At 46.9% G+C, this 57,432-nt stretch carries 58 protein-coding genes and 2 pseudogenes (1 of these 60 only partly in view); 34 read left to right on the forward strand and 26 right to left on the reverse strand.

The features are described from left to right. Window positions 1–123: 123 nt before the first annotated feature. Window positions 124–519 carry a hypothetical protein gene (locus ACUYLD_RS23755; protein WP_446676123.1) on the reverse strand — a complete coding sequence of 132 codons (396 nt, stop codon included), beginning with the start codon at window positions 517–519 and terminating at the stop codon, window positions 124–126. Between the two features lie 25 nt (window positions 520–544). Further along, complete coding sequence (locus ACUYLD_RS23760; RefSeq protein ID WP_446676124.1) at window positions 545–892, reverse strand: hypothetical protein; 348 nt, start codon at window positions 890–892, stop codon at window positions 545–547. A 236-nt stretch (window positions 893–1,128) separates the two neighbouring features. Here ACUYLD_RS23760 and ACUYLD_RS23765 point away from each other — a divergent pair, with 236 nt between their 5' ends. The 3 genes from ACUYLD_RS23765 (at window position 1,129) to ACUYLD_RS23775 (ending at window position 3,459) form a co-directional block, all read left to right on the forward strand. Further along, a complete protein-coding gene (locus tag ACUYLD_RS23765; RefSeq protein ID WP_446676125.1) occupies window positions 1,129–1,776 on the forward strand; it encodes a DUF1796 family putative cysteine peptidase in 648 nt (215 codons plus the stop codon). Continuing rightward, on the forward strand, window positions 1,769–2,395 hold the full coding sequence (locus tag ACUYLD_RS23770; protein ID WP_446676126.1) for a DUF1796 family putative cysteine peptidase: 627 nt from the start codon (window positions 1,769–1,771) through the stop codon (window positions 2,393–2,395). Before ACUYLD_RS23765 ends, ACUYLD_RS23770 begins: the two co-directional genes overlap by 8 nt. Before the next feature lie 131 nt (window positions 2,396–2,526). Further along, a complete protein-coding gene (locus tag ACUYLD_RS23775) occupies window positions 2,527–3,459 on the forward strand; it encodes an NAD-dependent epimerase/dehydratase family protein (protein WP_061830060.1) in 933 nt (310 codons plus the stop codon). Between the two features lie 68 nt (window positions 3,460–3,527). On the opposite strand, the gene ACUYLD_RS23780 is transcribed toward ACUYLD_RS23775, so the two are convergent. The 5 genes from ACUYLD_RS23780 to ACUYLD_RS23800 form a co-directional block, all read right to left on the reverse strand. Next, on the reverse strand, window positions 3,528–3,854 hold the full coding sequence (locus tag ACUYLD_RS23780) for a PTS sugar transporter subunit IIB (RefSeq protein ID WP_061830059.1): 327 nt from the start codon (window positions 3,852–3,854) through the stop codon (window positions 3,528–3,530). 30 nt (window positions 3,855–3,884) lie between these two features. Beyond that, window positions 3,885–5,321 (reverse strand): glycoside hydrolase family 1 protein, encoded by a 1,437-nt coding sequence (locus tag ACUYLD_RS23785; protein ID WP_446676127.1) that lies wholly within the window; start codon window positions 5,319–5,321, stop codon window positions 3,885–3,887. A 69-nt stretch (window positions 5,322–5,390) separates the two neighbouring features. Next, window positions 5,391–6,686 (reverse strand): PTS sugar transporter subunit IIC, encoded by a 1,296-nt coding sequence (locus ACUYLD_RS23790; RefSeq protein WP_322160305.1) that lies wholly within the window; start codon window positions 6,684–6,686, stop codon window positions 5,391–5,393. A gap of 18 nt (window positions 6,687–6,704) precedes the next feature. Next, a complete protein-coding gene (locus ACUYLD_RS23795; RefSeq protein WP_223822139.1) occupies window positions 6,705–7,028 on the reverse strand; it encodes a PTS lactose/cellobiose transporter subunit IIA in 324 nt (107 codons plus the stop codon). Between the two features lie 167 nt (window positions 7,029–7,195). Next, window positions 7,196–9,121, reverse strand: a complete 1,926-nt coding sequence (locus ACUYLD_RS23800; protein WP_446676128.1) for a BglG family transcription antiterminator — start codon at window positions 9,119–9,121, stop codon at window positions 7,196–7,198. Window positions 9,122–9,279: 158 nt separating this feature from the next. On the opposite strand from ACUYLD_RS23800, the gene ACUYLD_RS23805 reads away from it, so the two are divergent. Then, window positions 9,280–9,684, forward strand: coding sequence for an Rrf2 family transcriptional regulator (locus ACUYLD_RS23805; protein WP_061830056.1), 405 nt, complete (start codon window positions 9,280–9,282; stop codon window positions 9,682–9,684). Between the two features lie 104 nt (window positions 9,685–9,788). Then, complete coding sequence (locus ACUYLD_RS23810; protein ID WP_446676129.1) at window positions 9,789–10,694, forward strand: NAD(P)/FAD-dependent oxidoreductase; 906 nt, start codon at window positions 9,789–9,791, stop codon at window positions 10,692–10,694. A 113-nt stretch (window positions 10,695–10,807) separates the two neighbouring features. On the opposite strand, the gene ACUYLD_RS23815 is transcribed toward ACUYLD_RS23810, so the two are convergent. Continuing rightward, complete coding sequence (locus ACUYLD_RS23815) at window positions 10,808–11,836, reverse strand: LacI family DNA-binding transcriptional regulator (protein WP_446676130.1); 1,029 nt, start codon at window positions 11,834–11,836, stop codon at window positions 10,808–10,810. Between the two features lie 244 nt (window positions 11,837–12,080). Here ACUYLD_RS23815 and ACUYLD_RS23820 point away from each other — a divergent pair, with 244 nt between their 5' ends. From ACUYLD_RS23820 to ACUYLD_RS23835, 4 genes are read left to right on the forward strand one after another with little or no spacing between them, the layout of a single operon-like run. After that, the gene (locus ACUYLD_RS23820; RefSeq protein WP_446676131.1) at window positions 12,081–13,361 is read left to right on the forward strand and encodes an apiosidase-like domain-containing protein; all 1,281 of its coding nucleotides are present in this window, start codon (window positions 12,081–12,083) and stop codon (window positions 13,359–13,361) included. Between the two features lie 33 nt (window positions 13,362–13,394). Further along, entirely contained in the window at window positions 13,395–14,429 is a 1,035-nt protein-coding gene (locus ACUYLD_RS23825; protein ID WP_446676132.1) for a Gfo/Idh/MocA family protein, read from the forward strand. Window positions 14,430–14,440: 11 nt separating this feature from the next. Beyond that, entirely contained in the window at window positions 14,441–15,550 is a 1,110-nt protein-coding gene (gene eutH / locus ACUYLD_RS23830) for an ethanolamine utilization protein EutH (protein ID WP_446676133.1), read from the forward strand. 5 nt (window positions 15,551–15,555) lie between these two features. Beyond that, complete coding sequence (locus ACUYLD_RS23835; RefSeq protein WP_446676159.1) at window positions 15,556–17,409, forward strand: beta-glucoside-specific PTS transporter subunit IIABC; 1,854 nt, start codon at window positions 15,556–15,558, stop codon at window positions 17,407–17,409. An 83-nt stretch (window positions 17,410–17,492) separates the two neighbouring features. On the opposite strand, the gene ACUYLD_RS23840 is transcribed toward ACUYLD_RS23835, so the two are convergent. The 4 genes and pseudogenes from ACUYLD_RS23840 to ACUYLD_RS23855 form a co-directional block, all read right to left on the reverse strand. Further along, window positions 17,493–18,587: a glycosyltransferase family 4 protein gene (locus tag ACUYLD_RS23840; protein ID WP_446676134.1), complete on the reverse strand. Its 1,095-nt coding sequence runs from the start codon at window positions 18,585–18,587 to the stop codon at window positions 17,493–17,495. 51 nt (window positions 18,588–18,638) lie between these two features. After that, the gene (locus ACUYLD_RS23845) at window positions 18,639–19,733 is read right to left on the reverse strand and encodes a tetratricopeptide repeat-containing glycosyltransferase (RefSeq protein ID WP_342418794.1); all 1,095 of its coding nucleotides are present in this window, start codon (window positions 19,731–19,733) and stop codon (window positions 18,639–18,641) included. Window positions 19,734–19,790: 57 nt separating this feature from the next. Next, window positions 19,791–20,882 carry a glycosyltransferase gene (locus ACUYLD_RS23850; RefSeq protein WP_446676135.1) on the reverse strand — a complete coding sequence of 364 codons (1,092 nt, stop codon included), beginning with the start codon at window positions 20,880–20,882 and terminating at the stop codon, window positions 19,791–19,793. Window positions 20,883–21,079: 197 nt separating this feature from the next. Beyond that, a pseudogene (locus ACUYLD_RS23855) lies at window positions 21,080–22,465 on the reverse strand (NTTRR-F1 domain); the annotation flags it as partial. A 694-nt stretch (window positions 22,466–23,159) separates the two neighbouring features. On the opposite strand from ACUYLD_RS23855, the gene ACUYLD_RS23860 reads away from it, so the two are divergent. Genes ACUYLD_RS23860 through ACUYLD_RS23875 form a run of 4 tightly spaced genes read left to right on the forward strand, consistent with a single transcriptional unit; the run spans window position 23,160 to window position 27,326 of the window. Then, window positions 23,160–24,275 carry an ABC transporter ATP-binding protein gene (locus ACUYLD_RS23860; protein ID WP_322173066.1) on the forward strand — a complete coding sequence of 372 codons (1,116 nt, stop codon included), beginning with the start codon at window positions 23,160–23,162 and terminating at the stop codon, window positions 24,273–24,275. Beyond that, on the forward strand, window positions 24,272–24,994 hold the full coding sequence (locus ACUYLD_RS23865; protein WP_165179145.1) for an ABC transporter permease: 723 nt from the start codon (window positions 24,272–24,274) through the stop codon (window positions 24,992–24,994). Before ACUYLD_RS23860 ends, ACUYLD_RS23865 begins: the two co-directional genes overlap by 4 nt. Window positions 24,995–24,999: 5 nt before the next feature. Beyond that, entirely contained in the window at window positions 25,000–26,391 is a 1,392-nt protein-coding gene (locus tag ACUYLD_RS23870; RefSeq protein ID WP_254350195.1) for a GldG family protein, read from the forward strand. Continuing rightward, window positions 26,388–27,326, forward strand: a complete 939-nt coding sequence (locus tag ACUYLD_RS23875; RefSeq protein WP_322173063.1) for a DUF4340 domain-containing protein — start codon at window positions 26,388–26,390, stop codon at window positions 27,324–27,326. The genes ACUYLD_RS23870 and ACUYLD_RS23875 overlap by 4 nt, the downstream gene beginning before the upstream one ends. 73 nt (window positions 27,327–27,399) lie before the next feature. Here the strand turns inward: ACUYLD_RS23875 and ACUYLD_RS23880 are convergent, their stop codons facing one another. Then, window positions 27,400–27,603 (reverse strand): hypothetical protein, encoded by a 204-nt coding sequence (locus ACUYLD_RS23880; protein ID WP_322173061.1) that lies wholly within the window; start codon window positions 27,601–27,603, stop codon window positions 27,400–27,402. 186 nt (window positions 27,604–27,789) lie between these two features. Between ACUYLD_RS23880 and ACUYLD_RS23885 the strand changes: the two genes are divergently transcribed. The 3 genes from ACUYLD_RS23885 to ACUYLD_RS23895 are packed head-to-tail and all read left to right on the forward strand — an operon-like array spanning window position 27,790 to window position 29,051. After that, complete coding sequence (locus tag ACUYLD_RS23885) at window positions 27,790–28,146, forward strand: sigma-70 family RNA polymerase sigma factor (protein WP_322173059.1); 357 nt, start codon at window positions 27,790–27,792, stop codon at window positions 28,144–28,146. After that, the gene (locus tag ACUYLD_RS23890) at window positions 28,089–28,331 is read left to right on the forward strand and encodes a helix-turn-helix domain-containing protein (RefSeq protein WP_081330688.1); all 243 of its coding nucleotides are present in this window, start codon (window positions 28,089–28,091) and stop codon (window positions 28,329–28,331) included. Before ACUYLD_RS23885 ends, ACUYLD_RS23890 begins: the two co-directional genes overlap by 58 nt. A gap of 54 nt (window positions 28,332–28,385) precedes the next feature. Then, entirely contained in the window at window positions 28,386–29,051 is a 666-nt protein-coding gene (locus ACUYLD_RS23895) for a hypothetical protein (protein WP_250260517.1), read from the forward strand. Between the two features lie 115 nt (window positions 29,052–29,166). On the opposite strand, the gene ACUYLD_RS23900 is transcribed toward ACUYLD_RS23895, so the two are convergent. Further along, a complete protein-coding gene (locus ACUYLD_RS23900; RefSeq protein WP_446676136.1) occupies window positions 29,167–30,744 on the reverse strand; it encodes an esterase/lipase family protein in 1,578 nt (525 codons plus the stop codon). Window positions 30,745–30,939: 195 nt separating this feature from the next. Between ACUYLD_RS23900 and ACUYLD_RS23905 the strand changes: the two genes are divergently transcribed. Then, window positions 30,940–31,917, forward strand: a complete 978-nt coding sequence (locus ACUYLD_RS23905; protein WP_250266567.1) for a YhcN/YlaJ family sporulation lipoprotein — start codon at window positions 30,940–30,942, stop codon at window positions 31,915–31,917. Between the two features lie 105 nt (window positions 31,918–32,022). Here ACUYLD_RS23905 and nagA read toward each other — a convergent pair whose 3' ends face one another. From nagA to ACUYLD_RS23920, 3 genes are read right to left on the reverse strand one after another with little or no spacing between them, the layout of a single operon-like run. Further along, window positions 32,023–33,243: an N-acetylglucosamine-6-phosphate deacetylase gene (gene nagA, locus ACUYLD_RS23910; RefSeq protein WP_254329181.1), complete on the reverse strand. Its 1,221-nt coding sequence runs from the start codon at window positions 33,241–33,243 to the stop codon at window positions 32,023–32,025. Continuing rightward, complete coding sequence (nagB, locus tag ACUYLD_RS23915; protein ID WP_446676137.1) at window positions 33,240–33,968, reverse strand: glucosamine-6-phosphate deaminase; 729 nt, start codon at window positions 33,966–33,968, stop codon at window positions 33,240–33,242. The genes nagA and nagB overlap by 4 nt, the downstream gene beginning before the upstream one ends. Window position 33,969: 1 nt before the next feature. Next, window positions 33,970–34,836, reverse strand: a complete 867-nt coding sequence (locus ACUYLD_RS23920; protein WP_446676138.1) for a MurR/RpiR family transcriptional regulator — start codon at window positions 34,834–34,836, stop codon at window positions 33,970–33,972. Window positions 34,837–35,193: 357 nt separating this feature from the next. Between ACUYLD_RS23920 and ACUYLD_RS23925 the strand changes: the two genes are divergently transcribed. The 12 genes from ACUYLD_RS23925 (at window position 35,194) to ACUYLD_RS23980 (ending at window position 47,548) form a co-directional block, all read left to right on the forward strand. Then, entirely contained in the window at window positions 35,194–35,472 is a 279-nt protein-coding gene (locus ACUYLD_RS23925; protein WP_446676139.1) for an acyl carrier protein, read from the forward strand. A 49-nt stretch (window positions 35,473–35,521) separates the two neighbouring features. Next, window positions 35,522–36,715 (forward strand): radical SAM/SPASM domain-containing protein, encoded by a 1,194-nt coding sequence (locus tag ACUYLD_RS23930; protein WP_061828875.1) that lies wholly within the window; start codon window positions 35,522–35,524, stop codon window positions 36,713–36,715. A 55-nt stretch (window positions 36,716–36,770) separates the two neighbouring features. Then, window positions 36,771–38,147, forward strand: a complete 1,377-nt coding sequence (locus ACUYLD_RS23935; protein ID WP_250266565.1) for a peptide ligase PGM1-related protein — start codon at window positions 36,771–36,773, stop codon at window positions 38,145–38,147. 17 nt (window positions 38,148–38,164) lie between these two features. After that, complete coding sequence (locus ACUYLD_RS23940) at window positions 38,165–38,410, forward strand: acyl carrier protein (RefSeq protein WP_013311710.1); 246 nt, start codon at window positions 38,165–38,167, stop codon at window positions 38,408–38,410. A gap of 37 nt (window positions 38,411–38,447) precedes the next feature. After that, window positions 38,448–39,533 (forward strand): hypothetical protein, encoded by a 1,086-nt coding sequence (locus tag ACUYLD_RS23945; protein ID WP_322160257.1) that lies wholly within the window; start codon window positions 38,448–38,450, stop codon window positions 39,531–39,533. A 71-nt stretch (window positions 39,534–39,604) separates the two neighbouring features. Next, on the forward strand, window positions 39,605–40,597 hold the full coding sequence (locus ACUYLD_RS23950) for an ABC transporter ATP-binding protein (RefSeq protein ID WP_446676140.1): 993 nt from the start codon (window positions 39,605–39,607) through the stop codon (window positions 40,595–40,597). Next, the gene (locus tag ACUYLD_RS23955; protein ID WP_061828871.1) at window positions 40,587–41,393 is read left to right on the forward strand and encodes an ABC transporter permease; all 807 of its coding nucleotides are present in this window, start codon (window positions 40,587–40,589) and stop codon (window positions 41,391–41,393) included. Before ACUYLD_RS23950 ends, ACUYLD_RS23955 begins: the two co-directional genes overlap by 11 nt. A 1-nt stretch (window position 41,394) precedes the next feature. Further along, on the forward strand, window positions 41,395–42,207 hold the full coding sequence (locus ACUYLD_RS23960; RefSeq protein ID WP_061828870.1) for an ABC transporter permease: 813 nt from the start codon (window positions 41,395–41,397) through the stop codon (window positions 42,205–42,207). A gap of 49 nt (window positions 42,208–42,256) precedes the next feature. Then, entirely contained in the window at window positions 42,257–43,789 is a 1,533-nt protein-coding gene (locus ACUYLD_RS23965) for a hypothetical protein (protein WP_446676141.1), read from the forward strand. A gap of 17 nt (window positions 43,790–43,806) precedes the next feature. Next, window positions 43,807–44,967: a UDP-glucuronosyltransferase gene (locus ACUYLD_RS23970; protein WP_446676142.1), complete on the forward strand. Its 1,161-nt coding sequence runs from the start codon at window positions 43,807–43,809 to the stop codon at window positions 44,965–44,967. Then, window positions 44,964–46,052 carry a Gfo/Idh/MocA family protein gene (locus tag ACUYLD_RS23975; protein ID WP_446676143.1) on the forward strand — a complete coding sequence of 363 codons (1,089 nt, stop codon included), beginning with the start codon at window positions 44,964–44,966 and terminating at the stop codon, window positions 46,050–46,052. Before ACUYLD_RS23970 ends, ACUYLD_RS23975 begins: the two co-directional genes overlap by 4 nt. Before the next feature lie 83 nt (window positions 46,053–46,135). Then, window positions 46,136–47,548, forward strand: a complete 1,413-nt coding sequence (locus tag ACUYLD_RS23980) for a type III PLP-dependent enzyme (protein WP_446676160.1) — start codon at window positions 46,136–46,138, stop codon at window positions 47,546–47,548. 90 nt (window positions 47,549–47,638) lie between these two features. Here the strand turns inward: ACUYLD_RS23980 and ACUYLD_RS23985 are convergent, their stop codons facing one another. The 3 genes from ACUYLD_RS23985 to efeO are packed head-to-tail and all read right to left on the reverse strand — an operon-like array spanning window position 47,639 to window position 51,740. Next, window positions 47,639–49,468 carry an FTR1 family iron permease gene (locus ACUYLD_RS23985; protein WP_446676144.1) on the reverse strand — a complete coding sequence of 610 codons (1,830 nt, stop codon included), beginning with the start codon at window positions 49,466–49,468 and terminating at the stop codon, window positions 47,639–47,641. A 24-nt stretch (window positions 49,469–49,492) separates the two neighbouring features. Continuing rightward, on the reverse strand, window positions 49,493–50,857 hold the full coding sequence (efeB, locus tag ACUYLD_RS23990) for an iron uptake transporter deferrochelatase/peroxidase subunit (protein ID WP_446676145.1): 1,365 nt from the start codon (window positions 50,855–50,857) through the stop codon (window positions 49,493–49,495). A 4-nt stretch (window positions 50,858–50,861) separates the two neighbouring features. After that, window positions 50,862–51,740: an iron uptake system protein EfeO gene (gene efeO / locus ACUYLD_RS23995; protein WP_025721876.1), complete on the reverse strand. Its 879-nt coding sequence runs from the start codon at window positions 51,738–51,740 to the stop codon at window positions 50,862–50,864. A gap of 306 nt (window positions 51,741–52,046) precedes the next feature. Between efeO and ACUYLD_RS24000 the strand changes: the two genes are divergently transcribed. Then, window positions 52,047–52,274, forward strand: a complete 228-nt coding sequence (locus tag ACUYLD_RS24000) for a helix-turn-helix domain-containing protein (RefSeq protein WP_007431813.1) — start codon at window positions 52,047–52,049, stop codon at window positions 52,272–52,274. Between the two features lie 216 nt (window positions 52,275–52,490). On the opposite strand, the gene ACUYLD_RS24005 is transcribed toward ACUYLD_RS24000, so the two are convergent. The 3 genes from ACUYLD_RS24005 to ACUYLD_RS24015 all read right to left on the reverse strand — a co-directional run bounded on the left by ACUYLD_RS24005 (window position 52,491) and on the right by ACUYLD_RS24015 (window position 53,525). After that, window positions 52,491–52,739, reverse strand: a complete 249-nt coding sequence (locus ACUYLD_RS24005) for a hypothetical protein (RefSeq protein ID WP_155271712.1) — start codon at window positions 52,737–52,739, stop codon at window positions 52,491–52,493. 128 nt (window positions 52,740–52,867) lie between these two features. Then, window positions 52,868–53,089, reverse strand: a complete 222-nt coding sequence (locus tag ACUYLD_RS24010) for a hypothetical protein (RefSeq protein WP_230585105.1) — start codon at window positions 53,087–53,089, stop codon at window positions 52,868–52,870. 175 nt (window positions 53,090–53,264) lie between these two features. After that, on the reverse strand, window positions 53,265–53,525 hold the full coding sequence (locus ACUYLD_RS24015; protein WP_023990050.1) for a hypothetical protein: 261 nt from the start codon (window positions 53,523–53,525) through the stop codon (window positions 53,265–53,267). A gap of 490 nt (window positions 53,526–54,015) precedes the next feature. On the opposite strand from ACUYLD_RS24015, the gene ACUYLD_RS24020 reads away from it, so the two are divergent. The 4 genes from ACUYLD_RS24020 to ACUYLD_RS24035 all read left to right on the forward strand — a co-directional run bounded on the left by ACUYLD_RS24020 (window position 54,016) and on the right by ACUYLD_RS24035 (window position 55,931). After that, a complete protein-coding gene (locus ACUYLD_RS24020) occupies window positions 54,016–54,498 on the forward strand; it encodes a hypothetical protein (RefSeq protein WP_446676146.1) in 483 nt (160 codons plus the stop codon). A gap of 142 nt (window positions 54,499–54,640) precedes the next feature. Continuing rightward, on the forward strand, window positions 54,641–55,132 hold the full coding sequence (locus ACUYLD_RS24025) for a hypothetical protein (protein WP_446676147.1): 492 nt from the start codon (window positions 54,641–54,643) through the stop codon (window positions 55,130–55,132). An 85-nt stretch (window positions 55,133–55,217) separates the two neighbouring features. Further along, a complete protein-coding gene (locus ACUYLD_RS24030; RefSeq protein ID WP_069290267.1) occupies window positions 55,218–55,481 on the forward strand; it encodes a hypothetical protein in 264 nt (87 codons plus the stop codon). Window positions 55,482–55,544: 63 nt separating this feature from the next. Next, window positions 55,545–55,931 (forward strand): hypothetical protein, encoded by a 387-nt coding sequence (locus tag ACUYLD_RS24035; RefSeq protein ID WP_172828333.1) that lies wholly within the window; start codon window positions 55,545–55,547, stop codon window positions 55,929–55,931. Window positions 55,932–56,001: 70 nt separating this feature from the next. On the opposite strand, the gene ACUYLD_RS24040 is transcribed toward ACUYLD_RS24035, so the two are convergent. The 3 genes and pseudogenes from ACUYLD_RS24040 to ACUYLD_RS24050 all read right to left on the reverse strand — a co-directional run. After that, window positions 56,002–56,616, reverse strand: coding sequence for a methyltransferase domain-containing protein (locus tag ACUYLD_RS24040; protein WP_446676161.1), 615 nt, complete (start codon window positions 56,614–56,616; stop codon window positions 56,002–56,004). A 123-nt stretch (window positions 56,617–56,739) separates the two neighbouring features. After that, a pseudogene (locus ACUYLD_RS24045) lies at window positions 56,740–56,871 on the reverse strand (putative RNA methyltransferase); the annotation flags it as partial. Window positions 56,872–57,114: 243 nt separating this feature from the next. Continuing rightward, on the reverse strand, window positions 57,115–57,432 hold the end of the coding sequence (locus tag ACUYLD_RS24050; RefSeq protein ID WP_446676148.1) for a dipeptidase. It continues 1,038 nt past the right edge of the window; 318 of the gene's 1,356 nt are visible here — the last part of the coding sequence; its start codon lies off the right edge, out of view; it ends in the stop codon at window positions 57,115–57,117.

Below are 57,432 nucleotides of genomic sequence, written 5' to 3' on the forward strand. Positions count from 1 at the left end.
GCCCGGTACAATACCGAGCTCATGCCCAACTGGTTGCATAAAAATAGTTGTCTAACTTTAAGGGGTCACTTCACTCCCACCTGCCTTTAGTTTATTTCAGCTCATTGTCCATCCAGGTTTTCGTTAATCTTCATAAACGGAGCCTCGAATTATGAGCGGTCCCGTAACAACAGCACGGCGGTCAGCTGATTGTACGGTCAAGCAGTATACATAAGGCTCTGCCTGTTTTCCCGTTTCCTCATAGCTTAACTCAGCAAATCCCTCCTGATAACAGGAATCTTGCAACCAATCCAGCATAGGTCCCCGCTCATCATTGCGACGCAATCGAATGTCTAGCTCCCCGATATCCCAGTTGAGCAGCGGATTTTCCCATGCCAAAGAGACTTCAATGACAATATGTCCTTCAGATTCACTTGCAGGAATGATTAATGTAGAGAGCACGCTCTCCTGTTCGGTGACCTGAAAAGGCAGTGCATATGTGCCTGGATCAGCTTTATTTTGAACTGAATATTTCAACATACCATCTTCCTCCTCTGCCCGTTCATTAGGGCGTCACGGTAAAATGACTGGCTGTACGCTTAGCGACAACGTTCCCGTTTTCCAAAAATTCAGCCAGGATAAACAGCGTTTCCGGATTGTAAATACTCGTCACCACTCGCAGGTAAAAAGGATGTTGGACGGTCTCCATATCCTTGAGTTCTAGCACGGAGCCAGCTTCGGGAGAAGGGTTCAATCGAAGGAGCTGCCGTCGGAAAACACCACTGTCATTTCCCATTTCCAGCAACACATCGACGGCTCTCTTTTCACGATTGAAAAAGGTCACATGGCAGCTTTCTATATGGGCGCTGTGGTAAGCGAGATGATGATCGACGGTTAAAAGAAACACGGACATATGATGATGCCTCCTTGAATTCCGTTAGGTTACCAGCCTTAATATGATATGAAAAATAACTGGGATTGGACTGGATAGTTGTACGCCTCTTTGACAAAAAGCGCATTGGTGTCCAACCCTTTTCACCGTACTGTGCATGTAATGTAGAGTGGAACATGCTACGGCCTGAAGTCCCTTTTCGACTACAGAAGAAGGGTCGCTGAGGGAAGGGGCGTATTAAAAAAGGAGGCACGGCTATGAGACTCGCACAGCTGGCAGGGGAATATGAAGCGGTCTTCAGTCTGGGACAAAACTGTACACCTGCCATTCAATTGGAAAAGAACCGTTTGCGGCCGTTTGCCGGGGTACTGGATTGGATGATGTCTGACACGCTGTCCGATGTGAACCGCTTGCTAGAAAATCGGTTTGCCGGATTTATGGATTTGCCCAATTTAAGTGTCGTTGGTACGAGCCAACTGAATTATATGGTCAGAGATATCGCTTATAATGTGATCTCGGTGCATGATTTTCCACAGGAACGCAATACGTCCTCAGATCTGGTGACCTATCCCGAGTTCAGGGAAAAGATAGATCGTCGTATCGAACGTTTTTTTGCAAAAACACAGATGGCGAAGCGCAGCTTATTCGTCCGTATGCTGGGAACCTATGAAGAAGTAGAGGAACTGGAACGTATCTTGTCAGACATGGTAGCAAATGAATTTCGTTTGTTGGTGGTGAATTGTTCCGGTGTAACGGAGTTGACGGAGGTGGATTGGCAGCTTCCACATGTATGCGCGGTGGAAATGCCTTTTGCCGATGTATGGAATTACAAAAGTGATCCGCACTGGCGTACTCTTTTTAAAGGGATGACCTTGTCTTCGGAAAGGGGAGGGCGTCGTGCTTGAGCGGTTGCAGGGGGATTATGATGCTGCATTCAGTCTGGGTGGACATTGCTTGCCTTCCATTCAGCTGGATAAAAACGGACTGCGTCCCTATGCGGGTCCGCTGGACTGGATGATTTCCGGTAACTTGTCACAGGTCAGTCGCTTGCTGGACGCCCGTTTTGCCGGTTTTATGGATGTTGATAGTCTGCGTGTCACGGGGCACGATTACGGCGAGCATAACTTCATGGTCGAGGATGCAAACTATGGGATTACAGCGGCACACCATTTTCCGGTTAGCGAGAATACATCGGAGCAGCTGACTTCCTATCCTGCATTCAAAACGACGCTTGATCGCCGCATCGCACGTCTACTGGATCAATTCACGCTTGCGTCCCGTCTGCTACTGGTTCGTGTCGGGGGTAGTCGGGAGCAAGCGGTGGAACTACATGATGTGTTATTGCAGAGGATTACACATGATTTTCGCTTGTTATACGTGGATTACACAGGGACTGATGGTGTGACGGAGCTGGATTGGGGATTGGAGCGGCTGGTTTCAGTGGAGCTGCCGCCTGAGGATATATGGAACGGTCAGGATGAGATGTGGCGTTATATGCTGGAAAATGTCAGGCTGCATGTCTGAGGTGCTGAGATTCCAGAGACACATTATAGATTGTCTTCGGACTGTGCTTGTGCCTGCGCCAAGCTATAGGGAGTCGCATAACATGATGCGAAGGGAAGTCATATGCTTCGGTTCAAAAGGAGGGTGAGCTAGTGAAGGCTTTGGTCACCGGGGGAGCCGGATTTATTGGTTCTCAGCTGGTACGTGCGCTTGCTGATTCGGGCATCAGAGTGCATGTGCTGGATAATCTGACGACCGGGAATATCGCAAATGTGGACCCGCGCGCAGTCATGCATATTGCGGATATTCGCAGCTCTGAAGCTAGGACGCTGCTGATTCGGGAAAGCCCGGATATTGTGTTTCACTTGGCCGCACAGGCGGATGTACAGCAATCCATCCATCAACCCGATGAGGACGCGGATGTGAACGTGCTGGGGACGATTCATTTGTTGCAGGCTTGTCATGAAGCCGGTGTGTCAAAATTTATATTTGCGTCCACGTCCGGTGTATATGGAGAGCTGCAAAAGCAATGTATACAGGAAGACGATCCCGTGGAGCCGATTTCAGGCTACGGACTGTCCAAGCTGACCGCAGAATCGTATATTCGACTTTTTTATCGGCTGTACGGTATGAACTACACGATTTTGCGTTATGGAAATGTGTATGGTCCCGGTCAGGCTGCGAAGGGAGAGGGTGGTGTAGTCGCTCTTTTTATGGAGCGGCTGAAAAAAGGAAGCCCCTTGCTCATTCACGGTGATGGGACACAAACCCGCGACTTTGTGTACGTCAAGGATGTCGTTCGAGCGAATATGGCGGCTATTCATGCAGCGGATCAACGCACAGTACATGTAAGTACGGGACGAACGACGTCCATCAATCGACTGGCCTACGATTTACTAAAGCTGCATGGTTCGTCTGTCCGCCCTGTATATTCACCGGCGCGAGCGGGAGACATTCACCATAGCTGTCTTAGTAACGCAGTCGCCAGACATTGGCTTCGTTGGGAACCGCTATACGGCATTTCTGCCGGTTTACAGGAAACGTATGTGAGCAGTATGGGCTCAGGCAAAGAAGGTATGTCTTGATACAAAGCGCGCGGATATCAAGAAAGAGACTGAGGAAATACTCAGCCTCTTTTTCATTTGAATAGCAATTAGATGTTCTCGCCAGCCAGCTTCAAGGCTTGATCCAGGACTGCTGCACCGTTTCCTCTACCATAAGCCAACGTGTCAATGACATCTACAGGAATGCTATAGGGAGCAGCAATTTCGGTTACTGCCTTTTTACGCATCCGTACTTGAGGTCCGAGCAAAATAGCAATCACAGAATCTGTAATGCCTTCCAGTTCTTCCTTAATGGTGCTTTCGGGGATGGCTTCGATGTTCAGCTCTATGGATCTTGCTGCTGCTTCTTTTTTCATTTTAGAAACCAAAATAGATGTGGACATACCCGCAGCACATGCCAGAATAATTTTTTTCATCGTTGAGCGCCTCCAGAAATTCATTTTTAACTACTTATACTCTTCATCCAGATCAGCAACAAACGAGCGTTCCTTGATAGCAGCTTGATACCAGTAGCCGGATTTCTTCAAATGCCGACTTCGATCATTGTCTAGGTTAATTTCCACCAGTCCGTAGCGATTTTTAAAAGCATTCATGGGAGAAACGTTGTCTGTAAAGGCCCACAGCATATAACCTGTACAGTTGGAGCCAGCTTCTACAGCTTGTAACGTGTAGTATAAATGCTCAGTTATAAAGTCAATACGATAGTCGTCCTGAATGATGTGCTCCTCATTTTTGAAGGCAACCTCATTCTCAATGCCCATACCATTTTCTGCGACAAACCACTCGATATTGTGATATTCGTTCTTGATACGCATGCCCATATCGTAAATGATTTTCGGATAAATCTCCCAGCCCCGTGACTTGTTCATTCTTTTACCCGGAAGATCAAAATGCTCATAGTAGTAAGAGGGGTGAAAGGGGGTGTTTTCATTCCACGCTTTACTCTGCGCTTTGACCCGGTGGGGATAATAGAGATTGATTCCGACGTAGTCAACGGTATTTTTCTTAATCACGGTCAGTTCTTCCGTTGTAGCTTCAAATGCAATATCATGCTTGCCCATGAGATCGAATAATTCTTGTGGGTATTCGCCTTTAATAAGCGGGTCCAGAAATACTCGATTGTAAAATAAATCATACACATGCGCCGCGTATTGGTCATGAGGGGCGCTTGATCGGGCATACGTGACTTCGGGATTCAGAATAACGCCTATTTTAGCCCCGTGCTGACTATAGTTTTTTGCTTTGAAAAGCTGTACACACTTCGCGGTAGCCAGCGTTTTATTATAGTTCCATTGCATCCACTTCCGCGTATTTTGTTCATAGGGATAGCGGAGGGCATCTAGATAGACACGCGTTTGTACAACAATGGGCTCATTAAACGTAAACCAGTGCTTGACCCGATCGCCATACCGTTCAAACACTTTTTCCGCATATTTTACAAACAGTTCCACTACATGCTTGGAGGACCAGCCCTCATATTTATCCATCAAATAAACGGGTACCTCATAGTGCTCCAGACAAATCATCGGCTCAACTCCGCTTGCAATCAGCTCATCAATGACTCGGCCCATATAATCCGCATACGTTTCATCCACCACTACATTCTCATAATCCGTTAAGAAGCGGGACCAATTAATAGAAGTCCGATAATGGGTTAAGCCAATCTGCTTCATCAGCGCAATATCTTCGGTATAGCGATTATAAAAGTCGGTTGCAACCGCGGGTCCATATCCATTGTGCCAGACATAGCGGTCATTTTTGTACCATTGGTCTAGGTATGAGTCCTGCCCTTCTTTTTTACTGCTCCAGCCCTCTGTCTGCCAGGCGGAAGCCGCTGCACCCATGATGAAATTCGACGGAATTTGTATTGTATGTTTAGCCATGACATGTTTCTCCTTTTCTTTGTATAAAGAATGCGTTTTCAATTATTGATGTATTTCTATAGTAACGCATTATTCAGCCATTCGCTTGTTGGCAATTTTGACGAACGGGAAATAAATGATAATGGCTACCACAATACAAATGATCTGAGTTACGACGGCGCCAATGCTTCCACCTGTAGACAGGTAGGCATTAATAATAGGCGGAGTAGTCCATGGAACCATGACGACGGCTTTACCTGCAAATCCAAGCAACGTCGAGAAGTAACCAATCGTTCCTGTGATGAGCGGAGTAATAATGAAAGGGATAGCCATCAATGGATTCAACATAATCGGAAGTCCAAAAATGACAGGCTCATTAATATTAAACAGACCCGGACCCAACGAAAGCTTTGTTATTTCCTTCATATCTTCACGCTTGGAAGCGATCATAATACAAATCAAGAGGGCCAGTGTAATCCCTGAACCACCGATACTCATGTATACGTCCCAGAAAGGCATCGTAATAATGTTCGGAATGGGCAGTCCTTGCTCATAAGCAGTCATGTTGACGGTAATCGCGCCAAGCAGCAGGGGTTCACGAATGGGCTTTACCATTTGGTTCCCGTGAATACCGATCACCCAGAAGATTTGCGCAACCAGCATCAGTACCAGTATACCTGGCAGTCCCTGTACTACGGTCTCCAGAGGTTTTTGTACCACATTATAGACAGCATCGTACAGGTAGAGACCTGTAAACTTATGAAAGAAAAATCCGAGCATTGAGAAGACTGTCACCGTTATGATAGTTGGTATCAATGCAGAAAAAGAAACGGCCACATTGCTGGGAACACTTTCAGGCATTTTGATTTTTAGCTTATCGGACTTGCCCAGCTTACTGTACAGCTCAACGGATAGGATGCTTATGAAAATACCTAAAAACAAGCTCTTGGTATCCGTAAATTGACGGGCTAAGACGTCTGTTACTTTTTGCATGTCACCGTTAACCATCAACTCTATCGTGGTTGGTGTCACAGAGATAAAACAGATTAAAGCAAGCAAACCGGGGAAGAGATTTTTCTCACCGTTAATTTTTCCTAGCTCCAGACCAATCATGAAAATAGCTAGAATGGTAAGGATATTCAAGCTGGCATAGTTAATGCCCGAGAAAATCGGTTTGTACTCAGCCAGGAATGAGAACGGCTTAAAATGCGCAAGGCCATTGACCGGGTCCATGACCATATTAGAAATCAATACAGCAAAGGCACCGACAATAATAACAGGCATCAATGTGATAAAAGCTGATTTGATCGCTATAATATATTTAAAATTATTGATTGCATTTGCTACCGATGTGAGGCCATCGACCAGTTTGTCTTTGAATGCCATGGGATAGCGTCCCTCCCTCTACGATTTCGGTACGAATTGATCAATGCGTTCATACAGGTCTACAAACTCTGAGGCCATATCGCGAATGGTGATGGCATTCATCAGATGATCTTGAGCATGTACCATCATGACGGACATCTCTGTTTTTTCACCCGCTGCTTCCTTGCGGATAATTCTGGTTTGAATTTTGTGGGAGGACACCAGTTCTTTTTTTGCTGTGGCTAATTCATCTTTGGCTTCCCGAAATTTCCCCGCCTTTGCAAGCTCAATCGCCTCCATGGCCGAGCTGCGTGCATTCCCTGCGTATAATATAATTTGGAATACAATCTCTGTATCATCCATGTCCTCCATGTTCACGTCGTGCTCTGTAGATTCATCATTATTCACGTGATCCTCTCTCCTTTCAATCATCTCGTCGTATGGTTATTATAATTTGGAATCGCTTTCAACATAACGCACATTATTTCCTCTTCTTAACGGAAATAAATTGTTCTTCATACTCCTCATGTTCAACAATTTTTATGCAACACTTCTATGAATTCTGTATATGATTTGCAGCGAATAAGCTGCTGGACGAGCTGTTCATTATTTAAAATTTCAAGCAAAATATGATACATAGTCTGTAAATCTTCTGATTTGGTGCGCTGTATACAGAGCATACAAATAAACTGTACCGGCTTGCCATCCCAATCGATTGCTTTTTGTAATGTACAGATGGCCCAAAACGTAGAATCTGCGAAAGGTTCCATCGGATGCGGGATCGCGACCAAGTTGCCAAATGAAGTGGGGGAAACGGCTTCACGCTCTATTACAGATTGCAGGAGGGGGCCTTTTACAAGATCTGCTTCGTGTATTTTTTCGGCTATAAATTCAAGCACTTGGAGTTTGTTCTCAAACTTCTGCTGAAGAAAGACCAATTTTTTTCGTACATACTGCACAGCAGGAAGTCTGGCCTCAGAAATGGCTTGCTCAATTTTAGTAATATCGGAACCGCCTAAAAATGTATTCACATGGATCATGGGGATAGAAAGCGGTTCTGAAATGGGGATCGTGCTAATGACAAAGTCCAGTGTATCCAAAGGCATTTGTTTCAGCTTATAAAATTCAGTGGTTCCCACGATATCCAATCTGGAACCGAAGACCGATTGAAGCTTATAATACAGCAGCTTAGCGCTGCCGAGTCCAGAAGCACATACGATCATACATCTTTTGGGCGCGTCCTCCATTTTCTTTCTTTCCATCGCGACTCCGATATGAATGGCTAAATACCCAATTTCATTTTCCTCGATGTGTATATGAAGCCGCTGCTTGATGACTTCCGCAGCAATGATACCTGCTTCAAAGGCAAGCGGGTAATTGGCTTTGATTTCATCCAGCATAGGATTACGCAAATTCATTCCGTATTGATAACGGTTAATGACCGGTTTGAGGTGAAGGCAAAATGCAATCAGCAATTCTTGATCGTTATGAATGTTCATCTTCAACTGCTGATCAATTTGGTCTAGTATTTCGATAGTCAGTTCGTAGATATCTTTATCAATGATCTTTTTAATCTCCACCTCATCCATACGGGCACTAACGACGGTCCTTACACCCAACAGGTGAACAGCAATGTACGCAACTTCAACAAGTGGAAAGGAGTGCTTCATGATTTGTTCCAAGGCGGATACGATCTCAGTCGCCACCCTAAACTCTTTCTGCGCTTCAATTTTTTTCATCTCTTGCGGATAATACGACACATACCTTTCTTCGCGAATACGCTTACATGCTATGGCGATATGAATGACCAGATTGTTCAGGGCAATGTCGGACAACTGAATATCATGGAAATCAATACGATCCAGAATCACTTCTCTTATGAATTCCATCTCTTCGTTAGAGATCAGAGGAGGGGGGGACACCTGCTGCTCGCCTATTTCATCTAACCTGTTAAATATATAGTCGGAAATGCAATAACGCAGTTTGGCCTCATTACCTTTGACTCGAATACCATGATAGGGTCTATTCTCCAGAGATAGTCCGTAAGTTGCCAGTAACTTGCGCAGTTCTTTGAGGTCATTCTGTAAAGTAGATCGACTAACATACAGGATCTCGGCTAAATCATCAAGTTTGACATATGCATTGGTAAGCAATAGCTTTTTCATTAAAAAACGGTTTCTAGCTTCAGAAGAACTCGCTAATGGATAGGGCACATGATGATCATAATCCTTTAATTGCTTCAGTAGATGATGAAATGCTTGTTCGTCCCGAACCTCTAACTTGTAGCCTGTTCCTTTAAGGGGCTTAACTGCTGCTCCATGCTTTGACAACAGAGCACCCAATTCCTTTAAATCCGTTCGTATCGTTCGAGAAGATACCTTCAATGCATTTGCCAAGTGTTCTCCTTTGACCATCTGTTCTGCAACCAATATACGAAGAATATCAAAAATACGCACAACGAGCCCCCTTTCTTAGCTGTTCTGATGAACAGTATACAACGGTTAGAGCGTAACCAAAAGAAGGATTAACAGCAGCGTGAATGCTAGATGACCTTGACACACTAGCAGATTCGGGGATATAGTGGATACAATAAGTCTTTAATTGAGGTGTAGTTATGAAATTTACAAAAGCAACGAATTATGCTCTGCACACTATGCTCATGCTCGTTACTGATTCGTCGGTGAAGCCGGTAGGTGTTCAGCAACTAGCCGAATCCCAAAATGTTTCGCCAACTTATCTTTCGAAAATTTTGACAAGGCTTGTGAAGGCTGGGATGATCGAATCGGTTTCTGGAGCCAATGGAGGCTATCGCCTATCCCGTCATAAAGAGGATATTACCTTTTTGGATATTATCCATGCCATTGAAGGGACGAATTCCTTGTTTGAATGTGATTTTGTCCACGGCTCCGAGTGCCTGATTCAAGCTGTAATGAGGGAAGCAGAGGAGAAAATGGAACGACATCTTAAAAATACGAAATTGTCCGATTTGGCGCAAAAGCAAACGCAAGTTTCAAAGTAAGGACTTTATATAGAAAGAGGGTGGTTGCCAGTTATGTAAAGCTTTTTTTTGTTTTATTATAGATATAAAGAGTCTTTAATATCTTTTAAAAGGAGTTGGGTATTGTGCTGTACGATTGCGCTATTATTGGTGGAGGGCCCGCCGGATTGAATGCAGCCCTCGTGCTTGGCAGGGCCAGAAGAAGTGTGGCTTTGATTGATAATAATCGGCCCAGAAATGCGGTTACGCATGCGTCGCACGGTTTTATTACGAGAGACGGCGTAACGCCGGCCGAGTTCCGCCGTGTAGCTTATGAGGAAGTGTTGCGTTATCCGTCTGTCCATCATCTGCAAACCGAGGTTGTTTCGATTACAAAAAACGAATCTGGATTTGAGGTACTTGATTCGTCAGGCCATCGCGTTCAAGCGCGGAAATTGATATTGGCGACGGGCGTAAAAGAGATATTCCCCGAGATTGAAGGTTTTTATCCGTTATACGGGAAAAGTTTATTTAATTGCCCTTATTGCGACGGCTGGGAGTTGCGGGATCAACCGCTTGTCCTCGTCTCTGAATCGGCGGTTATATTTCATACAGCCAAACTACTCCTTAACTGGAGTAAGGATTTGATCGTCTGTACGAATGGTCAGACATCCCTGTCGGACGAGCAAAAAGAACGGCTCTATTCTAAAGGAATCATCGTAATGGAGCAACCTGTTGCGGCGTTCATCGGTCACAATGGAAAGCTTGAGCATGTGCGCTTTACGGATGGCACTCAAGTCCCGAGGGTCGGCGGCTTTGTGTCTCCCAAGTTTGTACAAAGTGCACGGTTTGGAGAACGTTTGGGCTGTGAAAGAACGGAGTCGGGTGGGATCAAGACGGATGAAGCGGGGAGAACCTCCATACCTGGTATATATGCTGCCGGGGATTCATCGTACTTCATGCCTTCCCAGTTGATTTTTGCCGCGGCCGACGGCAGTCGAACTGCTGCGAGCGTAAATATGGATTTAACAGAGGAAGATTTCAACGAATAACGATAAATTGAAAATGTCCAATATGGAGTCCGAAAATAGAAAAGGCCGCCAACACGGCGGCTTTATTCTAAAATCATAGAGAGAGCAAGCAATAATAAACCAATGATCATAGGTCATTTCAAGGCTACACAAGATCTTCTTTCAATAACCTCCGTATTCACAAGAACCTGGGTATGATGCCCCTGATGATTGTTAAGCCTCTCCATAAGCAAGTTTACAGCAGTTCGGGCCAAAATATCCTTTTTCACATGAATGGTTGTGAGTTCCGGGCTAATCACCTTGGCTTCATGAATATTATCAAATCCCATGACGGAAATTTGCTCAGGCACTCGAATATTCATTTCTTGAAACGTTTTAATGGCACTGATCGCCATATAATCATTTTCACAAAATAGGGCCGAAGGTAGCTCATTCAGTTCATGAATAGCTGTTTTAAATGCGTCCTGTGACATCACAAGCATGGGATGCATATCAAATGTAAGCCCATTTTCTATGCAAAGATTGTGCTCCTCTAAAGCAGCCATAAACCCTTCCTTTCGTTTTGTAAAGTTAAGAATCCTCGTACTGGATTGTACGTATCCTATCTTTCTGTGTCCTGACTGAATTAAATATTGGCCTGCCTGATACCCACCAAGATAGTTGTTAATAGATACGAAACTGGCATCGACGTGTTCAAAGCAAGTATCCAGAATCACAATATTGGAATGAATGGATTGTATGGAATGAATAATCTCAGAAGTTAAATTGGTACCGAGCAGAAGTATGCCTGAAGAAGGCTGATCTTTTTCCAAAGCAGATAATTCTTCTTCGAGGCTATGGCTATCAAAAGAAGAAAAAATCAAGGTGTTTCCATGTTCTCTCACCTGATTGGTAATATGATGAATTAACTCATTGAAAAATGGAAGTGAATCATAATGCTCTGTTACGATGTCTGTATTTTTACAGGCCACAAAGCGTATCACATGATGATTTTTAATAACTTCCTTGCTTGTCTTCATGGTGCGTGGTTTATATCCATGCTCTTGAGCTATTTTTAGAATTTGCTCCTTGGTTTCTTCACTGACTCCGGGTTTGTTATTAAAAGCAAGAGAGACAGCAGATTTTGAAACACCTGCAAGCCTTGCAATATCATCAATTTTCAATGTGGAACCCCCTATTGAACTAAACTACATAAATTATATCATTACTCTGCAAGAAAGTTTAGCTTATAAACTAAACTAAACCAAATAACTAAAAATGAAAATTTGTTGACCGTTTATGATTTATAGTGTTAATATTCAAGTGTAAAGCGCTTTAATTTAGTTTATTTTGCGAAATGATCATATAAATTTAGTCGTTTGTTTAGTTTTGTTTAGATAATTTTGTGAATACAGCAAGAGAGGAAGGGTGATTCATTTGAGTTTAAACATGGCTGAAAATCAAAGAAGTTTTACAAAAGAGGAAAAACCTTTTTTTTATTTGGCAGATACGGTTTGGAGTGTATTTACCAACGCGACGATAGAGGAGTGGAGCGATTATCTTGACTATCGGAAGATGCAAGGTTTCAATGTGTTGCAAATCAACATGCTCCGACAATGGGATGCAAGTGAATCGGATCTGAATCTACAGCCATTTGCATTACTGGAAAATGGGGATTTCGACTACCATACATTAAACGAAGCTTATTTTGACCGGGCAGAAATCATGTTGAAAATGGCTGTAGAGCGTGGATTTGTTCCGGCTCTGGTTCTATTGTGGTGTAACTATGTGCCGGATACATGGGCTGAAATGTTCCAAAAGGGTAATAAAATGCCGTTTGAATGCGTTGAACCCTATGTAACGTACGTCGTAAACCGTTTTTCTCCATTTGATCCTATTTTTCTGATCAGCGGGGATAGTGATTTTCCGACCGAACGTGCCAATTCCTATTATCTAAAAGCACTGGAAATTGTACAACAATTAAGCCCTGCAAGCTTAACTACGCTGCATATTCAAGGAAGATTGAGAGAAATTCCTCCAGCCTTTGAGAAACACCAGGGTCTTGGATTTTATATGTATCAATCAGGACATAATTCCGAGTTTCAGCATGTGGGCCATGAGATTGCTCAACATTTCTACCATAAGCCGGATATACGGCCTGTCATTAATGGAGAGCCATGTTATGAACAAATTAGTTATAGCCGCAATGTGTATGGCAGATACACAGCACTGGATGTGAGAAAAGTAGCATGGCAAAGCCTCCTTGCAGGCGGGGGTGCGGGCATTACCTACGGGGCGCATGGGATTTGGAGCTGGCACAAAAAAGGAAAGAAATTCGGCATTGTAGAAGGGGAAGGATTCGATAGTCCCTATGATTGGAGAACAGCATTGCGATTTGAGGGCGCATGGGATTATTCCTTTATTAAATATTTGTTTGAAATGTATAACCTGATTGGCGTAAAGCCGTTGGATATTGTTTTAAACAAGACAGAGGAAATCAGAGCTGCGGGGAACGAGAATACCATTGTCTTGTATGTCCCGGTTAACACGAAGGTACGGCTAAGTATCAACGTGCAGGATTACAAGTTTACAACGATTGATTTAGCCGGGAAGCGGTTTGCCCAAACCGACGTGTCCGTCCAAAAGGATCAATCGGTGCTGGACATGCACAGCTTTGAAAGTGATGTTGTCATCATCGGAACGAAATAAAAACAGAGAAGAATGTGGATGGAGTGAAGCAACATGTGGAAAATCGGCGTCATTGGAACGGGATATTGGTCGGAAAAACATATTAAAGCATGGCAGTTTATCTCGGATGCAGAAATCACAGGGTTTTGTGATCGAAATAAAGGCTTACTTTTTGAAAAAGCAGCTCAATTCCATATCCCTACTGAATATTGTTATACCAGTCTGGAGGAAATGCTAAGCGAAGCGGATATTGATGTCGTGGACATCATTACACCTCCTGAGACACATCTGGAACTGGTTCGACTGGCGGCCGCAGCCGGAAAACATATGATGTGTCAAAAACCTTTTGCACGTTCTGTAGAGGAAGCTGAGCAAATTGTAGGTATTGCTGAAGCAGCAGGAGTCAGACTTATGGTGACCGAAAATTGGCGTTGGCTTGAGCCTTTTCAAATTATAAAAAAATTGCTGGCAGAGAATATCGTTGGGAATATGAATGTTATACGTTATACGCATACCGATTTTTATTCGCCGAGGTTTGCTCCGGAAAAAGAGCTGCCGCAGCCATTTTTCAGAGATATGCCCAAGCTCTTGTTTTATGAAATGGGAGTTCATTGGCTGGATACTTGGCGTTTCTTATTCGGTGAACCTCAGCGTTTGTATGCGGAAACCAACCGAGTCAGCCCATACACACAGGGAGAAGACACGGGCATTATTATGTTAGGTTATGAACATTATTTTGGCCTTATGGACATGAGCTGGGCGACTCGTAGGGAACTGAATGGGCAGCTGCCGGAGCAGGTCCTTCCCGATCATAAAGAACAGCTGGTGATTGAAGGCGATGAGGCTACCCTAAAACTGTATAACACAGGTAAATTATCTCTCATTAATAATCAGGGAGTCGAAAAAGTATTGGTTGAAAAGACTGAATTAAACTATGAGGAAAGCCATAAAAAGCTACAGGCTCATTTTATAGATTGTCTCAACACGGGAAAAGAATTTCAAACGAGTGGTCACGACAATATCAAGACCCTTCAGCTTGTATTCGACACCTATGACAGCGCAGAAAATCATAAAGTTCATGTGTATTAAGAGGCAACAGGATGTCCATTAACGATATTGTGATGTATGTTATCGCTCTTTTTTTAGTGCTGGGTGCATTGGATCAATGCTTGGGAAATCGCTGGGGGTTGGGACAAGCCTTCAACAATGGGCTTATGACCATGGGTTCTCTTGCCCTGGTCATGATAGGAATTGTTTCCTTGGCTCCTGTACTCGCCTCATGGTTGATTCCTATTGTTTCACCATTATATGTGGCAATGGGTGCCGATCCGGCATCCTTTGCCAATACGATATTGGCGGTAGATATGGGAGGATACGCGCTTGCGGCAGAAATGGCGCACAGCCAGCAAGCGGGTTTATTTTCCTGGGTTTTTCTGGGGACCATGTTTGGCCCAACGCTCGTATTTACGATTCCGGTTGCCCTCGGCATTTTGGAAAAAGAGGATCATCTATATTTTGCAAAAGGAATCTTAATCGGTATTAGTACAATTCCCGTTGGTTGTTTCATAGGGGGAATAACCGCTGGTTTTGACGTGATAATGATTTTAAAAAATCTGATTATTCCCATGCTTCTTTCAATAATCATTATGCTGGGTTTACGTCTATTTACGGAGCTTACGATCCGATTGTTCAAGTGGTTTGGTAACGGCATTAGGCTTCTATCCCTTGTCGGTTTGGCAGCGATTGGGGTCGAAACCTTAACTGGATTTGTGATCATTCCCAATATGGCTCCGTTGTCTGTCGGTGTGCAAACGGTTGGAACGATTGCTATTGTATTGGCGGGTGCGTTTCCGTTGGTTGCTTGGATTACAAAAATATTTAAAAATCCGCTTCAACGGGCAGGACGTTTACTAAGCATAGATCCATCGACTACTGCGGGTCTGGTAGCTAGTCTTGCTCATAACATTCCTACGTTCACTTTAGTCAAAGAGATGGAGCCCAGAGGCAAAGTGATTAGTATTGCTTTTGCTGTCAGTGGATCTTTCGTTCTGGGGGGACATCTTGGCTTTGTAGCAGGAATGGACAAGAATATGGTGATTGCCATGATCGTGGGTAAACTTGCAGGCGGAATCAGTGCCGTAATTGTCGCAGTTATTGCACATCCGACTACTACGAATAGAAAAATAGAAAGCGCATCCAAGAAGGAGTGAACATGATGGATCATAAAAAAACAGCCAAAGAAGTATGGAGTGCCGTGGGCGGAAATGAAAATGTGAACAGTGTCATTCACTGTGTCACTCGATTGAGATTCAAATTGAAGGATAATCAATTACCAGATAAAGAAAAGATCAAGCAGATTGACGGTGTCATTACCGTCGTGGAAAGTGGTGGCCAATTTCAGGTAGTCATCGGGAATGAGGTTCCCAAAGTATACGAAGCTCTTTTGGATACAATGGGAGTAAAGCATGGAGATCAGATGGTTGAAGAGGATCAAGAGAATGAAAAAGCGAGCCTATTCAGCCGCTTTGTCGATGTAATTTCAGGTGTGTTTATGCCCGTTGTGGGTGTGCTCGCTGCTGTGGGGATTCTAAAGGGACTATTGGCCTTATGCACATCCCTGGGCTGGATGACTGATCAGATGGGCACGTATAAAATTTTATATGCGACAGCAGACGCAATGTTTTATTTCTTTCCGGTTATTCTAGGGTTTTCGGCAGGTAAAAAATTTGGAGGAAACCCGTATCTGTCTGCCGTTTTGGGAGCAGCGATGGTGTACCCGACCATTACTTCCGCCTTTACGGATAAAACGGCGCTGTCTTTTTTGACCATACCTGTTGTTCTGATTAATTATACTTCTTCTGTTATACCTATCATTATTGGAGCGTTCTTGGCAGCTAAGGTCGAAAAAATGATAAGTAAGTATGCACCTGCTTCCATTAAAATGTTCATGGTGCCTTTTCTGACCTTGGTCATCATATCACCGCTTGTTTTTCTGGTTGTCGGACCGATAGCAACTATAGTCAGCGATGGGTTAGCCGAAGGCTCTATGTGGATTTACCAGTTAAGTCCGGCTGTAGCTGGCCTCGTTCTGGCCGGGTTCTGGCAGGGCATTATTATCTTTGGTCTGCATTGGGCATTCATTCCAATTCTCCTGAATAATGTAGTTACAAACGGGTTTGATCCGATTAACGGTATGCTCTTCTGTACGACTTTTGCGCAAACAGGTGCGGCATTTGCCATCGCTTTGAAATCACGGGACCCTAAATTAAAACCTATCGCCACTTCTGCCACAATTGCGGGTTTGATGGGGGTTACTGAACCAGCTATTTACGGGGTTACTTTACCCGCCAAAAAACCGTTTATTTTAGCCTCGATCGCTGGAGGTATAGGAGGAGCTGCTGCAGGCTTACTCGGCTCAACGGCATATGGATTTGCCTCAGGCGGCATTTTTGGTATACCTCTATTCATTAATCCAAAAGGCATGGATGCAGGCTTCATCGGCTTTATTATATCTTTGGTAGTAGCTTTTGTAGTCGCATTTATTTTGACCTATCTTTTCGGTTATAAAAATGCAAAACCTGCGTCTGAGATTAAAATTGCAGATGAAAACAAAGAAGAAGAAAAAGCGGTATTCAGTCCTCTACACGGTGAATTGATTCCTTTAACCACAGTAAAAGATGAAGCTTTTTCCAGCGGTGCGATGGGCCAGGGGGCCGCAATTATTCCGAAAGAAGGAGTAGCCTATGCACCATTTAACGGAACTGTTGTTACCGTTTTCAAAACCAAGCATGCCATCGGTCTTATTTCTGAGGATGGAGTTGAACTGCTCATTCACATTGGGATTAATACGGTCAGCTTGAAAGGAAAACATTTCACTTCCTTTATGTCTGAAGGGGATACGATTCAAAAAGGGGACAAGCTGGTTGAATTCGATCCCAAAGCTATAGGGGATGAAGGATATGATATTACCACATCCGTCATTGTAACCAATACAGCCGTGTACACGGATATTTTAGTTGAAGATCCCAAGGATATTCATGCAGGAGACCGCTTACTAAAGATTAGATAGATTACAATATTCCATAATAAAAAGGCAAGTTAAAGCTGACGATGACCCGTATATAAAAAGGGTTGTCGTCAGCTGTTTTTTAGTTACCTCACACCCAGCGTGTTCATCATCTGCCGGAAGGAGCGCACATATTTATCCGGTGCCAACAGACTAACGATTCGTTCCAGCCCTTTCCTGCGGATAGATTCGCGTTGAGGTAGGTTGTTCATCAGGTCTAGTCCTTGCAGTATCGCCTGCAAGATGTCTCCCTGCTGATAAAATTTACCGGTTTCGTTGTGGTCAATGAATGCTCGTACTCCGTCTGAATCAGAGCTTAATACCGGGCAACGACAGGCCATCGCCTCAGCAACCGCATAGCCGAAGCCCTCTACCAGCGAGGTCGATAGCAGGTAGCCGCCTGAGTCGCCAATCATGGAGTAGTACAGGGGCATTTGGGCATGAGGCACGCTTTTAAAACGCTCGATAATGGAGGACATACCAAGCTGAGCAAGCATGTTCTCGAATTGTATTTTATCCTCCGGTTGAGACAAGGTGTCATCATAAAACATCCAGATTCGAAGATCCGCTCGGTTTTGCAGCATCCAGTAAGAAATGTCGACAAAATGCCTCCAGTTCTTGTTGGGCTCCAACCGCCCAACCCAGGCAATAATCGGATTGATCGGAGGAGTGTTAGGTACATAATTAAATACGCTGGTATCCAGTACGTTTGGAAATACATAACGATTAAGCCATGGACACATGTCGGTAAATAGCTGCACCAGATGAGTTGTATTGGGCAAGAGCACCGCGTTGGCATGTCTCTGAAGATACGGAACTGCATCCGCGACCACCCAAGCAGCCTCTTCGTGAGAACCAAAGCCCTGCGATTCATAGATTAATACCCCCTGATAGCCCAACATTCGCAGTCTGGGGAGCATAGGATAATCCGATGAGACGATAATTGCATCATAGCGGTTAGTCATTACCAGCATTCGAATTTCTTCTTCAGAGGAAGTCATGAATACAGGAATATCGCCGTTCAGGTTTTGCATCCCTGTACCTTGCTGATAATAGAGAAGATGACATTCAATCCCGTCCTGCATGAGCACTTTACAGCGTTGGCGGTTCAAGGTTTCTACGCCGCCGCTCGGTATATAAAAAGTAAATAGAACTTTGATCTCAATAACCTCCTTTGCCAATCAAAAGCTCCTATACCAAGTTATTCAACTAACAGAACGGGGTGTGGGTTTCTATGGAAGCCTAGATTGAATTAGCGCATAATTATGGCTAAGGCGAGAATCGTCCGGGGAGCGCTCTGTTGCTTCTCTCGCAAATTCACAAGCTTTGTGTAAAAGGCCTAACTCGTAGCAAGCGAGGGCACCAAGATCATACAGTGTGGCGTCCCAGCAAAAATCTTCTTGCATGTACGTATCGGGTCGTGTTGAAATACGCAACGCTTCTTCAACCATATGATAGACGGCGGACCAGTTCCGTGTATGATAAGCCAGCTGAGCCATTTCCGTGTAAGGTTCACGTAAATACGGCGCTTCCGCAATAGCCCGGTATAACCAACGTGTTGCCTCCTGCCATTGTTCACTTGCTTTATAGGCTCTAGAAATAAAGCGCATCGAAGCGCTGCGTTCATCTGCCCAGCGTGCCTGCGGCATGGCAAGATGTTGTTGCAATGTAGTAATGCACTCATCCCAGCGGCCATGATACATATATTCTCGCCCCAAGTAATGCATGTTGCGGTCATCCTCGGGAAACTCGCGCACAGACTGCTCCAGCAGCGGAAGGTATTGGCTGCGGGATTTGTGCGGATCGGGATCATGATACAAGCGGAGCTGATCGGATCGAATGCTACGTTCTTCACCCTCCCCGATATATTCAAGCACCTCGTGAACCGGGCGTACCCAGCGGTAACCGTGACGAGTGTGTATTTTTTCTTTCCAGAACCATGTATAAACGGTATCTTGCCCAGGCTGTCCATGCGTAAAGGCATATAGCATCCGGGTAGTTCCTTCTTTCCAGTTACGTTCCAGCCGCGACCGCCAACCTTCCTCCCAGACTTCGTCCAGATCCGTACAGACACAAATATCTATATCGTCAGGGACCAGCCGTAGGGACTCATTGCGAGCCTTGTCAAAACGCCAAGGAGTTACCTCGATACGATGCACCTCTGCACCCGCTTCGCGTAGCAGGGAAACAGTATCGTCTGTAGAGCCGGTGTCCGCTACAATGACAACATCGGCTTCACGCATGGTGTGCATCCAGCGTTTGGCGAATCGGGCTTCATTTTTGCTAATGGCATAGACAGCTATCTTGTACCGATTCGATTGTTGCATTCCGCTTGCTCCTCCTTTGACTTACTTAAAGATTGAGGGGGAATATGGGAGACATCTCTATTGGGGAGGATCCAGGATTGAGCTGAAAAATTGCCGATTATGCAGGACATGCGGATCGTTGGGAACGTACATTGCAGCTTGTTCATTGTGCCAATTCGCACGTGTGTAATCCTTCATCCGAAAATGGCAAATGCATAGCTGGATATGAGGAAACCACGTTTGGTACGCGTCCTGTACCGGGCCCATCGTGTCGGGAGGATTCAGAGTGGTAGCCATGTCGTACCAATAAATAGCTTTGGAGATCTCGTTTTTATGCAAAAAATAATGACCTATCCGACAGCATAGATCTGCCCTGGGCGTATCGAAGGTCAAACTATGGAGAGCCGCGGTAATACTTTGCTCCAGCTTGCCAAGTTGTTGCAGACAGTCGGCCATTTTGCTACATGCACTAATCGCATCCTCTACCCAGCACTGTCCGGTATCCAGAAAATTCTGGTAAGCCTGCACGGCCTGCTCATATCTTTCATTATCTCTTAACTCGTTAGCGTAATAGTAGAGGTCACGAGGAGAGAAGGTATGACCTTGGGCGAGCAACTTCTCATAAATTCGCAGATTTCTTCCTGGAGAGACTGTATGTGTTCTGGTATGAGTTATGGCGATATCGGCATGTTGAATATTCCCGTCTACGGCGAGGTACTCATGCACGGCTCCGTGCCAACGGAATCCGGCTGACCTTCTGATCAAGCGGTTTCGGCGAAAATGTAGGGTGACATTGCCATGATCATCAAAGCCATAATGATAATTCATAGACACGGAATCGACGGTTGGTACGGCTGAGGAATCAAGGGTTTGCTTCAGCTCAAGCAGCTTGACGGCATCCTGATCCTTCAAAATATCATCGGCATCAAGCCAGAGAATGTACTCCTGCGTAGCTTGCTCAAACGAGTAGTTACGTGCAAGGGCAAAATGATCTACCCATTCAAATGGAAAAATTCGATCCGTAAAGTTGCGACATATGTCAATGGTCCGATCCTGTGAACCTGTGTCCACGATGTTGATTTCATCCACAATAGGATGGACCGATTCCAGGCAACGGCCAATCGTATTTTGGTCATTTTTGACGATCATGCACAGGCTGATACTGATCAATTGAGCATCACTCCTTTGGGAAACATCTAAGGGTTCAGGTCAAACATAAAGTTGGATTTAAAAGAGGTCTGATTTATAGAAGCCCTGCCACAATCGCGGCAGGGCAAGGATAACAAAGCTTTTAACATGCTGTGCGGCTTTGTCGATAAGGTATGGTACATCGCTTAAACATGATGTGGTAGAAAAGGAGGTTAGAGTCCGGTAGGCCCCGTAGGTCCAGTCGGCCCCGTAGGTCCGGTAGGTCCAATCGGTCCTTGTGGACCAGTGTCTCCTGTTGGTCCAATCGGGCCAGTAAATCCAAACGGTCCGGTAGGTCCAGTCGGCCCTGTAGGGCCCGTGTCGCCCGTAGGTCCGACAGGTCCAGTAGCGCCTGTGTCGCCGATAGGCCCGATAGGCCCGATAGGTCCAGCAGGTCCTGTATCACCCGTGGCGCCTGTAGGTCCGACAGGTCCGGTAGCACCTGTGTCGCCCGTAGCGCCCGTAGGCCCGACAGGTCCGGTAAATCCAAGGCCAAATGGTCCGGTCGGTCCAGTCGGCCCCGTAGGCCCGGTATCGCCAGTAGGCCCGATAGGTCCGGTAGCGCCAGTGTCGCCCGTAGCGCCAGTAGGCCCGACAGGTCCGGTAGCGCCAGTGTCGCCCGTAGCGCCCGTAGGCCCGACAGGTCCGGTAGCGCCAGTGTCCCCCGTGGCACCCGTAGGCCCGACAGGTCCAGTAACACCTGTGTCCCCCGTGGCACCCGTAGGCCCGACAGGTCCAGTAACACCTGTGTCGCCCGTGGCACCCGTAGGCCCGACAGGTCCGGTCACGCCAGTGTCGCCCGTAGCGCCCGTAGGCCCGACAGGTCCGGTCACGCCAGTGTCACCCGTAGCGCCCGTAGGCCCGACAGGTCCGGTAACACCAGTGTCGCCCGTGGCGCCCGTAGGCCCGACAGGTCCGGTAACACCTGTGTCGCCCGTGGCCCCCGTAGGCCCGACAGGTCCGGTAACACCAGTGTCGCCCGTAGCGCCCGTAGGCCCGACAGGTCCGGTAACGCCAGTGTCGCCCGTAGCGCCTGTAGCACCAGTTGGGCCGGCAGGTCCGACTGGACCCACAGCTCCAGCTGCACTTGCTTTAACAAGAGCAACGGCATCAATAGCTACATCAGCGGTGTTAGGCAAGGCATTTTTACTAATAACCAAAAAGGCATAGGCTGCGTTGGCTGGTACAGGAGCTGTTACTTCGTATAGGCTTTGCCATGTCCCATTCACAGCGTCTGGCAATGTACCTGCACTCAAATAGGTAGTTAGCCCCGTGCCAAGGAAGCCAAAGGTTGCGTCATAGTAATACAGAAAAATGTTAACTTGAGGACTGGACAGACTTCCTATTTTTGCAGCTGAAAGGCTTAACGTATAACTTTCGCCTGGTGCAGCAAAAACGACCTGGGAAAGAGATGCATCTACTGCGCCTCCTGCCAGGATCGCACTATAAAAGTTTGTCTTTTTTACAGATAAGTTAGTGACAGTCACATTGACAGAGCTCCAAAAAAGGGTGGATCCGATCTCGAAGTCGCCGTTAGAAACTAGATTGGTAAACAGTACACTCATCGCTTTTATACACTCCCTTCACACGTTGTAATGATAGTAGATGCGAATCCATACCTTAGCGAACCGTACAAGTTTCTGAGGGTAGAAGTGTAATTTTGTGTTCACATTTCAGACACATTATTTTAAGCTTCTATTTAAGTGACGTTAAGCTGGAGTTATATGTGGGGGATTATTATTAGAATTTAAAAGTGTAGCATAAGGTGCGAGGAGACCGCTCCGCGAAGGCTTTGGTCTTCCGATCGCTGTTGCCGTGGGATTTTTCTGTGATTAAATAAGACATGTAAAGGTAAAAATCCCAAGGCAAAGGCGAACGCTGGCGCTTCTCCAGCTCCAAATCCTCCGCTCCGCTGCTACCCGCTACTGATGCAACATTTTAGGTGGGGGGGAAGTAGGAGAGACCGCTCCGCGAAGGCTTTGGGCTTCCGATCGCTGTTGCCGTGGGATTTTTTTGTGATTAAGTAAGACATGTAAAGGTAAAATCCCAAGGCAAAGGCGAACGCTGGCGCTTCTCCAGCTCCAAATCCTCCGCTCCGCTGCTACCCACTACTGATGCAACATTTTAGGTGGGAGGGAAGTAGGAAGAGGCTGCTTCGCGAAGGCTTTGCTCTTCCGAACTTATTGCTATGGAATTCTTTTGATATGTGTGTGTAGTTCGAAATGATTTGTCAATACGATAAAAGAAAGGGTGGAACATGTGCTCAAAGTGCAGCAGGTGAGCAAGTGGTATGAGGGCAACCGGGGTGTACATAAGCTGGATTTTGAAATGCAGCGCGGTGAAATTGTTGGTTTCCTGGGGCCGAATGGTGCGGGTAAAACGACGACGATGCGCATGATTACAGGGTATCTTCAACCCAACGAGGGAGTGATTACGATTGATGGTATCCCGATTCAGGATAAGGGCAGACAGGCCCGTTCCAAAATCGGTTATCTGCCGGAGACTCCCCCTTTGTATGAGGATATGTCCGTAAGATCCTATTTGAAGTTTGTAGCTAGTATTCGTGACGTGCCTGTGAGAGAGCAGAAGCTGCGTATTTCGGAGATGATTTCCAGGCTAGGACTGAATGGGCGGGAAAAACAATTAGTCCGCAGTTTGTCCAAAGGGTATAAACAGCGCTTGGGACTGGCAGGTGCGATTATTCATAACCCGGATTTACTGGTGCTGGATGAACCGACTTCGGGTTTGGACCCCAATCAGATTTTGGAGATTCGTCAGCTCATTCAGGAGATTGGCGAAAATCATACGGTATTGCTAAGTACGCATATATTGCCTGAGGTGGATGCGTTATGCAATCGTGTTCTCATCATCCATGAAGGGAAACTGGTCATGGATGGGCGCCCTGACGCGCTCGGCGGTTCGATGGAAGATGGATTCAAGGTGAAGGTGGAGGTCAGAGGGAAGCGTGAGCAGGTGCTGGATGTCCTGCGTACTTGGGGAAAAGTAGAGGTTGAATCTATGGCGGCCACGCAGCCTCCAGCGAACACGAAGCTGACTGCCGCAGAGCCAGATATGACCGGATTGCTACTCACAGGAGCCTCCGGTGAGGATTTTCGCGAAGAACTATTTTATGTGCTGTCTGATGCGAAGCTTCCGATTTTGGAGATGAAAAAAGAAAGTCTTAGCTTGGAAAATATCTTCCAGCAGTTAACGACCCGCGAGACGGAAGAAGGTCAGGTCAGCGATCCAGCAGTACAAGACCTACATTCCTCGGAGAATGCAGCCCCTACGGCTATCACGGTGGAGCATGGAGATGCTGCGTCCGGCGACGATAAGGCTGAAGAAGATAAGGATACAGGAGGTAATCGGTCATGAGGCGTTTGTTCGCGGTCTGTCAAAAAGAGCTGCAAGCCTATCTGTGGACACCAACGACCTATTTTGCGCTTGCAGTGTACATGCTGCTGACGGGGTTACTTTTTTATACAAATTTTGTTATGTATCAGCCTAGCATTTTGGACTATCGGCTGGTACTCGGTGACACCTTGTCCATGCTGGTGTTCGTCGTCCCATTACTTACGATGAGGCTGGTTGCGGAGGAATTCAGGCAAGGTACGGATGAACTGCTGCTTACCTCACCTGTGAGTGTGACGGAAATGATCGTGGGTAAATTTTTGGCGTCGCTGGGCATGTTGCTCATATTAGTGCTGTGCAGTCTAGCGTATCCGGTCGTGATGTCCTTTTATGGGTCGCTGGATTGGACACTGGTATTTACATCTGTGATCGGTCTATTTATGCTTGGCGCAGCCATGATGGCGATCGGCTTATTCGCTTCGACGCTTTCACAGCATCAGATGATGTCAGCGGTCGTCGGTTTTATTATTTTACTTGTGTTCTGGATGCTGGATTCGTTTGGTGGACAGACGGGTGCATCTACGGCGGTACAGCAATGGCTGGAACCTTTTTCACTAACCGCACGGTTTGACAGTTTCACCAAAGGATTGCTGAATGGAGCCGATGTGATGTACTACGTGACGGTGGCGGTGCTCTTTTTGCTATTCAGCATCCAGGTGGTTGAACGGAAACGGTGGAGGTAATGAATATGAAAAAATGGTTGGGTCATACCAATAGTGTGGTACTATCAGTTGCTGCTGTAGGTATTTTTATTTTATTGACGCTATTTCTGCGGTCTTTGGGTGGCTTTCAACTGGATCTGACGGCAGGCAAGCAGTATACGCTGTCTGACCAAACGTTGACGACCATCCAAGGTGTAAAGGAAGACGTACGGCTCATTGCTTTTACCGTATCTACTTCACAAAATCAGAAGCTGAACCGGGATGTTACGGACATGCTGAATGAATATGCCAAGCGTAACAACAAGCTTAAGGTCGAACAATACGATCTGAATCAGGAACCGATACTGGCCAAGCAATATGGTGTTACTTCAGCATCTATTGTGTTGGTGCAGGGGGAGAAGAAGCGGGTTATAGATATTGGGAGTCTATTTACGCAAGCTCAGGGGAGTGGTGAAGGAGCATACCAATTTACCGGGGAAGAAAAGCTGACTAGTGGACTGCTGGGATTATCATCTACCCGTCAAGGGAAAGTGGTCTTTCTAACTGGACATGAGGAAATCCCATTGTCCCAAATGACTGAATTAAGCAGCTCACTGTCACAAGATAATGTGAAAACAGAGGAAGTTCAGCTTAATCAGGCGGGTAGCGTGCCCAAAGATGCGTCTGTATTGGCTATTGTCGGACCAGAACGTGATATCAGTGCAACGGAACTGAAGAGTATTCGTACGTATCTGAATGATGGAGGAAAGCTTTTTATGGCACTAGGCTTTCACCCGAACATGGGGTCCGATTGGAAAAACCTTGATGCATTAGCAGCTGATTATGGAGTGAAGGACACTCATGCCATCGTGGTGGATCAGGAACAGACGAATACACTTGGACCTCTATGGACGGTTCCTACCTTCGGCAGTCATGCGATCACCGATAAGTTGGCGGCTTCCAATCTGTACCCGGTTCTTTCACTGTCTATTGCTTTGCAGGCAGGAGAGCAGAAGGATTGGAAGACGACGCTTTTGATGAAATCTTCTGCAGCCAGCTATGGTGAAACGAATATCCAAGGACTGCTGAACAACGAAACGCAGAAGGATGACAAGGACCCGCAGGGGCCGCTGAATCTCGGTTATGCGGTAGAAGGGAAAGACGGCAAGCCCAAAGCCGTTATTCTCGGAACGTCGGCCCTCTTAAGCGACACTGAGATCAGCACAGGAGGCAATCGAGACTTTGTGCTGAACAGTCTGAATTATGTGCAGGAACACTCTGATGGGCTCACCATTCGTCCTCGTCAGGAGCAGGATTATAAGGTAGCTTACTTGACTCCTGCACAAGCGAAAACGATATTGACCATATCTGTCATCGGATTGCCGTTGCTGTTCGCGGTCATCGGAATCTTATTATGGTGGAGGCGAAGAAGAGCATGAGAAAATGGATACCCACAGTGCTACTGTTAGTTGTATTGGGAGCGGGTATAATCTATGCAAAGAGCCAAAACTTCTTTCGTGAACAAGCGCCGGCGGCTCGCCAGCTGGTTCAGCTTACGCAAGGGGATATTACGTCTTTCGCGATCACTGGAAAGGACGGCAAGTCGGTGGAACTTGAACAACATGATGGTCAATGGAGTATGAGCAAGCCACGGACTTACCCATTAAACCAATATACAATAGACAATTGGCTAGCGGCGATTCAAAATGTAAAGTTGGGTGAAGTGGTGGAATCTTCTCCTACAGACGTAGCCAAATATGGGATCAGCGCTACCAATGATCAGATTGAGATTAAGACCAAGAAGGGTGACGTTCGTACCTTTGCCTTCGGTGAAACGTTGCCTTCCGGAGATGCTGTTTATGTATTATCAGACAAAAAAGAGATAGCTTCTGTACCTATAGATACACTTTCAGGGTTGTTGCTGGGTGCTGATGATTTTATAGATACAACGCCGTTCGATTGGGACGATACCAAGCTGAGCGGAATAGAGTGGGAAGGCCAAAATGCTTCATGGATGCTCAAATCCTCCGGTAACAGCGGAACCGGAGACAGTGCTTCCACATCTTGGACGCTGAACGGAAAGTCAGTAGCCAGTGACACGGCGACTTCCCTCTCACAGCAAATCAAAAACCTGGCCAGCAGTCAGGCCTTGCGCAAAGCCTCTGAGCTGAACAAGCCTGTTCACCGCTTTACGCTGAGCATATCGCTGGGTAAGGATGATTCCCAGCTGGTTTATCAGGGCTGGACGCTTAACGATGATCCAGATACCGTATGGATTGTACCGCCACAAAGTAACTGGGCTTATGGTCTGTCAGTATCTGACGTGAACCGTGCTGAACAGAATGGACACGACCAAGCTCAGACTGGAAAATAATCATTAGAATTAAATTAACGCACAAAGAGGCTCCAACGGCGGATGATCGTCGTCTGGAGCTTCTTTGTGTTCGTTACTCGTCAGGTTTGCTGCTTTTGGAAGAAGAATTGTTAGTGTCGTTTAATTCTTGGATAACCTGAATCAGCTCATGAAGTGAGAGATCCAGCTTGTCCAGCTTTTCCTCCATCGTGTGCAGGATGTGCCGCAACAAAATAAAACAAAGTCCAGCCGGAAAGCCTACGTTGGTAATCAGAGAAAGAGCATCATCCATTTGCAATGTATTCCCTCCTTTTTAGCCATATATAAAGGAAGGTAAATTAAAAGAACCATATACAACTGATTGTAAAAATAGTATAATAAATAAGAACAAGTGTTCTGATTTTGGTTGTAAAATAGGTTTGAAAATTACCCTATAGTATGAGGATTAGAAAAAGTCAAATCCAAAGAGAAAGGGTGATTTACAATGGATCAGTCTCAGCTAACATTGGTAGAACAATATCGAAAGAAGCTGTACCGCATTGCCTGGAGAATCCAGTATCGTGCTCGGGTACAAACCAATCATGAATTTGTAATGGAAAAGAACGAATCCGTCAGCGCCCCATCTTTTACAGAATCTTCAAACTCTAATATGTACACATTACAGCTTATCAACTCTCTATCTTCTGAGATCGGAAAAATGATCATCTTTGACCTTTACATACTAGACAAAACCGAAGCACAGATTGCAAAAGAGTTAAAGCTATCCCAACAGGCGGTGAATAAATGGAAAAAGAAAATGCTCAAAGAGTTATTTCGGATGCTGAGTTCGTCCAATTGCTAAAATTAGTACGAAGTGGAGATCAGGAGGCCATGTATAGGATACTTCAATTGTTCGAGGAAGACATTCAAAAGACCAGTCGGTATATTCGTATGTCCCGTGAAGATGCTGTCCAAAGCATTGTGACTGATTTTATAGAAGAACTGCGACAAGAGTTAAAGACAGTAAAAAGTGGACAATGGATATAGCCTTGGCTATCCTTATCCGTAGGTTTACTTATTTAACGGAGGGCTTATAAGTTTATGAGTGATAACAGGGCTTCTTTTGAGAAAAGTATGAAGATGTACCCAGTCAACAGTATTCGTTCCAATGTCATCATTCTTGTTTTATTACTGTTAGATCTGTTTCTGGTTATCCCCTTAGTGGGAAATCCATACATTGCAGTTTACGTTTATGTACTGTTGCCACCGATTGTTATGATAAACATTTGGGCTCTAGTACTGGTCATCATGCCACGCAAATTGCAGTTGAATTACATTTTATTCCGTGGTGTATTTGGTTTGATTTGTTCTATAGGCTTCATGATCATGACACAAAAGTTTGCTTATGGCATGTTGGGTCTGGATACTTCATGGTATTTTATAGGTTCCTTTGCCCTTTATGGAGTCGCCTTGTATTCCTTTATAAAATATAATTTGGCGAAATTCAAAGATCCTTCAGAACATAAGAAGAAACCAAAAGTTAAGGAAAAAAACAAGAGAGCGCCTGTAGTGACGATCACCACATTTACTGGGGCTGGTTATCTGATAGCTAATGTTTCCCTCGGATTTGCTACACAACAATTAGTTGCCACAGTATTGATCAGTGTATACTCCATGCTGGCATTTGTTCTTTTCCATTTTATTATGGATTTACACCGCTACTATTGGCTTCATAAGCTGAGGAATCAGAATCAAACAACCGATTGAACACAAGAATGGGATTACAAAGTATTACCACTATCAAGAAGTTTTGTAATGAATAATAGCCTGCAAACGCCCCATATATGTAGGGGTTCGCAGGCTTTTTAGGTTGTAGATTTATTTAGTCAACATACTTATTGCCGTCAGCATCAATATAGATGGATTGAACAGCTGTGCGCCGGTACGGATAACCTGCCTCTGTGGTGCCGCTAATTTCATAGGTTACAGAATAGATGCCGGGCTTGTCCGCTTTGGATAGCTCTATTTGCCCGGTAGGGTTCACGGTTTTTTGCTGTACCGTCAAACCTTTGGAGGCAGAAGTGACTCCTTGCTGCGGATCACCATAATATTGAACATGGTAGGTGACTTGTGTAACGCTGTCCGGGGAATCCTGTGGTTTCAGGTTTAGCTTCGGGCCCACTGCATTCAGATTGTATTTCAGCTCAGGAACTTGAACAGCCTGGTAACGTGCAATCAGAAGATATGCTCCTTGATCAGGAACCGTGACGTTCAGTTTATAGGTGCCCGGTTTTGGATTTTGAATGACGGCGTTATGATGCCAGGCACCAGCAAAAATATCGTCATCATAGCCTGCTTTCAGATTAATAATTTCACTGGTACCGTCAGGCTTGGTTAGTTCCAGCTTACTCACACGTTTATCGCTGATCCAGTCCAGATCAATGGATTTGACACCATTTTCAACAGTGAGGGTTTCTGAGGCTTTTCCATTATAATCGCCGCCTCGGATAAAGTATGAATTATCGATCTCGTTATAGGTGGATTGTACAGCAGAAGCAGTCAGGGAAGATGCTGAAAGTGCTTCAGTTTCCCGATTCAATGCTGGAGTGTTCGCTTGGAGGTAGGGTTGAATCAGGGAGAAGACGTAAGAACCGGTACGAACCTTGGCATGATCCCAAGATCCGATTTTAACTACACGTCCGCCGGGGAGCTTAGAGTTGTCGACTGTGACCACCCCATCATTTTTACCAAAGGTTGAGAGGTAAAGTCCGCCGAGTATGTAGGAAGCAGTGCCGTCAGACCAGTTATCACCAGCAAACGTGAAGAATGGAATTGTAGTTGCGTTGCTGAGTGCATCGGTCTTGGATCGGAAATACTTCATATAAGATGTTTGTAAAGTGGAGGTACCGGGATTTTGTGAGCCAACGATGTCTGCCAGCCATCCGGCCCAGCTGCTGTAGGCGAGATCTGCAAGTTGTGAGCCATGATGGGGACTGCTGAGGGTGATGACACGTTGAACATAAGGAGCAGCTCCGTTATATACGAGAGCGGTTTGAGTATCCACTCCACCTTTGCTGTGGGCGATGACAATGAGCTTTTTTCCAAAGTGATTACTGATGACCTTGATTTTGTCGGCTAAAAGCTTACCATTGTCCCACATATCCTGGGATGTACCATTTGTATCGTACAGATTAATGGTGGCCGTCTGGTATCCGGCGTCACGTGCGCGATGAAGCATGTCGTTATTATTTTTGGTCCAGACTTCAGCGCTACTGTTCAAACCATGTACGAATAATAATGCAGGTTTGGCAGGATCAACGCGATTAGGTGGTGGGCCTTCTGCCCAACTTCCGGCGGGATCTTTCGGGGGTTGGGGGGTAGTGGAGCCTGCAAAAGCGCCGACGGGTACAAGAGTAACGGATAACATAAAAATGAGCATCAAAACAGTGATCTTTTTCAAATTGAAAATCCTCCTTTGTAAAATAAAGTATTTTTCAAGCTTATTATACATGCCATCTTGTGGTAAATCATCAATTGTATTTCATATTTACATTAAAATTTTATTTTTTTAGTCATTTTTTAGTCAGGATATCCCTATGATTCATAGCGCATGATAATCTCGTCACACATTTTATAATGTATGGAGGATGAGTTCATGCCAGGAACTAAGAAGGTCATCAGTTTTACGATTTCTGCTGCTTTACTCGCCAGTATGGCTGCTTTGACCGGGTGCGGAAATGCCGATCATAACGTTCGTACGAACAGTACACGCTATAACGCGCAAAGCACACATCATATGGATGGTGTGAACCGTAATGGTATGGATGGTGTGAATCGTTATGGGGTTAAGTCCAATGGTATGGACGGGATGTCATTGAATGAAAATGGCAACCGAACCGGACATCCAGTCCGTAATCTGCAAGTCGATCGCAGTTTGTCCAAACGTATATCTGAGATGCCGGATGTAAAGTCTGCGACAGTGCTGGTCGGTGAACGACATGCCTATGTAGCCGTTTCCTTGAAAGACCAAGCCAACGAAACAGGTGTCGGTGCTCCAAGTATTGACGGTACTCCAGGTGCTAATAGTATTGGACGTAACGGTAATGTACCGAGTGTGAATGGCGTTAATGGCACTAGAGGAAACCGTACTACAGATACTACGACGCCTGGAATGACAGACAATGGAGTTGCCGGAAATGGAGTTACCGGGAATGGAACGCCAGCGCGTCGTGATGACGGTTTATTCGGTACGATGGGTACAGGCTCGTACGGTATGTTGCGTGGCTTGACGGACAACAATCGCGGAGATAACGGAAACACCACAATCGAGGGAGCAAGAACTGCATATGAACCAAGTGATGCAGTCAAGAGCCGTATCGCGAATAAAGTTAAGCAATTTGCACCTTCGATTGAACAGGTACATGTATCCGCTAACCCGGATTTTGTCAAACAAGCCACTGACTTTACACACAGTGTGCAAAATGGTCATCCGATTAGAGGCTTGAGCAATGAAATGGTGGATGTGATTGAACGTGTATTCCCGACCTCGGCGGCTGATACAAACCGTCCAATGGAAAATACAGCACCCACACGTCCACAAAATCATACGCCCGCGCCGATGAATCATCGCTAATTCAAACCCTATAAGTGTGTGCAATGCCAAAGAAAGAGCTATCCATCTCAGCGAATACGCTGGTGGATAGCTCTTTAGTTTTGGGGAATGATAACTATAACTGAATTATTTGCGCAATCCTTTAATCCATACGCCTTGCAGCTTTAAGTCTCCATCCAGTAACAGGATATCTGCTTGTTTACCTGCTTCAAGCGAACCTGTACGATCAGCAATGTGCAAGGATCGAGCCGGATTCAGGCTGGCCATTTGTGATGCCGCGGGAATACTCATACCCACATGTTGAACCAAATAGCGGAAGCCTTCAATCATCGTTAGTGTGCTTCCTGCCAAAGTGACCCCATCCTCCAGTCGTGCTACACCGCCCTGCACGATCACCGGCAAATCGCCGAGCGTATATTTCCCGTCTTCCAGACCAGTAGCAGACATGGCATCTGTGATGAGAATGAGATTATGATCCTGCTTTAACCTAGCGAGCAGGGAAATGGCGGCGGGATGCACATGAATGCCGTCCGCGATGATTTCTGCTTCAATGCGCGGATCAGCAAGTACGGCTCCGGCGGCTCCCGGCTTGCGATGATGCAGCGGAGTCATAGCATTAAACGCATGCACCGCATGGTTCAGTCCCGCCGTCGCTGCCTGTTCAACCTCTTCATACGTAGCATCTGTATGACCGAGAGCCGCGGTAATGCCATGGCTGCAAAGCCATGCAATCAGTTCCAGCGCTCCTTCCCGTTCGGGCGCAAGCGTGAGCTGGCGAACAAGGCCTGGATAGCGTTGCTCCCATTCTGCCACCCATGAGAGATTCGGTGGCACGATATGTTCCGGGTTTTGCGCTCCCGGCCAGTTCGGACTGATGAACGGCCCTTCTAGATGTACGCCCTCCAACTGAGCATAGGGCATAGGTAGTGCCATATAAGCGTGAACTTCACTCAATACTCGGTCAATCTGTTCCTTGGGCGCGGTCATGGTGGTAGCCAGCATGGCCGTCGTTCCTTGTGAACCGTGAAAGGAGGTGATCGTATCCAGCACCTTTGGACTGGAGTCCATAAAGTCCTCACCGTTACCGCCGTGAACATGAATATCAATAAAGCCTGGTAGCAGATAGCCTCCTTCCAGACGCACAATTTTTACCGCTCTCGCTGCACTTTCTTCCTGATTTGCCAAGACTACCGATGTCCAATCGGCGGGCAAATTTCCCTCGGAACCAGCATAAACAATGGACTGCCCCTCAATGACGACAACCCCTTTTTCAATGATGTCATTTCCAACGACAACTTGCCCATACAGTAGCTGGGGTACGTTACCACTCATTTCATCTGACTTCAATTGAACCATCCTCCCGCTTTCTGATCCAGTAAAATAAGTACGTTGGGGTGACATTGCAGCAAAGAAGCCGGACACTCAGTCGTGACAGGTCCAGTTAAAGCCTGCTTTATAATGTCGGCCTTATCCGCACCAAAAGCCACCAGTATAATTTGCTTCGCCTTAAGAATCGTGCCTACCCCCATCGTAACTGCTTGCCTGGGTACAGCATCTATTTCGCCAAAAAATCGAGCATTCGCCGAGCGCGTACTTTCTTTCAAATCTACAACATGTGTGGCTCCAGCCAAGCTGTGACCGGGTTCGTTAAAGCCGATATGCCCATTATGACCAATGCCAAGCAACTGCAGATCCACGGGGCCATGATCCAGAATAGCCTGCTCGTGCGCTGCACATTCTGCTGCCAGATCTACTGCATTCCCGTCAGGAACATGTGTATGGGATATGGGAATGTCGATATGCTGGAACAAGTGCTCATTCATAAAGCTTCGATAGCTCTGCGGATGTTCTGGGGGAAGACCAACATATTCATCAAGATTCACGGAATAGGCGCGTGCAAAACTGACCTGTTCCTTGCGGTACATATCTGCAAGATGTTGGTAAATGCCAATCGGCGTACTACCGGTGGCCAGGCCAAGCATGGCCTGTGGTTTGGATAGCAGCAAGCTAGCGATCACAGCGGCGGCAGTAGCGTTCAGGTCTTCACGGCTGTTCAAAATGCGTATGTTCATCTTAGTGACCCCCTGGTTGTTTTTTGAGCTTGCTCACTTGTTGATATGAACCTTCCAATCTTGGAATATATTTGTCAAAATCCGCGCTCACCATACCTGTAAACAGAATATCTATAATATGAAGCTGGGCGATGCGAGAGGCCATATCCCCACGTCGCATTCCTTCCTCCAATGAAGAGGAAAATAGCGCAATATCCGCAAGGCCTGCCAGCGTATTGTTTCCGAAGGAGGTTAGGGATAGTGTCTTGGCCCCCTGTTCCTTTGCACAGCGTAGAGCCGCAATGGTCTCCTGAGTTTCCCCTGAATAAGAGACGGCAAAGGCGACATCTTCCGCTCCGAGCGAGGAGGCAGAGGTGATCTGCATATGGGAATCTGCAAAGGCAGTGCTGTTCTTGCCAATACGGATGAGCTTCTGGTAAAAATCCTGGGCCACAATCGACGATGTCGCCATGCCATAAAGATCAATGCGGCTCGTGGCTGACAGCCATGCAATGGCCTGCTCCAGCTTGTCGAAATCCAGCAGTCGGGTCGTGTCTGCAATGGATGCGGTATGGTTCGCCTGAATAGCCTGCACGATTCGGGAAAGTGAATTTCCGGCGACAATATCCTGATAGGATTCTTCACCATTACGGTTGGAATGAGACAACTCGGCGGCCAGCTTCATTTTGAAATCGGGATAGCCTTTAAAATGTAGTGATTTGCAAAACCGCGTAACGGTCGCCGCACTTACACCACAACGCTCTGACAGCTCCCGAATACCCAGATGCAACACATCTTCCGGGGATTGCAGGATGGATTCCGCTAGCTTGCGCTCCTGTACGGGCAGCTGCTCCAGTCTATGGACTAATGTATGAAGAATGGGGGACATGAGCTGTGCTCCTTTGGCTGTAGAGTGTTTGTATGAAAATAAGTATCGTAAATAAGGATAATATAAAGAAAAACATTTTCATGTGTATTGTAAAATAACTCTGCTGCTCATGCAAGAGATGTGAGAAGAATTTTTATTAGATTTTGCGAAAAAATAGCCAGCGAAAATTGTAGAAGTTATCATACATTAATTTACATATTGCGAGTTTTACTTACAAAACAACCTATTGACTTGTCTCTTCATTGGAGGAGTATAATTGAATAAAGTTCCAGTGGAGGAATTTTTCTAGGAGCTTTCTTTGCAGAGGGCATCGTTGGGTGGAACGAACAGAATCTCATTCACAAGGAGGAGTTTGCTATGCAAAGCCAAGTGATTGAAATGATCAGCGCGGTTAAGGAAGATCCTCAACTGGTCGCTAAGCTGGATGGACATTCGGACATTATTCATGATGCGGGACTGGATTCGTTGCAGTTGGTTCATTTCATGCTGCAAGTGGAGGATGCGTTTGATGTGGAGATTGATTTTGATTCCTTTGAGCTAGAGCATTTGAGCTCGGTAGATGCGTTTTGCAGCTACATTCAGGGGATCAGCGATGCGGAACAAGCGCCGCATCTGGAGGGAATGGAGACGGTCTGACGTACAGCTAGGTACATGTGCCTGAAAATCCATTAAACGAGGTGTTAGCATGCAGCCCAAAAGCAATGTGCTGATTGATGAGAAAGCGTTCAAGCTCATCAAGCGTAACCTGAAAAACGCTTCTGTATCTTACCGTAACGCCACACAGGACCCTACTTTCAAAACGGACATGCCCCAGACGATCGGCATTAAGCTGACTAACCGCTGCAACCTGAGATGTACACACTGCTTTGAATGGAACGAGGAAGGCTACCATCACCAAATGGATAAAGAAGAACAAAACATGGATCTTGCTCCGGACATGCTCCGGCAAATTTTGAGCGAAACCAAGGAAGCCAAGTCCAGACTGTACATGTGGGGCGGCGAACCGATGTTTCATCGACGTTTTGATGAAATTTTGGACGTGCTGGCGGAAGATCGGCGCGAAATGACCTTTTGTACAAATGGGTTACTTATTGATAAATATTTGGACCGGATTTTGGATTTGTCCGAAAATCTGGAGTTATTAATAGCGATTGAAGGTTTTGAAAGAGAACACGATTTAATCCGCGGTAAAGGCACTTTTCAAAAAACAATGCGGCAGATGGATAAGCTGATTGAACTGCGCGACCAGGGATTGTACAAGGGACGGGTAACTGTCCATGCGGTCATTAACGATAACATGATCGGACGGATGTACGAATTTCTGCAAATGCTGGAGGACAAAAGGCTGGATCTGGTGCTGCTGACGTTCCCCTGGTACATTTCCAAAGAAACCTCCCTCAAAATGGATGAATATTTTACACGTAATTTCTCCTGGCTCCGACAACTTGAAGAAAAAAATATTAGTAGCTGGCATGCTTTCAAATATAAAATCAACCCGGATAACATCGATCCTCTGATGCAGGAACTACAGCGGATCAATGAGCGAGTATGGAACATTCGCGTGCGCTATCAGCCCGGTTTGGATTATGAGGAAATTGATAAATTTATCCATGGCGAGGAAATGGTCAGTCGTTGTTCCAATCATTGTTTGGCGCTCACCTCCAGAACAGATATTTTACCAGACGGGAAGGTCATGCCTTGCAAATTTTTCAGTGAATTCACGATTGGAAGCATGCGTGAGCACAGTCTGAAGGAGATATGGAACTCGGATGCGTATGAGAAAACTCGTCAAAAGATTAATCATGAAGGATTGACTCCGGTGTGCTCCAAATGCAGCGTATTGTATCTGCATGGGGCAGGCTCTCTGAAGTACATTTAGTTTTCTATGGATGTTGTTTGTTACTGGATGGAAGAGAGAGGGATGATGACAAGACGTGACGACTAAAACTATTAACCTTGTGGAAGCGCTTGCGCATGAACGAGACCATGGAGTCCTGATTTGGCTGTTTAATATCGGCGCAGAGCAAGTGTGGCATCCATCCCCCCGCAAGGGGGGCATGGTAGACCGGGATGAACAGCAAGTCGTAAACCGGATGGAGGAAATGAATCTCCTGCTATGTCGAAGTCAGGATGTCATTGTACTTCGGGAACAGCCGGATGAGGCGTTTCTGGACATGCTTCAACGGTTGGGCTTTAGCCTGCCGCGTATTGAGGTGCCGGAGCCTTCTGATCCGCTAACGCCGATTTCAGAGCTGGTGCTGGCGGATGAGGCGCTTTTGGCACGACTGCGTACGGTTGCAGATGCAGGCCACAGCAGCGGCGGAGCCAAAGCGTGGCTCGTCCCCTATGCGGTCACACCGCAGGAGGAAGCGATCGCGGAGCTTTGCGGGCTGGAGCTGATCGGCGCTCCATCCGCGGTCAGTGCTCAGGTGAATGATAAAATATTCAGCCGCCTGACCGCGCAAAAGCTTGGTTTTGCTGTCAGCGAAGGCGCTGTATGTGCAGACGAATCGGCGATCCGCAGGGAGTGTGCCAGACTGGCTGACTTATCGGATGGACCTGTGAAGCTGATTATCAAGCAGCCGCACGGTGCCTCGGGACAAGGCATGTATATGCTGGACGAGCTGTCCAAGCTGGACACGCTGCTGAGTGTGATGAGGCGCTTTGGCGGCTCGTCGCCATCTTCCGGCGGCTGGCTGGTGGAGCGCTGGCACAATAAGCAGATGGATCTGAACTACCAGCTCTGCATTGACGAGGGCGGTGGTGTGACGATGTTTTCGCTAAAAAGACAAAACGTGGATGGCACCGTATATATCGGATCTCAAGTGCCGGCTGAGATTGGCGATGCGCTGGAGGAAGAAGTGAGACGTTGCGCCTACCAGCTGGGTACGTATCTCTATTCCATTGGGTACACAGGAATGGCCTCTATTGACGGTTTTGTTGACGAAGAAGGTTTGCTGGTTCCAGTCATTGAGATTAACGGTAGGTTTACGTTGTCTACCTATATTTCATTCCTGTCATCCGTCCTGGGAGAACAGCATAAAACATTATCCCGTTATTACCGCAACGTTACCGCTACGCCTCTCACTTACAGCCGCTTGTGCGGGCTGCTCGCAGAGGAGGGCTTGCTCTATACGCCCGAACGTCCAGAAGGGGTGTTTGTATATACGGCGGGTACATTGTCTGGTATTCCTGTGAAGCGGGGCTATGTGAACCGGATTTTCACACTTATTTTGGCAGACAGCTGGCAGGAAGCTGATGCTTATGCGCACAAATTGGAAGGTATCATTGCTGGATTAGGATGCTCATAAATGGGAGGGAATCAAAAATGAAAACAGATGTATACCATGTAGTACCCTTGCTGGAAAAGGTTTTGAAGCTGGCTCCGGGAGAGCTGGAACAGTTGACTCCGGATCAGGATCTGCGAACCTTGGGGCTGAATTCCTTATCCGCTGTGGAATTAATTGTAGAGTTGGAAAATGAGCTTGATATTACGATGGAGGACGACGATCTAGTGCTGGAGCATCTATCTACACTGCAAGGCATTGAGCGTCTGCTGAGCAAATATGCATAAGGGCGCTGAAAAGACAAGGTCTATGCAGGAATCCGATATGAAGACTCGTCATGATTCCGTTGTGGACTATGGTGCAGAAGAAGTGGCAAACGCTCTTCCAGGGAAACATTGTGTATATTCTTCCCTGCGTACCTCGTTGCGGAGGTACGGGGTGACCATGGCCGAATCCGAGCTATTCATGCTGTGTGGGAGTATGTGCGCAGAGTATGGTGGAGATTTGAAGCGCTTCGGACCTGAGAAATATCCAGAGCAGCTTCAAGAAATGGCAGCTAGTGGCGGACCTGTTATTCGGGTGGAACCGTGGGTCGCAGGTGTCAGCGATGAAACCGACCTGTTGCGGGTACTCACATCGGGCTACGGTACCATGCTGCATACGTCGAGCACCGCTTTAACCTATCACGATGTATATGTGAAAAATTACCCAAGGGGCCACGTGATTGAGTTGTGCGGGTTGGACTTGCAAGAACGTACAGCACAGGTGAATGATAGCTTTCTGCTCGATTCCTCGGGACATGCCATGACTTATGTGGGCTCAGCTCGGCTCGACGATCTGATGCAGGGCATTATTGAGTATGCATGGCTGGTGGAGCAGCCTACCCCGCTTTCGCCAAGTGAGATGCATGCTGCGTGTGCTCATCATATTCGACAGTATTTGACTGGACACGAAGCCATCTGGAGAGGCGTACCTACGTCTAATGAGTCGGAAAATCAAACGGGGAAAGCTGTAACAGGCAAACAGGTCAAGCGGGGAGATGAGGGGTACCGGGCATTTGTCGGTGACTTCCGTCTGTTGGCAGACATGGAGGATCAGGATTTTCGGACGTACTGTCATGAAATCTATTACAATCTGCGATTGGGCAGTGCCCTTCATTTGACGGATTATACAGCTGATTATTGCCTGCTGCATCAAGCCACGCTGGGGCCACAAACACAGCATGTAATTGAATTGGCACAGGGGCTGTACGCGGATTGGCACAAGCTTAATCTGCATATTTACAAAACAGGGCTTCAACTGCGCAAGCATCGGATGCCTGAGATTACGGAACGAGCTTTGCATTTAATTGAAAGACAGCGGCATATGCTGGAGGAACTGATGATTTTAGCAGAGCAAGCAGCCGAGTAGTCCAGAGCACTCGGCCTTATCAGGCACGTTCATCCAGGGGTTACGCGCAGAGGAAAGAGGAGGGGAATTGATTGCCGTCCATTACATTAAACCAATTGTCGAAAACATTTACGTACTACAAAAAGGAGCCGGGCGTGCGCAAATCGTTACAAAACTTGTTCAGGCGTCAGCAGCTGACCAAAGAGGCTGTACAAAATGTCAGCTTTAGCATTGAGGAAGGCGAAATTGTCGGATTTCTCGGTCCAAATGGAGCGGGCAAAACAACGACGCTCAAAATGCTGTCTGGCATTCTCCATCCCACGGACGGGGAGGCATCAGTACTCGGCTTTACCCCGTGGAAACGACAAAAAGAGTTTAAACGTCAGTTTTCCATTGTAATGGGACAGAAAAACCAGCTCTGGTGGGATTTGCCTGCAAGCGAGTCATTCGAGCTGAACAAGCTTATCTATGAAATTGATGAAAACCGTTACAAAGAGGCGCTGGATGAACTGGTCACCCTGCTTGGGGTGGAGGAGCAGCTTCATGTGCAGGTTCGGCGGCTGTCTCTCGGCGAGCGTATGAAAATGGAACTAATCGCCGCGCTGCTGCATCGTCCACGGGTCATTTTGCTGGATGAGCCGACTATCGGACTGGACCTTGTTTCTCAGCGGCGGATTCGAGAGTTTTTCAAAGCCTATAACCGCACGCACCGGACGACCATCCTGCTGACAAGCCACTATATGAAGGATATTGAGGATTTGTGCGGTAGATCCATCATTATCAGCGGGGGCAGATTGGTCTATGACGGAGACTTACACAAGGTGAATGAGGTCATCGGTGCCCGTAAATTACTTAAGGTTCGACTGGAGATCCCCGTATCCAACCTAACATTGGCGAGCCTCGGCAAACTTCGCTCCAACTCGGAGCTGGAGGCGGTATTTGAACTGGATGCAGAAGATACCTTGGCTTGGTCCAAAAAGATTTTGGACGCACTGCCTGTCGTTGATTTTACGATTGAGGACGTCCCGCTGGAAGAGGGGATAGCCAATTTGTACGATGGGGGCAGGCTGGCCGATGCGAAATAACAAATATGTGAAGGTACTCCAGCTTGGCATGCAAAACGAAATGGAGTATCGGGCTAATTATTGGCTCCAAATGGCGGGATTTATGCTGCCGATCATGACGCAAATTTTTCTCTGGCTAGCTGTATTCGGTTCTTCGGGACAAGCAAGAGTGTTGGGCTATTCTCTGCCAGAAATGCTGGTGTATGTGGTCATGGCCGGAGTAACTGGGAAACTGATTGCTACGGGCTTTGAATACGAAATTGCTACAGATATCAAGGAAGGTGGACTGGCAAAATTCATGGTACAGCCTGTGCATTATTTCGCTTACCGTTTTTGCCGGTTTATCGGAGGCAAAGTCATACAGTCCGCGGTCGTGCTGCTGGCGGCTGCTATTTTGCTGTTATGTCTTAGCCTGGAAGGACAAATCAGCTTCGGGCTATCGTACATCTTGCTTTACATATTGGCGTTGCCGGGAGCGCTTGTGCTTAATTTTGTGGTCTATTATGCGCTGAGCGGCATAGCCTTTTGGGTGACGGAATCGGCGGGGCTATTTTATACGCTGTCGCTTGTCATTTACGTAGCTAGCGGTACCGTGTTTCCGCTGACGATTTTTGGAGATGTTTTGGCCCGTCTGTTCAGTCTGCTGCCGTTCAGCTACACCGTATTTTTTCCGGTGAATGCGTTAACGGGCAAGCTGACTTTGCTGGAAGCCGCTAAAGGCATTGGCGTGCAATGGCTCTGGATTGTAGTGCTGGCGGCCGTATCACGCTGGGTGTGGCAAGCCGGGGTCAAACGCTTTGTCTCGGTGGGGGGGTAACATGAAAAATGTTTTCCGAAACGTTAGGCGCTACATCAGATTGTACTGGAAGTTTGTCCAGTTTTCCGTCATGTCGCAGATGGAATACCGCATTAATTTTATAACGGCATTTTTGGTTGAAACAGCTTATTTGCTTATCAAGCTGCTGTACGCATCGGTTCCATACCGCGCCGGGACGGACATTAATGGCTGGTCTCCTGACGCCATATTGTTATATATCGGCGTGTTTACGATGATGAGCGGATTTTATAGTGGATTGTTCTACAGTAATTTTACAAGCCTGCCTGACAAAATTCGTACCGGCTCACTGGATGTGCTCATGACCAAACCCGTATCGCTGCAATTTATGGTGACATTGCGTCAATTTGAACTAGGCTATACCGTGCCGAATGTAATTGGCGGCGGAATAATGACAGGGATTGGCTGGTATCGACTCGGATTGCCGTTTAATTTTGAAACCGCGGGAGGGTTCTCTGTGCTGCTCGGATGCGGAGTGCTTACGGCATACTCCGTATTTTTGCTCCCCCAACTGCTGGCCTTCTGGATTATCCGCACGAACGGCGTTACGGAGCTGTCCAACAGCATTTTCGAGACAAACTATGTGCCGATGGCCGTGTACAGTAATCTGATTCAGCGTATCGGTTTGTTCGTGCTTCCGGTGTTTGTCATTTGTAATTTTCCGCCCATGTTCATTCTCGGCAAAATGGATACCGGGTTGGTGGTATGGGCATTTCTCGCACCTCTCTGGCTGCTGGCGATCATCCGCCTGATATGGCAGTTTGCTCTACGTGATTATACGAGCGCGAGCCAGTAGTGCTACCGTGTAGTGGGCCAATAATGAAGCAGGAAAGGAAGCGAATCATATGAATGCGATACCGAATCAGCGTCATTTGTATATGGGAACGTTCGAAGCGGAGGCTTACTGGCGTGATGCCCAGTTAGCTTCCCTGCCAGCCCTGCCTGACCGGGCTTCTTCTGCGATTGTAGCAGCCATGGATGAACTGCTGTTCAGCTTTTGCCAGCCAGGAGATGCGTTATTGACCCGTTATGCTATTTCGCCTGTACATCGTCAGTATATCGCGCAGTTGGGCTTTCATCCGGCTGTCAACGAACGAGATTTGACCGACGGTATGGAGCGTGCAGGCAACGTATCGTCCGCTTCAGTATTCGAACTGCTGGGCAGTCGTAAGGCCGATGCTGGAGAGGGGTTTCCTCAACTGGAAGGCTGTGTACTTAGCCCGTTTGCGGGTTTACCGCATGTGGAGGAGGCTGCACGTGCTTGGGGTATAACACTGCATCAGCCACCGCTGGAAACGATTCGCAAGGTAAATGCCAAAACGTATTCCTCTGATCTGAAACGCAGTCTCGGTCTGCGCAACCCAGGCTATATCGTGACTTCGTTTGCAGATGTCGCTGAGGCGGGGCGTAAGCTGCTACGGGATGGAAGCTTTTTAATCAAGGATGATTTTGGCGTATCGGGCAAAGGAAACCTGCACATTACCTCGACACAAATGCTGGACCGGATCGTATCGTATTTACGTGGACAGGAGCGTAAAGGCAAACAGGTGCTTTTCCTTTTGGAGCCTTTTCAGGAGAAAGAGCAGGATTTTTCATGCCAATTTACGATTGGTGATGATGGAAGTGTCGATATCCTATCTGTACAATGGCTGGCTAATACTCAATTCTCTTATCGGGAATCCTTGTCGCCGGACGGGGCTTTTTTAGAGCGGCTGGAGCGCGAGGGCTATTTTAGCTTAATGCAGGATGTGGGACGGCAATTGTATCAGGATGGTTATTACGGCGATGTATGCATTGATTCCATGACACTTCGTGGTGGGAAGCTGGAGCCTATTATCGAAATTAATGCCAGAAAGTCGATGAGTTTGATCAAGCATCAGCTCGATACCTTTCTGGCCGGGAAAAATATGCGTGGCACGCTGACGAATTATTCACTGTCCCATGATGGCAGTCTATCCTATGAAGAACTGCTGGAAGGGCTGAAAGGTGAAGGATTGTTGTTCACAGGTGAACGTGAAGAAGGTGTCATGCCTCTGGGTGCCAATACGTTATATGTGAACACAGGTGGACGAGATGGTGAGAACAAGATTGTGGGCCATACAAGCACGCCAAGCAGAAATGCAACCGGGCGCGGAGGCAGATCGCCTGCCAAGCAGGTTCGTGTGAGCGGGATTGGGGCCAGCGATGGCGGATCAGAAGGGAACGGCATAGCTAAGCCGGACTTGAATGGTAACAAAGAAACTGCTGGAAGCGAACGGGCACGAGGCAAGGGGCGTCTTTATTTGGAACTGGTTGCTGCGAGCGATGAGGAAAAAATGCGATTGACTACAAAGCTGGAGCGTTTTTTGGCAGAGCATCATTTTACAGTGCTGAATTAAACGGGAGGCGTATGAGCATGCGTAAGAGTACGGATAAGCTTATGAAGGTAACGATTTTGTGTTCCGGTTTCGGATTGGGCTTTTATACCCCTGGCTTGTTGTTACAAGCGGGTCTTCGCAGGCTGGGCGTGGATACGGCGATTCATGTATTTGAAAATGTGCTGCCAGAATCGGCTCGTCTCAAGGTCGACAAAAGCCGCAAAGCTTACCATGACAATTTTGCGGTGGCCTTAATGTCACAAAAGGTTCCGCAGGATATGCGTAATTCACTGGATCTCGCTGCGATGGAAGTGCTGCTGAACCAATGGATGGAGGAGGATCGGCGGTATTTTATATGCTTATCCGGTCATTGGATGTATGTACTGAAGGAGTATCGTAAGCGCAGAGAACCGGAGTCGGTGCATGTGGACATCGTGTACATGGATTCGACACCTTCTCCTTCCTGGAAAAATCTAGCCAAGCATAACCCGCGTTTTGCGGATGGCTGTGGAGAAATGACCCTTTTTGAAAATGATAAGAATAGAGTCAGTCACTATATTGATGTACCGGCCGTGGAGTATGTACCGTTTGAAGCACGGCAATCCCGCTTATTCGTACATGGCGGCGGTTGGGGGATGGGCACCTACCGTGACAAGGTTGGACGGTTGGAAGAAGCGGGCTGGGAGCTGGATCTGCTGTTGTATGATCAGGATCAACCCGATGAACAGCGGGACAGTATACGCTATTTTCAGATGGATCCGCAGTGGAGGACATGGCAGCGTAATGAAGCCGGGGAGCATACATTTCCGCCTTTCGGAGAGGTGAAAAAGGGCGAGAAGACCGTGTATCAGGTCGGACCGGATTACCATAACATGCTGGACCAAGCATGTCGTGTCCAGGCCATTGTCAGCAAGCCAGGAGGTGGCAGCCTAACCGATTCGTTCGCTACAGCCACTCCACTCATTATGCTGGAGCCATTTGGTGTGCATGAAAAGCATAATGCAGATCTATGGGAACGGCTGGGACTTGGTATGCGGTACGAAACGTGGATACAAACCTATGCAGGTAGTGCCCAGATACTGGAGGATATGCATCGGAGGATCGTAGAGCTGCGCAGTCGGACGCCGCGTTATATAGAGTCGTATGTGAATAGCATACAAATGCAGGCAAGCGCATCGGGAATGGAGCAGGGATTATGAACGCTGCCGCGGCTGCGCAAGAGCCTGCGATGCGAGATATTCGCTTTGGGATCATTGGCTGTTCTGCCATTGCTCCCCGTGCGTTGCTGGAACCGATCCGACATGTTGCAGGGGCACGCGTGACCGCGCTTGCGAACCGCACGGTTTCCAAGGCAGGAGAAATGGCAGATCGTTTTGGCGTCAGTGTCGTTTATCGGCATGCTGAGGATATGCTAAAGGACCCGGAGATCGACGCTGTATATATTGCGCTCAGCAACGACTTACATGCCGAGTGGATTGACAAAGCACTACGGGCTCATAAGCATGTGCTGGTGGAAAAGCCGTTATGCCTGAATACGGCTGATCTGGCTCCCTTGGCAGCGACAGTCGAACAGAGCAGCGCTTACCTGTTGGAAGGAGTCATGGTGCAGCACCATCCTTGGCAGCATGAGCTGCGGAGGATCGTAGAATCGGGGCGTTATGGTCGCTTACGCTCCATAGAGACGAGTCTATGCATTCCGGCAAAAGAAGGACATGCGGACAATTACAGATCTCGTCCGGAGCAGGGTGGGGGATGCTTTTGGGATCTGGGCGTGTACTGGCTCCAGCTGCTTCAAGCCGTCGTTGGATTAGAGCAGGCGGAATTCCACAGTCAATCGGATTTCGATGGTCCCCATGGCTGTGACTGGACATTTCGTGCGCAAGCCCGTTATCCAAGCGGATTGGAGGCATCTGCCCTCTTTTCATTCGAGCGGCCTTATCGCTGTGCTCATGTACTGACCTTTGATTCGGCAGTGGTCACCTTGAAGGACTGCTTTCGGGCCAATTTAGGTTTTTATAAAATGACACTCAAGACAGAAATAAAGAAGGATATCATGCCGAATATAACAGATGTGGACGCACTGCCTGGGTTATCACAGACATCTTCGCATACCAAAACGGTTTTCGAGCCTATGAACTATTATGTCAATCAGTTGAATACCTTTTGTAGCATCATCCGGGGAGAAGCGGAGCCCATTCCATTTTGCGAGGCTGCTGAACGCGTCAGACTGCTGGCAGCCATTCATGAAGCAGCACGCTCGGGTGAGACGATATATGCAGTATGAGTATGATTGTGTTTTCGAGCGGAGGGAAGCGAATGATGCAAAATACTGAGTATCAAGGCATAGAGAGGAGGAGAACTCAGGTGATGGATAAAAAGGACGAAGCCTTACTGGAGCGTTTCGGCGAGCATCCGACGCCATTTTACTATTATGACGGGGACGCGCTGCATGCCCACGTCAGCTCGTTGCTATCCCGATTGCACCCGGCCGTGCGTGTACATTATGCGCTCAAGGCTAATGGTAACGTAGCCTTGGCTGGATTGCTGCGTTCGTTAGGTTGTGGTGTTGAGATTGCTTCGGCTGGAGAAATGTTCGTCGCTATGGAGGCCGGGTATGCTGCGGAAGACGTGCTGTACGCCGGACCGGGAAAAACAGTAGCCGAGCTGAACGAGGCGATAGCCTATGGAATCGGCTGTATTCATGTCGAATCGGTGAGGGAGCTGCGTCTGTTGGAGGACATTGCTGCCCAAGCGGGCCAGCTTGTTAGGGCAGCGGTTCGCATCAATCCCGATAACGATCTGTCTGGAGCAACGATTAAAATGGGTGGTGTTCCGCGCCCCTTTGGAGTGGATGAAGGGCAGCTGGATCACTTTTTTAAGGTGCTGGAAGATTGCCCACACGTCCATTTTCAAGGTATTCAGGTATATACAGGTACGCAAATGTTGAAATCGGATCAGATTTTAGCTTCATTTGCGAATACGCTGCAGCTGGCAGAACGGGTACAGGCTCAGTATGGTGTGGCAATGCATACGGTCAATTTGGGCGGCGGGTTTGGTGTACCTTATTTTGCTCATGAGCAACCACTTGATATGGATCACGTCATTGACGGACTGAACGCACTCGCGGAGCAGACCCGAACCCGCATGCCCGGGGTTAAGCTAATCATCGAAAGCGGCAGGTATCTGGTTGCTCAATCGGGCATGTATGTCTGCCGAGCATTGTATACAAAGGAATCCAAGGGAGAGAAGTTTGTCGTGGCTGATGGTGGCATGAATCACTACGCCGCAGCTACTTTTCGAGGACGCCGCATTAGGGACAACTACCCGGTGCGAATTATGCGTAGGCAAGCGGGAGAATCGAAAGAACCCAAAGAACGAGAAGTGGAAGCAACCCTACGGAAAGTGCAGAGAGACGCTTCTGCTCAAACGGCTGTTACTGTCGAACAATCATTAGAAGAGGTCGCAAGCCGAATAGGGGGGCCTCCGGAGGAAGCATCCTTGGAGCTTGAAACGGTAAGTATTGTTGGTCCGCTTTGTACACCCGAGGATTGTATTGTGAAAAAAGCGCAGCTTCCTCCGATTCACGAGGGCGATTATATTGCCTTTCCGAATGCAGGTGCCTATGGATTAAGCTATAGTCCACTACAATTTCTGGGACATGCTACCCCGGCGGAGCTGCTCGATTTTCGTGGGGAGGTGCATGTCATTCGTGAACACGGTGACCGCACAGACCTGCTGCATCATCAGCGCATGATTCCGTTGCCTGAGGATGCGTTGTAAGTATGTAAAAAAACGCCAAACTCATGGGAACCGATACAAATCGGACCTGTGATTTGGCGTTTTTTACATGATGAGTAGGGTAGTATCGACTCAATGTTGCTTGGAGCTGCGCATTTCTTGACGCACAAGCTGCCATACCATAAAGATCAGTACAGCGATTTGTGGGACAAAGGTTTCCCAAGTTGGATACATTCCCAGCCAGCTAATGGACGGAAGCGAGGAGGCAGTGTGCCCCGGAAGCTTGCCAGCCACCTGAAGCGAATGAATACTTTCGCCCAGAAATCGGAATACGAGATAGTAAATCAGTACAGTCGCAGTCAGGAAAAAGGCACGAATTGGCAATCGTACACTGAACTTAATGATCGTAAACGCCAGAATGACTAGAACGACCGTCGCCGAACTAATGCCGAGCAGCAATTGCGAGGTTTCGATGGCTGGAGCCATACCGACATAAAAGATAGCTGTCTCGGCTCCTTCACGCAGAATTGCGAGCGCAGAAACCGCAAATAGCGACCACAGGCTTCCCCGTGCCAGCGCGTTGCCCACGCTATTTTCCACAAAGCGGTTCCACGCGGCAGCATTGGATTTGCTATGCAGCCAGCTACCAACGGTCAGCATCAGCACGACCGCCACCAGCCCAGTGACACCCTCCAGCAACTCACGCATGCTGCCTGATGCGGCAGCTGCCACCAGTGTGGTGAACAGTACTGCCAGAATTCCGCTCAGCACCAACCCCGTTCCGGCTCCTGCCCATATCCACCGTCCAGCCACGGCTTCGCCGCTTTTTTTGGCATACGCCAGCAGAGCTGCGAGCACGAGGATGGCCTCCAGGCCCTCACGCAGCAAAATCAGCGCAGCATCCCACGCAGTGTAAGAACGTTCTTCCGTCAACGGACGGAGTCTGTCCAGCATCTGATCAAGAGTCTGAATGGCTTTGTCCGTATTCGGTGGAGAAGACAGCAGATATCCTGAAGTCTCGGTCATTTCATTTTCAATTGCAGTGTAAGACGTCGGATCGGCAATTTGTACATGTCCTTCGACAGAAGGCCACAGAGCGATAAACTGCACTACCTTGTCAGCCGCTTGCTCTGATTGATTAGCTACAGCATCTTGGCGTGCGGATTCGAGCAAGGTGACTGCATCGCCTAGGGAAGCTACCGAACCATTCGCCGTTCCGGCAACCGTATTGCCTGCATTCGTTCCTTGACCTGTGTTCATAGATTTACCCTGACTATAATCAGACAACAGAGTCGTTAATTCCTGCATTTCCTTGAGAGCCTGTTCTTGGCGAATGGGCTCAGCTTGCATGGAGATGCGGATGAGACTGATTTTAGTTTCGAGCGAACTGTATACCGGAAAATTGTCCAAACGAATCGGTGTTTCTACCTGATACCAGTCTTTGACGATTCGATTGTAATCCACCTGGGCAGCAGCCCAATCGCCTTTTTGCATGGCGGCCAGACTGCCCTTCGCCATGGGAAGCAGTTTTTCCGCTGCTTTGGCTCCAGCCGGGGCTGGTTTGTCCCCTTCGGCAGCAGTGACGTACTCATTGACCGAGCGCGCCAGCACGGATAAGGCAGCTTTCGCTGGTTCCCCGCCGCCACTGGCGAGTGTCTGCTCCGCATCGGTGAGTGCTTGATCTACAGTCGCGATGTGAGCTGAATCTCCACCATTTGTTTTGGCGGCCTCCCACAGCGTGCGGAATTCTTTCAGATCCTTGGAGGCTTCCGTCCATTGGGCTTGTCCCGCCTCCACCAGCGCTCCGCCCACTACAGGCATTAGCTGATCATTGGTGACAGCTTTAGCATCTGTTTGTGCAAAAGCGACCGACCCGGAACCGGAAATGAACGGAGTTACGGTCAGCAGCAGAGCTGCCACCAACCCCAACACCCATCCCAAGCTTTTATTGCGCCGATTCATATAAATCCCCTTCCTTGCCTGCTGCTAAAATAACGTATCCCCGATGTAGCCGCCTTGCGATACACCTGGGAAGCAGGCGAACACCGCACTGCCTTTGTGTACAATGTATTCGTTCAGCTTGTCATTGCGTGCAAGCTTCTCCTGAATATGAACGAACTGCTTGAACAGATCACGCTGGTAGCTGATGAACAGCAGCCCAGCATCCAGCTGTCCTGTTTGCTTGTCCAATCCGCTTGAATACGAATAAGACCTCCGCAAAATATTAATGCTTCCGTCCCCATGAGCCAAAGCCACATGAGAGGTGGGAGGTGTAACCGGCTTGCCTTCCGGATTTTTGGCCGCCAGATCAAGCTTGTCGAACTCCTTGACCTTACCGAGTGGGGCCCCGCTGCTGCGATGACGTCCAAAAGTATCCTCCTGGTCGCCCAATGTTGAACGATCCCACACCTCTACCCGCATGCGTACACGGCGAACAGCCATATAGCTGCCGTTCCCCATCCAGGCTGGTCCGTCACTGGTCTGTGTCCACACCAGCCGATTCATCTCGTCTGCCTTGGAGGTGTCGGGGTTCCCTGTACCGTCCTTGAAGCCCAGCAAATTGCGCGGTGTGCTTCCCGCAGGATCGGCCTGTGCTGTCCGCTGGAAGCCTTCCTGCGTCCAGCGAAGCACCGCCGTTCCTCTGGCGATACGTGCCAAATTGCGCAGGGCATGGAAAGCAACCTGCAAGTCATTGGCACATACCTGCACTCCGATGTCGCCACCGCACCATTGCTCCTCCAGGGCATCCCCTTGAAAACGGGGCAGCTCACGGAACCCGGCAGGTTTAAGCCCTGCCAGGCCGTATCGTCCATCAAAAAAGGATGGGCCCACGCCAAAGGTGATCGTCGTGCGAGATGGCGACAATCCTGCCGCCTCGCCCGTATCGGAAGGAGGGAGGTTGAGATTTTCATTATCGTTGCCAAGCAGCACGCCAGAAGTCATTGTAGCGCTTGCTTCCGTCCAGGCTTTGAAGAGGCTGCGCACCTGTTCCTTGTCGCTGGTTGTTAGATCGAAAGCGGCGAAGCAGATGAAATCCTGAGCCGGAGTCACAATACCTGCCTGATGCTTACCGTAAAAAGGGATTACATCTTTGGTATCCGCATCCGTCATCATGCTTTCGAGACGTTGACCGGCTGACAGCACGGCTCCCACGCCCCCGCCGCCAAGCAGGAGGCCTAGTCCACCTACCCCGGCCAGCTTCAATAGGTCTCGGCGTGATACGGATTTTCTTTTTCCTGACAGCTCATCTTCCACTAGCTTCGCATCCTTTTTTACCAGATCGGCCTGTTCATTATGGGATTCCGCATACTGCGGCTTTTCTTGCCCTTTTTGCCGCTTAAAGCCTTTCATATCATTACACTCCCAACAATTTCCCCATTTGGGACAACGGTTCTGCCAAGGCATCGAGGTTTTGGCTCAACTTTTTAACTTCTTCCGGTTTCAGTTTTGTATACGACACATAGCCTTCTCCGTCCTTAAAAGGAGCCAACTCTTGCTGTAAGGCCGTAAAGCGCTCACCAATTTGTTTTTCCAACGCCGCATCTTTTTGGTTCAGATCTGTTTTCAAAATGTCATATATCTTTTGTGCGCCCTCCACATTGGCTGCAAAGTCGTACAAATCTGTATGAGAATATCGCTCCTCTTCACCCGTCACCTTCGAGGTGGATACTTCATTCAACAACTCGACTGCACCCGTTACCATCAGGCTGGCGTCAATATTAACGGTTTCTACTTTGGCACGCAGCAGCTTGGCATCACTCAGCAGTCGGTCGGAAAACTCGTCCATTCCTTTGGTTGTGTTTTCTTCCCATAATGTTTTTTCAATCCGGTGAAAGCCGCGCCAATCCGCTGCATCCACATCACCGTCACGTGCATCAATATTCGGGTCAAGATCACCCAGCGCTTCTGCAATCGGTTCAATCCGTTCATAGTACATACGTGCAGGAGCATACAGCGCCTTGGCTTTATCCAGCTCGCCAGCTTTGACTGCGTTCGTGAATTCTTCTGTCTTCTTCACAAACGTATCGCATTGCTCGATGGCATAGGTGCGGTAAGCTGCTACCGCTTGATCAAAATTGGGGGCAGAAGCGGCAGGAGTCGTTGTCTGTGTTGTTGCTCCTGCATCTTTGGTCGTCGCGGCAGGCTGCTGAGTAGCAGTTCCGGTTTGTCCGCAACCTGCGAACAGAATAGAAGAGACCAGCACTCCGGCCGGTACGGCATAACGTAGTTTCATAATCAATGAACACCCTTTCTGGCCAAACTGGCCTTGAACCATAGTCTGTTGCGCGATATCTATATCGAATTTTTATTTTGATAATGATTATCAGTCGCGGTTTTTCTTATCATAAGGCTGGCCCATATGCCTGTCAATACATAAATTAGACGCAGAGTCCAACCCTCCATCGAAGGGAGTTAGTAAGGTGCCTATGCCCATTTTTATCCGCATATTGAACCATACCTGAGCACATGACATAAAATGTGTTGACTGTATCCCTTAACCTTGTTACACCACACAAAACCCGAGCAAGGAGGGGTGAAATTGACGAAGGGTAACGACCACAAAAACAAGTTTTTGTTAACTCACCGTGAACGTGAAGTATTTGAACTGCTCGTGCAGGACAAAACAACACGTGACATCGCCGGACAGCTATTCATTAGCGAAAAAACGGTCCGAAACCATATTTCCAATGTAATGCAGAAACTGAACGTAAAAGGTCGTTCACAGGCGGTCGTGGAATTAATCAGGCTTGGAGAATTAAAAATCTGACCTCTTGTTCCTTGCGGGGTACAAAGTCTTCTCGATGATCCTTCGACAGTGAAGGGTGGTCGGGAAGGCTTTTGTTTTGTGGTATGTTAGCTGATCAAATCTAGCAAGTTTATTCTATATTTCAAATTGAGGAAAGAAGCTGGAAAATCTATTGTAAACGTAAAACAAGCGAGTGTCATAGCAATGGACATTCGCTTGTTTTGAGCGTTTTTTAGTTTAGAAACGATAATTCTGAAGCTGTTCCCGGCAGTTATCTATTCTTGCTAGCTCTGATTTGGGATAGCCCAGTCGTTTTGTTTTATTACTGCACATCCAGCAGGAACAATGGATTTTTCCTTTGGAGAATACACCATCGAATTTGACGACCCATCCCCGGTGTGCTGAAAGCCGTTTTTTACGCTGAATAACACATTTTCTGTGGTGCCTAAAATAAGCTCGATTACGATTTTTTTGATTAGGTTTCATTACCATCACGCTCCCTTGGGCAAAGGCTCAGCCCGCAGGAGAAACCAAGGGTATAAGTAATACTTCTACGGGCTGAGCATGATGGTAATCAGATTTAAAGGAAGAGACATGTGACCACCTGCTTGGAATTATTTTAAAGGTGAAAGTGGGGAGTGGATGTTCATTAAATCAAAGTCAACAATTAATTTTGTTTTTAGCATAAAATCAATGCCTAATATGCCATCAAATCCATACGGCTCTTGAATAGAGCTTAGTTGAATTGGAAATGTATCTAATTGAATATGACCGATTTTTAGATGAGGAATTACCTGTTCGTAGCAAATTTCACTTGTACCGCCCACGCCGTACATCCGCTTTGCTCTCCCGTTAATGAAATCAATGTGAATGCCATTTGGGCAAGTAAATCCGTATCAAACACTGTTGCAGCGCACCCTGTATCGAACAATACGTTTGGTAATAGAGCAGTTTGGTCGTGATGTCTCAATGTTAAGGAAACAATGGGCAAACCATTATGAAGGTTAATCTTCATGTACGCTGCCGTACTCCTGAGAAAAACTCTTCTACAACCTCGACATCGGATCGACTGGTATGGAACACATACAGTTCGCGTGACGGATACAGTTTGTGAAAATGTTTATACCCGCTCCATGCATCTTTTGGGTTATCGTAATCCTGAATAACCGCCATGTCTTCAAGATTGCGCACGCGGTTATTGGAACTGGCTTTTATAGCCTCAACCAACACAAATCGCCTTGGATGTGATTCGGCAATTTCTTCCCATTTCATCGACTTCACCTCGCTCTTTTTGCTTTATTTTATTATAACATAATCGGGGGGACGGCAAGGAAGCAGTAACCTCTACCATGTGATCAGTCCCGAACCCTTTTAAAAAGGATGAAGGCTTTTGTTTTACAGAATAACCACTGAAATATGTGGGAATTTGCGTGTAAATGATGTACTATATATAGAAGGAAGAAACTACCATTAGGGATCATGGTGCAACTAACAGGAGTGATCAAAACATAAGACTGTACCACAAAGTTATACTAAGATAGAAATGCATCTGGTGATAGTCTAAGAATATAAATCCCTACAAAAGCAGTATTCAGCATGACGACAGGATGGAAGATGGATCAGGTTTTGAGTATACTTTTATATATAGGTGTTGAAGAAGAATCACAAGGCAGAAAAAGCTCATTGCTTCAGGTAGTAGAAAGTAGCTTTTGCCTAGAGCTACCTGTGGTATATTCTTGATCGGAGGTGAATGTTAAGACATATGACACCCAACCAACACTTAATGACTTATACGCTGAACAGTGGTATAAAGGGAACGGTCGACCTATCCAGTAAACAGGTGCAGGAATGGATTAAAGCATATCGAATTGGCAGCAAATTTGTAACAGTTGTGGGCAAACAATATTTTGGTTTAAACCCTGAGTTGGTAGCAGATTTCAAGGTACATAATGAATACTCGGAGCAGAGAGAACACATATCCATAATACAGCCTGTAATAGAACGCAAAGCTGTAGAACTGGACCCACTGGTAGAGGCGTACAGCCAGTATAAAACATTAATTCAGGTAGAATGTAAATGTGGTGCTTCCTATATAGAAGAGTCACCGCACAAAAGAACCAAGTGGTCATGCAAGGAGTGTAATAACATTGTGTTCCTGGATCGTAAAAAGGGCATGGTGGATACAGATAAAGGCAAGGCATGGTACATGACCAACAAATACTATGTGGAAAGACAAAGCAACTGACTGATTGTCAGTTGCTTTCTAACTATACACTCACACCTCTGGTGTGCCTACCAAAATGATATTAGGTCTTTTGCCAAATAATAAAATTGATGTTTTTTACGCTTTGTAGTACATTATCAAGTGTATTATAAGGAGGCTTCTCATGTACGGACATAGACAAGATGATACTTTATACATCATGACTTACACATTAAATAGTGGTATCAAGGGCACAGTGCCTTTGTCTAATCAACAGATACAGGAATGGCTTGAGTGTTACAGAATCGGCAAGAAATTTGTAACCGAGATTGGCAAAGAGTACTTTGGACTGCATGCGGAACTGGTGGCTGATTTTAAGGTGCATAATCAGTATTCAAGCTATCAGGAGGTTATTATCCCGATTCAACAGCCGGATACTGGCCTAAAAGAGTTGTCCCAGGCTTACAAATCAACTGAAACCTTAATTAAAGTAGATTGCAAATGTGGTACATCGTATGTAACAGAATCTCCCTTTAAGCGGACCAAGTGGTACTGCACCAAATGCCGGGAGATTGTTTTTCTCGACAACAAAAAGGGAATGGTGGATACTTCCAGAGGCAAGGCCAATTATATGACCAATAAGTATTTTGTAGAAAGAGAAACAACTGGCGTATAAGCCGGTTGTTTTTTTTCGAAAGGTTTGTATACGTCCTGACTTTTCAAAGCCGATTGCGCTATAGTGAAAAAGGGGGCTTATGGAAATGTGGAGTATTTTGCTGAATCACGTTTTGTTGATAGGATTTGTGGCTGTTTTGATTCAACGGATCTACAAGCATCGCTTTCATCAGCAAAATGGTAGCAGTTTTCTGCTATGCTTGTGGGGGATCTTGCTTAATCGGTACAATAGCTTGTTTGAACTGACCACGTTATATACGGTGTATACCGTTTTTTTTGCTGTAGGAGCATTGTGGTTTGGAGGTTGCTGGCTTGTGCAGCTATTGGAAAAGGGGAAAGATAAATCTTGATATAACGATAGTCAGGTGGTGAACGTCATCCGGGAAGATCATACGAATGGTGCAAGAAACCGCATGAGCACGAACAATGTGTACATACACGAAACGCTCCATATGGAACAAATCATAAGTGACCTGCGGGTGATGGGTTATGTGGCTTTTCATCATCATCCGCAAATCACAGGTGAGCTTGAAGAGCTGGAGGTGTTAAAAGAGCAACTATTGTCGTTTTTTCAACAGCATCATGTATTGTGGATTGAGCTTGACCAGCTAACGCAATATGTGGTGGTGAATAACACGGGGAAGGCCACGGTGCTCAAACTCATGGGTCGGAAAATGAACCCGCTCCGGGATCTGAGAGCAAACGCTGCTTTGGCTGGACAGCCGCTGCATGAGTTGGATCGGGAGATAGAACGGCTCAATCGGCTGGCTCACCTGTTGCGCTACACCCGTTTTTCTTAAGCGACGGAACTAACGTAAAAAAGCATTCACGAAGTATGGATGGTTCCATGCTGTGAATGCTTTTTAGTATCTATTTTTTACCGCATAAGATGAGCAAATCTACTGTGACATACGGTAAATTTATTTCCTCCACTCGCTGCCAGTCTGCTTCCGTAGCTCCCCACGATAAGGGAGTCATATGGAGCAAAGGTTTCAAGAGGTCGGCATTTAACATAAAACGATAGGTTACCCGTTCGGCGGATAGAAGTTTAAAATGATCTTTAAATCGGCTTAATATATTGTCATTCGAATAAGCAGGCTTATTCTTTTTCTGTTCATACAAGCATCTCAATTCCCGAAGATAATATCGTTCGGGAATAACTTTCAGGACGCAGCCGTCCTCCGAAAGAATTCTTGTAAATTCAGCATAATTAGAAGGGGATAAAATATTGAGTACACCGTCAAATTGTTGATTTGAAAATGGACAATGAGCCAGATCAGCAACACACCAGAGAGGATGAGGATATTCTTTGGCTGCGGCCATAATACCTTCTTTAGACAAATCCATACCTACGCTTGTTAGCTCGGTGATTCCCTTCCAAGTCAGCTTATCCTGAATGTGGCTCAAATGAGTGCCTTCCCCGCAACCTGCATCGAGCAAGTAAAGGTGTGATTTTTGATCAAACAGCGGCTTCATAAATTTCATTATAGTGCTGCTTATCGCTTCATTTAAGGGATCGAAAAATCCGCTATTGCACATCATTCTTCTGGAGGAAAATAGTTGTTTATCATATTTGGTCTTATAGGACCGGGCGGCTAAATGTAAATACCCGTATTTTGAAAGATCATAGCAATGCTGACTCGTACATAGGAGGCTTTTACCTTCCACCATACGCATCGGTTGAGAGCATAGAGGACACCTAAAGAGATGTTCATGCTTACCAATCAGGCCAGCCTTCATCTCGTGTTTATTCCATTTGGACACAGAAAAGCACCCCGTTCATTCGTATTTGGTGAATGAAAAAAGGCACAGCCAAATAGACCCAACCCATTTTCGGAAAAATGGTTGAGTTTTCATGAACTGTACCTCACATTACCGCAAACGAATAAACTGAATAATCATATTATGTAGCGCTCCTCAAAAAAAATAGAAAGGGCTTTCGCCCTCTCTATTGTAACTTAGCCATAAGAAGTTGTCATGTGCTTACACCGATTTCAAAAACTCTACAATCGTCAGCAGACCCTTATCAAAATTATCCAAGTTAAAATGCTCGTTAGGCGCATGCAGGTTCTCATCTGGCAAGCCGAAGCCCATCAGCACGACTGGGGCAGTCAGCACACGGGAGAAGGTTTCCACGATTGGGATGGAGCCTCCATCTTTGGTAAAGAGGGCACGCACACCGTATACCTTCTCAAAAGCATCGGCTGCCGCTTGCAGAAACGCGTGTGACGGGTCGATGTTAAAGGCGTTTGCTTTTTCACCCTGTTGAATATCCAGAGTAGCTCCTGCCTGAACATGAGC

Source organism: Paenibacillus sp. SER-28, from assembly GCF_052906305.1.

What these genes read in the sequence shown, in the direction of transcription:
- ACUYLD_RS23755 (WP_446676123.1), bottom strand. Translation starts at nt 519, where the DNA reads ATGTTGAAATATTCAGTTCAAAATAAAGCTGATCCAGGCACATATGCA.
- ACUYLD_RS23760 (WP_446676124.1), bottom strand. Translation starts at nt 892, where the DNA reads ATGTCCGTGTTTCTTTTAACCGTCGATCATCATCTCGCTTACCACAGC.
- ACUYLD_RS23765 (WP_446676125.1), top strand. Translation starts at nt 1,129, where the DNA reads ATGAGACTCGCACAGCTGGCAGGGGAATATGAAGCGGTCTTCAGTCTG.
- ACUYLD_RS23780 (WP_061830059.1), bottom strand. Translation starts at nt 3,854, where the DNA reads ATGAAAAAAATTATTCTGGCATGTGCTGCGGGTATGTCCACATCTATT.
- ACUYLD_RS23785 (WP_446676127.1), bottom strand. Translation starts at nt 5,321, where the DNA reads ATGGCTAAACATACAATACAAATTCCGTCGAATTTCATCATGGGTGCA.
- ACUYLD_RS23790 (WP_322160305.1), bottom strand. Translation starts at nt 6,686, where the DNA reads ATGGCATTCAAAGACAAACTGGTCGATGGCCTCACATCGGTAGCAAAT.
- ACUYLD_RS23795 (WP_223822139.1), bottom strand. Translation starts at nt 7,028, where the DNA reads ATGGATGATACAGAGATTGTATTCCAAATTATATTATACGCAGGGAAT.
- ACUYLD_RS23805 (WP_061830056.1), top strand. Translation starts at nt 9,280, where the DNA reads ATGAAATTTACAAAAGCAACGAATTATGCTCTGCACACTATGCTCATG.
- ACUYLD_RS23825 (WP_446676132.1), top strand. Translation starts at nt 13,395, where the DNA reads ATGTGGAAAATCGGCGTCATTGGAACGGGATATTGGTCGGAAAAACAT.
- eutH (WP_446676133.1), top strand. Translation starts at nt 14,441, where the DNA reads ATGTCCATTAACGATATTGTGATGTATGTTATCGCTCTTTTTTTAGTG.
- ACUYLD_RS23835 (WP_446676159.1), top strand. Translation starts at nt 15,556, where the DNA reads ATGGATCATAAAAAAACAGCCAAAGAAGTATGGAGTGCCGTGGGCGGA.
- ACUYLD_RS23845 (WP_342418794.1), bottom strand. Translation starts at nt 19,733, where the DNA reads ATGCAACAATCGAATCGGTACAAGATAGCTGTCTATGCCATTAGCAAA.
- ACUYLD_RS23865 (WP_165179145.1), top strand. Translation starts at nt 24,272, where the DNA reads ATGAGGCGTTTGTTCGCGGTCTGTCAAAAAGAGCTGCAAGCCTATCTG.
- ACUYLD_RS23870 (WP_254350195.1), top strand. Translation starts at nt 25,000, where the DNA reads ATGAAAAAATGGTTGGGTCATACCAATAGTGTGGTACTATCAGTTGCT.
- ACUYLD_RS23875 (WP_322173063.1), top strand. Translation starts at nt 26,388, where the DNA reads ATGAGAAAATGGATACCCACAGTGCTACTGTTAGTTGTATTGGGAGCG.
- ACUYLD_RS23885 (WP_322173059.1), top strand. Translation starts at nt 27,790, where the DNA reads ATGGATCAGTCTCAGCTAACATTGGTAGAACAATATCGAAAGAAGCTG.
- ACUYLD_RS23890 (WP_081330688.1), top strand. Translation starts at nt 28,089, where the DNA reads ATGGAAAAAGAAAATGCTCAAAGAGTTATTTCGGATGCTGAGTTCGTC.
- ACUYLD_RS23895 (WP_250260517.1), top strand. Translation starts at nt 28,386, where the DNA reads ATGAGTGATAACAGGGCTTCTTTTGAGAAAAGTATGAAGATGTACCCA.
- ACUYLD_RS23905 (WP_250266567.1), top strand. Translation starts at nt 30,940, where the DNA reads ATGCCAGGAACTAAGAAGGTCATCAGTTTTACGATTTCTGCTGCTTTA.
- nagB (WP_446676137.1), bottom strand. Translation starts at nt 33,968, where the DNA reads ATGAACATACGCATTTTGAACAGCCGTGAAGACCTGAACGCTACTGCC.
- ACUYLD_RS23920 (WP_446676138.1), bottom strand. Translation starts at nt 34,836, where the DNA reads ATGTCCCCCATTCTTCATACATTAGTCCATAGACTGGAGCAGCTGCCC.
- ACUYLD_RS23925 (WP_446676139.1), top strand. Translation starts at nt 35,194, where the DNA reads ATGCAAAGCCAAGTGATTGAAATGATCAGCGCGGTTAAGGAAGATCCT.
- ACUYLD_RS23930 (WP_061828875.1), top strand. Translation starts at nt 35,522, where the DNA reads ATGCAGCCCAAAAGCAATGTGCTGATTGATGAGAAAGCGTTCAAGCTC.
- ACUYLD_RS23940 (WP_013311710.1), top strand. Translation starts at nt 38,165, where the DNA reads ATGAAAACAGATGTATACCATGTAGTACCCTTGCTGGAAAAGGTTTTG.
- ACUYLD_RS23945 (WP_322160257.1), top strand. Translation starts at nt 38,448, where the DNA reads ATGAAGACTCGTCATGATTCCGTTGTGGACTATGGTGCAGAAGAAGTG.
- ACUYLD_RS23955 (WP_061828871.1), top strand. Translation starts at nt 40,587, where the DNA reads ATGCGAAATAACAAATATGTGAAGGTACTCCAGCTTGGCATGCAAAAC.
- ACUYLD_RS23960 (WP_061828870.1), top strand. Translation starts at nt 41,395, where the DNA reads ATGAAAAATGTTTTCCGAAACGTTAGGCGCTACATCAGATTGTACTGG.
- ACUYLD_RS23965 (WP_446676141.1), top strand. Translation starts at nt 42,257, where the DNA reads ATGAATGCGATACCGAATCAGCGTCATTTGTATATGGGAACGTTCGAA.
- ACUYLD_RS23970 (WP_446676142.1), top strand. Translation starts at nt 43,807, where the DNA reads ATGCGTAAGAGTACGGATAAGCTTATGAAGGTAACGATTTTGTGTTCC.
- ACUYLD_RS23975 (WP_446676143.1), top strand. Translation starts at nt 44,964, where the DNA reads ATGAACGCTGCCGCGGCTGCGCAAGAGCCTGCGATGCGAGATATTCGC.
- ACUYLD_RS23980 (WP_446676160.1), top strand. Translation starts at nt 46,136, where the DNA reads ATGGATAAAAAGGACGAAGCCTTACTGGAGCGTTTCGGCGAGCATCCG.
- ACUYLD_RS23985 (WP_446676144.1), bottom strand. Translation starts at nt 49,468, where the DNA reads ATGAATCGGCGCAATAAAAGCTTGGGATGGGTGTTGGGGTTGGTGGCA.
- efeB (WP_446676145.1), bottom strand. Translation starts at nt 50,857, where the DNA reads ATGAAAGGCTTTAAGCGGCAAAAAGGGCAAGAAAAGCCGCAGTATGCG.
- efeO (WP_025721876.1), bottom strand. Translation starts at nt 51,740, where the DNA reads ATGAAACTACGTTATGCCGTACCGGCCGGAGTGCTGGTCTCTTCTATT.
- ACUYLD_RS24005 (WP_155271712.1), bottom strand. Translation starts at nt 52,739, where the DNA reads ATGAAACCTAATCAAAAAAATCGTAATCGAGCTTATTTTAGGCACCAC.
- ACUYLD_RS24010 (WP_230585105.1), bottom strand. Translation starts at nt 53,089, where the DNA reads ATGTACGGCGTGGGCGGTACAAGTGAAATTTGCTACGAACAGGTAATT.
- ACUYLD_RS24015 (WP_023990050.1), bottom strand. Translation starts at nt 53,525, where the DNA reads ATGAAATGGGAAGAAATTGCCGAATCACATCCAAGGCGATTTGTGTTG.
- ACUYLD_RS24020 (WP_446676146.1), top strand. Translation starts at nt 54,016, where the DNA reads ATGACACCCAACCAACACTTAATGACTTATACGCTGAACAGTGGTATA.
- ACUYLD_RS24025 (WP_446676147.1), top strand. Translation starts at nt 54,641, where the DNA reads ATGTACGGACATAGACAAGATGATACTTTATACATCATGACTTACACA.
- ACUYLD_RS24030 (WP_069290267.1), top strand. Translation starts at nt 55,218, where the DNA reads ATGTGGAGTATTTTGCTGAATCACGTTTTGTTGATAGGATTTGTGGCT.
- ACUYLD_RS24035 (WP_172828333.1), top strand. Translation starts at nt 55,545, where the DNA reads ATGAGCACGAACAATGTGTACATACACGAAACGCTCCATATGGAACAA.
- ACUYLD_RS24040 (WP_446676161.1), bottom strand. Translation starts at nt 56,616, where the DNA reads ATGAAATTTATGAAGCCGCTGTTTGATCAAAAATCACACCTTTACTTG.